At 75.5% G+C, this 55043-nt stretch carries 55 protein-coding genes (2 of these 55 only partly in view); 20 read left to right on the top strand and 35 right to left on the bottom strand.

All coding sequences use genetic code 11. The annotated features are described in order from the left end of the window. Both AMPC_RS01315 and AMPC_RS01310 read right to left on the bottom strand, forming a co-directional pair. A protein-coding gene (locus AMPC_RS01315) for a hypothetical protein (RefSeq protein ID WP_248343746.1) crosses the window boundary here: on the bottom strand, positions 1-59 show its 5' end (the start). It extends 811 nt beyond the left edge of the window; 59 of the gene's 870 nt are visible here — the first part of the coding sequence; the start codon lies at positions 57-59; its stop codon lies beyond the left edge, outside the window. A gap of 89 nt (positions 60-148) precedes the next feature. Next, positions 149-1063, bottom strand: coding sequence for an alkaline phosphatase family protein (locus tag AMPC_RS01310; RefSeq protein WP_248343745.1), 915 nt, complete (start codon positions 1061-1063; stop codon positions 149-151). A gap of 37 nt (positions 1064-1100) precedes the next feature. On the opposite strand from AMPC_RS01310, the gene AMPC_RS20520 reads away from it, so the two are divergent. The 6 genes from AMPC_RS20520 (at position 1101) to AMPC_RS01270 (ending at position 6168) form a co-directional block, all read left to right on the top strand. Beyond that, a complete protein-coding gene (locus tag AMPC_RS20520) occupies positions 1101-2390 on the top strand; it encodes a 2Fe-2S iron-sulfur cluster-binding protein (RefSeq protein WP_318654307.1) in 1290 nt (429 codons plus the stop codon). Further along, positions 2383-3858, top strand: coding sequence for an FAD-dependent oxidoreductase (locus tag AMPC_RS01290; RefSeq protein ID WP_248343744.1), 1476 nt, complete (start codon positions 2383-2385; stop codon positions 3856-3858). Before AMPC_RS20520 ends, AMPC_RS01290 begins: the two co-directional genes overlap by 8 nt. 37 nt (positions 3859-3895) lie before the next feature. Further along, the gene (gene proC / locus AMPC_RS01285) at positions 3896-4729 is read left to right on the top strand and encodes a pyrroline-5-carboxylate reductase (protein WP_248343743.1); all 834 of its coding nucleotides are present in this window, start codon (positions 3896-3898) and stop codon (positions 4727-4729) included. A 78-nt stretch (positions 4730-4807) separates the two neighbouring features. Beyond that, positions 4808-5185: a general stress protein B gene (locus tag AMPC_RS01280; protein ID WP_248343742.1), complete on the top strand. Its 378-nt coding sequence runs from the start codon at positions 4808-4810 to the stop codon at positions 5183-5185. Positions 5186-5210: 25 nt separating this feature from the next. Further along, positions 5211-5399 (top strand): Em GEA1 (EM1), encoded by a 189-nt coding sequence (locus AMPC_RS01275; RefSeq protein ID WP_248343741.1) that lies wholly within the window; start codon positions 5211-5213, stop codon positions 5397-5399. A gap of 52 nt (positions 5400-5451) precedes the next feature. Continuing rightward, positions 5452-6168: a hypothetical protein gene (locus tag AMPC_RS01270; protein WP_248343740.1), complete on the top strand. Its 717-nt coding sequence runs from the start codon at positions 5452-5454 to the stop codon at positions 6166-6168. Here AMPC_RS01270 and AMPC_RS01265 read toward each other — a convergent pair. Together AMPC_RS01265 and AMPC_RS01260 are read right to left on the bottom strand one after the other, a co-directional pair. Further along, a complete protein-coding gene (locus AMPC_RS01265; protein ID WP_248343739.1) occupies positions 6165-6887 on the bottom strand; it encodes a PHP-associated domain-containing protein in 723 nt (240 codons plus the stop codon). The genes AMPC_RS01270 and AMPC_RS01265 overlap by 4 nt on opposite strands. Before the next feature lie 114 nt (positions 6888-7001). Next, positions 7002-7253, bottom strand: a complete 252-nt coding sequence (locus AMPC_RS01260) for a hypothetical protein (protein ID WP_248343738.1) — start codon at positions 7251-7253, stop codon at positions 7002-7004. Between the two features lie 228 nt (positions 7254-7481). On the opposite strand from AMPC_RS01260, the gene AMPC_RS01255 reads away from it, so the two are divergent. Beyond that, the gene (locus AMPC_RS01255) at positions 7482-7676 is read left to right on the top strand and encodes a hypothetical protein (protein WP_248343737.1); all 195 of its coding nucleotides are present in this window, start codon (positions 7482-7484) and stop codon (positions 7674-7676) included. 82 nt (positions 7677-7758) lie between these two features. After that, on the top strand, positions 7759-9093 hold the full coding sequence (gene truD / locus AMPC_RS01250; protein WP_248343736.1) for a tRNA pseudouridine(13) synthase TruD: 1335 nt from the start codon (positions 7759-7761) through the stop codon (positions 9091-9093). Positions 9094-9237: 144 nt separating this feature from the next. On the opposite strand, the gene AMPC_RS01245 is transcribed toward truD, so the two are convergent. From AMPC_RS01245 to AMPC_RS01225, 5 genes are all read right to left on the bottom strand, one after another. Further along, a complete protein-coding gene (locus AMPC_RS01245; RefSeq protein WP_248343735.1) occupies positions 9238-9687 on the bottom strand; it encodes a DUF4265 domain-containing protein in 450 nt (149 codons plus the stop codon). Between the two features lie 113 nt (positions 9688-9800). Beyond that, the gene (locus AMPC_RS01240; protein ID WP_248343734.1) at positions 9801-10589 is read right to left on the bottom strand and encodes a uroporphyrinogen-III synthase; all 789 of its coding nucleotides are present in this window, start codon (positions 10587-10589) and stop codon (positions 9801-9803) included. A gap of 5 nt (positions 10590-10594) precedes the next feature. Next, entirely contained in the window at positions 10595-11536 is a 942-nt protein-coding gene (gene hemC / locus AMPC_RS01235) for a hydroxymethylbilane synthase (protein WP_248343733.1), read from the bottom strand. Then, on the bottom strand, positions 11533-12858 hold the full coding sequence (hemA, locus tag AMPC_RS01230; protein ID WP_248343732.1) for a glutamyl-tRNA reductase: 1326 nt from the start codon (positions 12856-12858) through the stop codon (positions 11533-11535). The genes hemC and hemA overlap by 4 nt, the downstream gene beginning before the upstream one ends. Next, positions 12855-13724 (bottom strand): cytochrome C assembly family protein, encoded by an 870-nt coding sequence (locus AMPC_RS01225; RefSeq protein ID WP_248343731.1) that lies wholly within the window; start codon positions 13722-13724, stop codon positions 12855-12857. The genes hemA and AMPC_RS01225 overlap by 4 nt, the downstream gene beginning before the upstream one ends. A 203-nt stretch (positions 13725-13927) precedes the next feature. Between AMPC_RS01225 and trxA the strand changes: the two genes are divergently transcribed. Beyond that, the gene (gene trxA, locus AMPC_RS01220; protein ID WP_248343730.1) at positions 13928-14257 is read left to right on the top strand and encodes a thioredoxin; all 330 of its coding nucleotides are present in this window, start codon (positions 13928-13930) and stop codon (positions 14255-14257) included. Between the two features lie 26 nt (positions 14258-14283). On the opposite strand, the gene rodA is transcribed toward trxA, so the two are convergent. The 4 genes from rodA to mreC form a co-directional block, all read right to left on the bottom strand. Next, positions 14284-15417, bottom strand: a complete 1134-nt coding sequence (gene rodA / locus AMPC_RS01215; protein WP_248343729.1) for a rod shape-determining protein RodA — start codon at positions 15415-15417, stop codon at positions 14284-14286. Next, positions 15407-17701 (bottom strand): penicillin-binding protein 2, encoded by a 2295-nt coding sequence (gene mrdA, locus AMPC_RS01205; RefSeq protein WP_263009630.1) that lies wholly within the window; start codon positions 17699-17701, stop codon positions 15407-15409. The genes rodA and mrdA overlap by 11 nt, the downstream gene beginning before the upstream one ends. Positions 17702-17765: 64 nt before the next feature. After that, positions 17766-18275, bottom strand: a complete 510-nt coding sequence (locus AMPC_RS01200; protein WP_248343728.1) for a hypothetical protein — start codon at positions 18273-18275, stop codon at positions 17766-17768. Beyond that, the gene (mreC, locus tag AMPC_RS01195; protein ID WP_248343727.1) at positions 18272-19504 is read right to left on the bottom strand and encodes a rod shape-determining protein MreC; all 1233 of its coding nucleotides are present in this window, start codon (positions 19502-19504) and stop codon (positions 18272-18274) included. Before mreC ends, AMPC_RS01200 begins: the two co-directional genes overlap by 4 nt. Positions 19505-19702: 198 nt before the next feature. On the opposite strand from mreC, the gene AMPC_RS01190 reads away from it, so the two are divergent. The 3 genes from AMPC_RS01190 to AMPC_RS01180 are packed head-to-tail and all read left to right on the top strand — an operon-like array spanning position 19703 to position 22508. Beyond that, positions 19703-21274, top strand: coding sequence for a peptidylprolyl isomerase (locus AMPC_RS01190; RefSeq protein ID WP_248343726.1), 1572 nt, complete (start codon positions 19703-19705; stop codon positions 21272-21274). Positions 21275-21291: 17 nt separating this feature from the next. Further along, positions 21292-21867: a Maf family protein gene (locus AMPC_RS01185; protein ID WP_248343725.1), complete on the top strand. Its 576-nt coding sequence runs from the start codon at positions 21292-21294 to the stop codon at positions 21865-21867. Then, entirely contained in the window at positions 21864-22508 is a 645-nt protein-coding gene (locus tag AMPC_RS01180) for a YggS family pyridoxal phosphate-dependent enzyme (RefSeq protein WP_248343724.1), read from the top strand. Before AMPC_RS01185 ends, AMPC_RS01180 begins: the two co-directional genes overlap by 4 nt. Positions 22509-22554: 46 nt before the next feature. Here the strand turns inward: AMPC_RS01180 and AMPC_RS01175 are convergent, their stop codons facing one another. After that, positions 22555-22776: a transcription elongation factor 1 family protein gene (locus tag AMPC_RS01175; protein WP_248343723.1), complete on the bottom strand. Its 222-nt coding sequence runs from the start codon at positions 22774-22776 to the stop codon at positions 22555-22557. A 125-nt stretch (positions 22777-22901) separates the two neighbouring features. On the opposite strand from AMPC_RS01175, the gene AMPC_RS01170 reads away from it, so the two are divergent. The 3 genes from AMPC_RS01170 to AMPC_RS01160 all read left to right on the top strand — a co-directional run bounded on the left by AMPC_RS01170 (position 22902) and on the right by AMPC_RS01160 (position 26262). Continuing rightward, positions 22902-23648 (top strand): DUF3108 domain-containing protein, encoded by a 747-nt coding sequence (locus tag AMPC_RS01170; protein WP_248343722.1) that lies wholly within the window; start codon positions 22902-22904, stop codon positions 23646-23648. 42 nt (positions 23649-23690) lie between these two features. Continuing rightward, positions 23691-25430, top strand: a complete 1740-nt coding sequence (locus AMPC_RS01165) for a DUF4091 domain-containing protein (protein ID WP_248343721.1) — start codon at positions 23691-23693, stop codon at positions 25428-25430. Positions 25431-25491: 61 nt separating this feature from the next. Continuing rightward, on the top strand, positions 25492-26262 hold the full coding sequence (locus AMPC_RS01160) for a DUF3108 domain-containing protein (protein ID WP_248343720.1): 771 nt from the start codon (positions 25492-25494) through the stop codon (positions 26260-26262). 57 nt (positions 26263-26319) lie between these two features. Here AMPC_RS01160 and AMPC_RS01155 read toward each other — a convergent pair whose 3' ends face one another. From AMPC_RS01155 to AMPC_RS01135, 5 genes are all read right to left on the bottom strand, one after another. Then, entirely contained in the window at positions 26320-26658 is a 339-nt protein-coding gene (locus tag AMPC_RS01155; protein WP_248343719.1) for a hypothetical protein, read from the bottom strand. Continuing rightward, positions 26655-27458: a hypothetical protein gene (locus tag AMPC_RS01150; protein WP_248343718.1), complete on the bottom strand. Its 804-nt coding sequence runs from the start codon at positions 27456-27458 to the stop codon at positions 26655-26657. The genes AMPC_RS01155 and AMPC_RS01150 overlap by 4 nt, the downstream gene beginning before the upstream one ends. A gap of 208 nt (positions 27459-27666) precedes the next feature. Continuing rightward, positions 27667-28185: a DUF507 family protein gene (locus AMPC_RS01145; RefSeq protein WP_248343717.1), complete on the bottom strand. Its 519-nt coding sequence runs from the start codon at positions 28183-28185 to the stop codon at positions 27667-27669. A gap of 127 nt (positions 28186-28312) precedes the next feature. Next, complete coding sequence (locus tag AMPC_RS01140; RefSeq protein WP_248343716.1) at positions 28313-28798, bottom strand: serine O-acetyltransferase; 486 nt, start codon at positions 28796-28798, stop codon at positions 28313-28315. 99 nt (positions 28799-28897) lie between these two features. Continuing rightward, the gene (locus tag AMPC_RS01135; protein WP_248343715.1) at positions 28898-29824 is read right to left on the bottom strand and encodes a class I fructose-bisphosphate aldolase; all 927 of its coding nucleotides are present in this window, start codon (positions 29822-29824) and stop codon (positions 28898-28900) included. A 185-nt stretch (positions 29825-30009) separates the two neighbouring features. Here AMPC_RS01135 and AMPC_RS01130 point away from each other — a divergent pair, with 185 nt between their 5' ends. Next, complete coding sequence (locus AMPC_RS01130; RefSeq protein ID WP_248343714.1) at positions 30010-30309, top strand: DUF2795 domain-containing protein; 300 nt, start codon at positions 30010-30012, stop codon at positions 30307-30309. Positions 30310-30873: 564 nt separating this feature from the next. Here AMPC_RS01130 and AMPC_RS01125 read toward each other — a convergent pair. The 3 genes from AMPC_RS01125 to queD all read right to left on the bottom strand — a co-directional run bounded on the left by AMPC_RS01125 (position 30874) and on the right by queD (position 37996). Further along, positions 30874-34476, bottom strand: a complete 3603-nt coding sequence (locus AMPC_RS01125; RefSeq protein ID WP_248346377.1) for a UvrD-helicase domain-containing protein — start codon at positions 34474-34476, stop codon at positions 30874-30876. After that, positions 34473-37538 carry a PD-(D/E)XK nuclease family protein gene (locus tag AMPC_RS20455; protein ID WP_263009629.1) on the bottom strand — a complete coding sequence of 1022 codons (3066 nt, stop codon included), beginning with the start codon at positions 37536-37538 and terminating at the stop codon, positions 34473-34475. The genes AMPC_RS01125 and AMPC_RS20455 overlap by 4 nt, the downstream gene beginning before the upstream one ends. 65 nt (positions 37539-37603) lie before the next feature. Continuing rightward, positions 37604-37996, bottom strand: coding sequence for a 6-carboxytetrahydropterin synthase QueD (queD, locus tag AMPC_RS01115; RefSeq protein ID WP_248343713.1), 393 nt, complete (start codon positions 37994-37996; stop codon positions 37604-37606). Positions 37997-38064: 68 nt separating this feature from the next. On the opposite strand from queD, the gene AMPC_RS01110 reads away from it, so the two are divergent. Further along, on the top strand, positions 38065-38583 hold the full coding sequence (locus AMPC_RS01110; RefSeq protein ID WP_248343712.1) for a rhodanese-like domain-containing protein: 519 nt from the start codon (positions 38065-38067) through the stop codon (positions 38581-38583). Further along, a complete protein-coding gene (locus AMPC_RS01105; protein WP_248343711.1) occupies positions 38580-39017 on the top strand; it encodes a MauE/DoxX family redox-associated membrane protein in 438 nt (145 codons plus the stop codon). The genes AMPC_RS01110 and AMPC_RS01105 overlap by 4 nt, the downstream gene beginning before the upstream one ends. Here the strand turns inward: AMPC_RS01105 and AMPC_RS01100 are convergent. Beyond that, positions 39014-40324, bottom strand: coding sequence for a thiamine phosphate synthase (locus AMPC_RS01100; RefSeq protein ID WP_248343710.1), 1311 nt, complete (start codon positions 40322-40324; stop codon positions 39014-39016). The two genes, AMPC_RS01105 and AMPC_RS01100, sit on opposite strands and share 4 nt — an antisense overlap. Before the next feature lie 48 nt (positions 40325-40372). On the opposite strand from AMPC_RS01100, the gene AMPC_RS01095 reads away from it, so the two are divergent. Then, on the top strand, positions 40373-41185 hold the full coding sequence (locus AMPC_RS01095; RefSeq protein WP_248343709.1) for a hypothetical protein: 813 nt from the start codon (positions 40373-40375) through the stop codon (positions 41183-41185). A 32-nt stretch (positions 41186-41217) separates the two neighbouring features. Here the strand turns inward: AMPC_RS01095 and AMPC_RS01090 are convergent, their stop codons facing one another. Together AMPC_RS01090 and thiS are read right to left on the bottom strand one after the other, a co-directional pair. After that, positions 41218-41994, bottom strand: coding sequence for a thiazole synthase (locus AMPC_RS01090; RefSeq protein WP_248343708.1), 777 nt, complete (start codon positions 41992-41994; stop codon positions 41218-41220). A gap of 2 nt (positions 41995-41996) precedes the next feature. Beyond that, complete coding sequence (thiS, locus tag AMPC_RS01085) at positions 41997-42197, bottom strand: sulfur carrier protein ThiS (protein ID WP_248343707.1); 201 nt, start codon at positions 42195-42197, stop codon at positions 41997-41999. Positions 42198-42383: 186 nt separating this feature from the next. On the opposite strand from thiS, the gene AMPC_RS01080 reads away from it, so the two are divergent. Beyond that, positions 42384-45164, top strand: coding sequence for an SNF2-related protein (locus tag AMPC_RS01080; protein WP_248343706.1), 2781 nt, complete (start codon positions 42384-42386; stop codon positions 45162-45164). A gap of 46 nt (positions 45165-45210) precedes the next feature. Here AMPC_RS01080 and AMPC_RS01075 read toward each other — a convergent pair whose 3' ends face one another. The 10 genes from AMPC_RS01075 to AMPC_RS01030 all read right to left on the bottom strand — a co-directional run. Continuing rightward, positions 45211-47031: a PAS domain S-box protein gene (locus AMPC_RS01075; protein ID WP_248343705.1), complete on the bottom strand. Its 1821-nt coding sequence runs from the start codon at positions 47029-47031 to the stop codon at positions 45211-45213. Positions 47032-47144: 113 nt separating this feature from the next. Further along, positions 47145-47993, bottom strand: a complete 849-nt coding sequence (locus tag AMPC_RS01070) for a hypothetical protein (protein ID WP_248343704.1) — start codon at positions 47991-47993, stop codon at positions 47145-47147. A 79-nt stretch (positions 47994-48072) separates the two neighbouring features. Then, positions 48073-48987, bottom strand: coding sequence for a diacylglycerol/lipid kinase family protein (locus AMPC_RS01065; protein WP_248343703.1), 915 nt, complete (start codon positions 48985-48987; stop codon positions 48073-48075). Further along, positions 48984-49433 (bottom strand): 4Fe-4S dicluster domain-containing protein, encoded by a 450-nt coding sequence (locus AMPC_RS01060; protein WP_248343702.1) that lies wholly within the window; start codon positions 49431-49433, stop codon positions 48984-48986. Before AMPC_RS01060 ends, AMPC_RS01065 begins: the two co-directional genes overlap by 4 nt. Positions 49434-49506: 73 nt before the next feature. Then, a complete protein-coding gene (locus AMPC_RS01055) occupies positions 49507-49914 on the bottom strand; it encodes a holo-ACP synthase (RefSeq protein ID WP_248343701.1) in 408 nt (135 codons plus the stop codon). Then, complete coding sequence (locus tag AMPC_RS01050; protein ID WP_248343700.1) at positions 49904-50548, bottom strand: acetyltransferase; 645 nt, start codon at positions 50546-50548, stop codon at positions 49904-49906. Before AMPC_RS01050 ends, AMPC_RS01055 begins: the two co-directional genes overlap by 11 nt. Positions 50549-50557: 9 nt before the next feature. Then, entirely contained in the window at positions 50558-51826 is a 1269-nt protein-coding gene (locus tag AMPC_RS01045) for an acyl-CoA reductase (protein WP_248343699.1), read from the bottom strand. A 3-nt stretch (positions 51827-51829) separates the two neighbouring features. Then, entirely contained in the window at positions 51830-52909 is a 1080-nt protein-coding gene (locus AMPC_RS01040) for a LuxE/PaaK family acyltransferase (RefSeq protein WP_248343698.1), read from the bottom strand. Next, a complete protein-coding gene (locus AMPC_RS01035) occupies positions 52906-54318 on the bottom strand; it encodes an AMP-binding protein (protein ID WP_248343697.1) in 1413 nt (470 codons plus the stop codon). Before AMPC_RS01035 ends, AMPC_RS01040 begins: the two co-directional genes overlap by 4 nt. Positions 54319-54323: 5 nt before the next feature. Then, on the bottom strand, positions 54324-55043 hold the 3' portion of the coding sequence (locus AMPC_RS01030; protein WP_248343696.1) for an SDR family NAD(P)-dependent oxidoreductase. The gene runs 27 nt beyond the window's last position; the window shows 720 of its 747 coding nt (coding positions 28-747); its start codon lies off the right edge, out of view; the stop codon is at positions 54324-54326.

Below are 55043 nucleotides of genomic sequence, written 5' to 3'. Positions count from 1 at the left end.
CGGTAGCGGGGAGCGCACGCGGCCGCGAGCAGGCAGAGGCAGGCGAGGGCGGTGCGCATCCGGGGGACGTTTTAGCCCCCGCGGCGAGCCGAACGCAAGCCCGCCCGGACGCCCGTCCCGGCCGCCGCCGCCCCTCGCCCGCGGTGGGTCAGGCCAGCTCGAGCAGCAGCGGCGCCACCCGGGTCAGATCGGACACAGCGTCAATCCGCCCGGCCGCCGGCCCGAAGCCGAGCACCGGCACCTCGGCGAGCGTGTGGCCGCGGGAGGAGAGATCCTCGAGGTTCCCGTGATCGCTCGTGACGAGGAGCGAGTCGTCCGGCCCGAGCGCCGCCACCACCGCCCGCAGGAACCGGTCGAGCCGGCCCAGGCAGTCGAGCGCCTGCTCGCTCGATCGCGCGTGCCCCGCCTCGTCGGTCTCGAAGAACTCGAGGAGGACGAGGTCGTGGGCGCGCAGGAGCGCGGTCGCGATCCCGGCCGCCTGCTCCGGCGAGCGCGGCGGCAGGCCGGCCCCGAGCCGGTTGGCCCGGACCCCGGTCAGATCCGGGGTGAGCGCCCGCCCCTGGCGCGCGTCCTCCCAGGTCGCGAGCCGCGCGCCGGGCGCGGCCGAGAAGGCGACGGTGGTCGCGGAGGCGCGAAGCTTGCGGCGTGCCGGGAGCTCCCACTCCGGCTCGCCGTCGCAGGGGAAGCCGAGCGCCCGCAGGTAGGCGACGGGGTAGGCGTTCGCGAACGCGGCCCGCTTCCCCCGCGAGGCCAGCGTGGCGAACAGCGAGCGCGCCTCGATGAAGGCCCGCAGCGCCGGCGTGGGGAAGCCGAGCAGGTGCCGCCCCATGGCGGCCGCGGCGTTCTCTCCGGTGAGGAGGGTCGCCTGGCCGGTGGCCGACTGCGGCCGTCCCGGGACCCCCAGCCGGGCGTCGGCGAGCCGGGCGCGGCCTCCGCGGGGCAGCGGCGCCCCGCTCCCGTCGGCGAAGCGGGACAGGAGGAACGGCGCGCGGGCGAGCGGGTTCACCGCCGGGTCGGGAGCCCCGGCACCCACACCGTCCACGAAGACGAAGAGGACGCCCATGCCGTGCCCCGATTAACTAGCAGAGGAGAGCGCCCGCATGCCACGCCTCCCCGAGCCGCGCTTCGTGCCCGACTGCGCCATCCTGGTGGACGGCGTCGAGGTCCCGGCGCGGGCGGGAGAGAGCGTCGCGGTGGCGCTGGTGGCCGCGGGGCGGCCGCTCGTGTCGCGGAGCTACAAGTACCACCGCCCGCGCGGCCCCTTCTGCCTCGCCGGGAGCTGCGGCAGCTGCCTCGCGCGCGTGGACGGGCAGCCGAGCCTGCGCACCTGCCGCGTGGCCTGCCGGGACGGGCTGCGGGTGGAGACGCAGAACGCCTTCCCGAGCGCCCGCCACGACCTCCTCGCCGTCGTGGACCGCGCGACGCCGCACGGCCTCGACCACCACCACCTCCTCACCTCCCCGGTCGCGCTCAACCGCGTGGTGGTGGAGGTCTCGCGCCGGCTCGCCGGGCTCGGCCGGCTCCCCGACCGCGCCCCGGGGCCCTTTCCGGCGGCGACGCTCGAGACCTTCGACGCGCTGGTGGTGGGGGCCGGACCGGCCGGGCTGGGCGCCGCCGAGGCGCTCGCGGCGGCGGGCCGGAGGGTGCTGGTCGCGGAGCAGGCGCCGCGCGCCGGCGGCCGGCTCCGGGCCGGGCTGCCCCTGCGAGGCGAGCCGCCCCTCGCGTGGGCGGCGGAGGTGGAGGGCGCGGTCGGCCGCGCGGGCGGCGAGCTCGCGCTCGCGACCGCCGCGCTCGGGCTGTGGCGCGACGGCGGGAGCCCGATCGCGGCCCTCGCCGCGGAGGCGCCCCCGCGGCTGCGGCTGGTCCGCGCGAGCGTCCTGGTCCTCGCGACCGGCGGCACCGCCGTCCCGCCCGTCTTCCCCGGCAACGACGTCCCCGGGATCTTCGCGGGCCGGGCGCTCGCGGTGGCGCGCGCCGAGCACGGGCTCCTCCCCGGCGCGCGCTGCCTCGTCCTCGGCGAGGGGGAGGAGGCGGCCGCGGTGGCGGCGCGGCTCGCCGGCGGCGGGCTCGAGGTGGTGGCGCGCCCGGGGCCGGCCCTCCTCGCCCGCGGCCGCGCCCGGGTGCGCGCCGTCGAGCTCGCGGGCGAGCGGCTCCGCTGCGACGCCGTGGCCTGGGTGACGCCGCCCGCGCCGGCGGCGGAGCTCGCGCGCGAGCTCGGCGCCCGGCTGGAGCTCCTCCCCGCGCTCTCCGCCTTCGCCGTCGCGGTGGACGCCGAGGGGCGCACCGGGGTGCCGGGGCTGTTCGCCGCGGGCGAGGTCACCGGGCCCCTGGACGGCGCGGCCGCGGCCGCCGCCGGCCGCCGCGCCGGGGAGGCGGCCCTCCGTGGCTAGGACCGTGCTCTGCGCCTGCGAGGACGTCACCCTCGAGGAGGTGCGCCGCGCCTTCGCCGAGGGGCACCGGGACCTCGAGTCGGTGAAGCGGTACACCGGCTTCGGGACCGGGCCGTGCCAGGGGAAGAGCTGCCTCGCGGCGGTCGCGGGCGAGCTCCTCCGGCTCGGCGCCACCCCGGCCGAGATCGCGCCGTTCACCGCGCGCCCGCCGCTCCAGCCCACGCCGCTCGCGCTCCTCGCCACCGCCGACCCGGGCGCGCTTCCGCTCGACCCCGGCGTCCCGCCGCCCGCCGCCGGCCCTCGCCCCCGTCCCCAGGGCGGCCCCCTGCCCGAGCGCGCCCGGGTGGTGATCGTGGGCGGCGGCATCATGGGGCTCGGCCTCGCCTACCAGCTCTGCCGGCGCGGGGAGCGGGACGTCCTCGTGCTCGAGGCGGGCTACCTCAACGCCGGCGCGTCCGGGCGGAACGGCGGCGGGGTGCGCGCGCAGTGGTCCACCCCCACGATGATCCGGCTGGCGCGCCGCTCCCTCGCGCTCTGCCGCTCGTTCGCCGCCGACATGGGCGTGAACGTCTGGTTCCGGCCGGGCGGGTACCTGTTCCTCGCCCCTACCGCCGAGCAGGTGGCGCGGCTCGAGCGGAACGCGGCCCTCCACCGGGCCCACGGGCTCGCCACGCGCGTCATCGACCCGGAGGAGGCGGCGCGGATCGTGCCCGAGCTCGACCGGCGCCGCTTCCTGGCCGCCTCCTGGAACCCCGACGACGGGGTGGTGTTCCCCTGGCCCTTCCTCTGGGGCTACGCCAGCCGGGCGGCGGCGCTCGGGGCCCGGATCCGCACCTTCACCCGCGTCACCGGCTTCGAGCGCGAGGGGCGCCGGCTCACCGCGGTGCGGACCGACGCCGGGCGGGTGACCTGCGAGGTGGTGGTGAACGCGGCCGGGGCGTGGAGCAAGGAGGTGGCCGCGCTCGCGGGCGTGCCGCTCCCGAACCGGCCCACCCGCCACGAGATCCTGGTGACCGAGCCGCTCAAGCCCTGGCTCGGCCCGCTCGTGTCGGTGCTCGGGAACGGGCTCTACTTCTCGCAGTCGCAGCGCGGCGAGCTCGTGGGCGGGATGGGCGACCCGGACGAGCCGGAGGGCGTGGTGAGCGGCTCGACCCTCCGCTTCCTCTCCCGCTTCGCCCGGGCGGCGCTGGAGTGCGTGCCCCGGCTCGCGGGCGTGAAGGTGGTCCGGCAGTGGGCCGGCTGCTACGACGTCACGCCGGACAACAACCCGGTGCTGGGCGCCGCCGGGTTCGACAACTTCCTCCAGCTCTCCGGCTTCGTGGGCCACGGGTTCATGATGGCCCCGGCGGTCACCGAGGCGATGGCCGCCTGGATGACGGGCGGCGAGGAGGACGAGATCTTCCGGCGCTTCACCCTGGCCCGCTTCGAGCGCGGCGAGACCGCGCGCGAGGACTTCATCATCGGGTAAGCTCGCCTCCTCACGACGACACGGAAGGGACGGGGCAATGGCACTCGGAAAGACGATCGCGTTCCTCGGCGCCGGCAACATGGCCGAGGCCCTGGTGAAGGGGCTCCTGCGGGCCGGCACCGCCAGCCCGGAGGAGATCGTCTGCACGGTGCGCCGGCCGGCGCGGGCCGACGAGCTCCGCAAGCGCTACGGCGTCCGCACCCTCACCGACAACCGCGAGGCCGCCGCCCTGGCCGACGTGCTCGTGCTCTCGGTGAAGCCGCAGGTGATGGGGCGGCTCCTCGACGAGATCGCGCCGGCGGTCGATCCGGCCAAGCTCGTCATCTCGATCGCCGCCGGCGTCCCCATCGCGCTGATGGAGCGCAAGCTCTCCCGCGGCGTGCGCATCGTCCGGACCATGCCCAACACGCCGGCGCTGGTCGGCGCGGGGGCCACCGCGCTCGCGCGCGGCGAGCACGCCACCGACGCCGACCTCGAGGCCGCCCGGGCCCTCTTCGCCGCGGTCGGGCTCACGGTGGTGGTGGAGGAGCCGCTCCTCGACGCCTGCACCGGGCTCTCCGGCTCGGGCCCCGCCTACGTCTTCCTGATCATCGAGGCGCTCAGCGACGCGGGCGTGAAGGTGGGGCTGCCGCGCTACACCGCGCAGGCCCTGGCGGCCCAGACCGTGCTCGGCTCGGCGCAGCTCCTCATCGAGACCGGCGAGCACCCGGGCCGCCTCAAGGACCAGGTGACGAGCCCCGGCGGCACCGCCATCGCCGGCCTGCACACCCTCGAGGCGGGCGGGCTCCGGACCACGCTCATGGACGCGGTCGAGGCGGCCACGCACCGCGCCCGCGAGCTCGGCCAGAAATTCCTGGCGTCCGAGGACTGATCCGCGCGGCCCCGATTGCCCAGTCGTCCCGGAGTCCCCAGCTTTCTCGGGCGGGTTGGACCCGCGGGGAGCGGCACGATGGCTTCGGGCAAGAAGGGCCGCGGCGGCGACATGAGCGTGCGTGACGCCGGCCGGATGGGCGGCGAGGCGCGCAAGGGTCAGCTCGGGGCGGAGGGGTACTCGCAGCTCGGCAAGAAGGGCGGCGAGCGGGTGGCCCGGGAGCGCGGCGCCGAGTTCTTCAGCGCCATCGGTCACAAGGGCGGCGAGGCGCGCAAGGGTCAGCTCGGGCCGGGCGGCTACTCGGCCCTGGGCCGCATGGGCGGCGAGGCGCGCAAGGAGCAGCTCGGCCCCGGCGGCTACGCGGAGCTCGGGCACAAGGGCGGCCAGCGGGTCCGCGAGCTGATCCGCGAGGGCAAGCAGGCCGAGTCGGACGAGCCCGAGCACGGGCGCGAGTAGTCCCACGACGACGCAGGAGGCGTAGATGCCGGACAGGGAGCGCAAGGCGAGCGGGCGCGGCGGGAACATGACGGTGCGCGAGGCGGGCCGGCTCGGGGGCGAGGCGCGCAAGGAGCAGCTCGGTCCGCAGGGGTACTCGGAGCTGGGCCACAAGGGCGGGCAGCGGGTCCGGGAGCTGATCGAGGAGGCCAAGCACCAGGTCGAGCGGAAGTGATCCGCGGCGCCGCCGGCTTGCCCGCGCGGCGCCCGGGTGTAAAAAGGCGGCCATGCGCCGCCTCCTCCTCTGCGCCCTCCTCCTCGCCGCCGCCTGCGCCCCCTCGCTGAAGCTCGGGGAGGGAGATCGCCAGAAGCTCGTCGGCGAGCTCGAGGGCCGCCGCCGGTTCACGCGCGTGGCCCTCTACGTCGGCGGGTTCTTCGGCGACCGCGGCCGGCTCCTGCTCTCCGACCAGCCCTTCGGCGAGCTCGACCTCCTCGAGGAGCCGGACGGCACGGTGATCCCGCCGCCCGGCCCGGACGCGATCCTCCCGCCCGGCACGCCGGTGCGCATCCAGCGGGTCGAGTTCCCCACCGGCTGGACCGTCGCGCAGCGGATCGCGATGACGCCGCGCTACCACCCGTGGGTGGAGCTGTCGGTGAAGGGCGAGGAGCTCCCGGCCATGGTGGTGCTGCCGCAGGATCTCGCCTCGCGCGAGGAGGCGCTCGGGGAGCTCGATCGCCTGCTCGCGTCCGACGATCCCGCGCCCCGGCTCGCGGCGCTGCCGGCCGAGCAGCGCCAGGCCGTGCTCGAGAAGAGGCTCGTCGAGGGGATGGGGCAGGCGGCGGTCGAGCTGGCCTGGGGCCTGCCGGAGAAGCGCCACATCGACCGGCCGGCCCGCTCCGAGGAGTGGAGCTGGGCCTCGGGCCGCCGGCGCGCCTCGTTCAAGGAGGACCGGCTCGTGAAGTTCGAGGAGGCGAAGGCGCCGAAGGCGCCGGCGAAGCCCTAGCGGCGCTCGCGCCGGCCGCCGCGACGATCGCCGCGTCCGCCCCGCTCGTCGCGACGGGGGCCCCGCCGCGCGGCCTCCGCCGGCTGGGGGGTCACCCCGATGGCGACGCAGTGGACCGTGCCCGCCTTGAGCTGCGCCACGAGGTCGGCCTCGCTCGCGACCGGCCGGCGGAACAGGGTGGCCGCCTTCCCGAGCTCGTCGAGCGAGCCGAGCGCGCCCGAGCCGGCCACGCAGGGCAGGTTCAGGTGGTCGGCCGCCTCGATGGCGAGGTCGTTGGCGGGACCGCGCTTGCGCGCGTGCAGCCCCTCCACCGCGGCGAGCCCGTCGAGCGTGAAGATGAAGTCGCCGCACGGGCGGTCGATGGTCTTGTCGTAGGGGTGGGCCGCCACCACCGCGCCGCCGAGCGCCGTCACGCGCGCGAGCACCTCGCGCACCGGCCAGGGCGGCGTCCCGAAGAGCTGCGCCGGCGCGGGCACCTTCTCCGGCTCGGGGAAGTAGCAGAGGTAGTGGCCGTGGTCGGTCACGAGCTCGGCGCCGACGAGGCCGAGCACCCCCTCCTCCTTCGCCGCCGCCCGCGCCTCCGGGAGCGCCTCGAGGCCGTTCAGGTCGGTGAAGACCACGCCGTCGAGCCCCTCCTCCCGGGCGCGGCGCAGCACGTCGCGCACCTCGAGCGCGCAGCCCTGGGTGTGGCGGGAGTGGACGTGCAGGTCGATGAGCATGGGGGTCCCGGAGGAGGAGGGCGCGTCCAGATAACACGCGCGCCGCGGGCTTTGGAAGCGCGCGGCCCCGCCACCGCTCCGCCCGGGCGGCGCGCCGCGCGATTGGGCCGCCTCTCAGGCGAGGGCGGCCGGCTGGCGCTGCTGGCGGTCCTCGGCGGCCCGGATGAGATAGCCCATCAGCATGAGGCTGGAGGTGTTCTCGAGCACCCGCTCCGGGTCCTTGGAGATGAGGCTCGAGGAGTAGGACAGGAAGAACCTGGCGAGATCCTCTCCGGCCTCGCGCGTGATCATCGCGTTGAGCCTGGCCGGGTCCATGGTGCGGATCTGGTTGATGAAGTCGACCGCGAAGCCCTTCTTGGCGGACATCTCTCCCTCCGACCGGCGCGCGCCCGCGCCGCCCTCGCCGCTCCAATCTAGTGAGGGGCACACGCGACGGCAGCGGCCGACCCGACCCGGCGACGGTTCCGAATTTCCTGGCGATATCGACAACTTGACCTGCCCCGTTTGTTTGACATGCAGAAAATGCCTGTGCATACTTTTCGCGAAATCGCCCAAGAGTGACACGCGGGTCCGGGTCCGGCGAGGAGGGAATGGATGCAATTCACGGGCGTGAAGGTCTTCTCAGCCACCAAGGCGAAGGAGCGCGAGGATCTGGGCGAGGTCATCACGCGCTGGCTCCAGTCCAACCCGGACGTCGAGGTGCTCGACCGCGACGTGCGCCAGTCGAGCGACAACGAGTTCCACTGCCTCACCATCATCCTGTTCTACCGGCGCGCGCCCCGAGCCTAGCCGCGCGGGCGCGACCGCGCCCAGCGCCGCGCGGGCGGAAGATTCACGGGCACGCCCTCGCCGGGCGTGATACCTCCCCCGCATGAAGCTCAAGCAGCGTCCCGAGGACTTCTCGGTCACCGAGTCCTGGCGGTTCGACGACGACCCGCGCGGCGAGTGGTTCGTCTACCTGATGGACAAGCAGAAGCTCTCCACCTTCGACGCGGTGGACCGCATCTGCAAGACCCAGGGGGTCCAGCCGGCCGACGTGAGCTACTGCGGCCTGAAGGACAAGCAGGGGCGCACCACGCAGCTCCTGGCGGTCCGCCGCAAACAGGTGAGCGTGCAGGACCCCGACCTGCGGCTCAAGCCGCTCGGGCGCAGCGCCGTCCCCCTCTCCGCCGAGAACACCACCTCCAACCGCTTCGCGGTGACGGTGCGCGACCTGTCCGAGGAGGACGTGGCGCGGCTGCCGGCGTCGGTGGCCGAGGTGCAGAGCGTGGGGGTGGTGAACTACTTCGACTCCCAGCGCTTCGGCTCGCTCAAGCACGGCCAGGGCTTCATCATCAAGGACCTGATGCGCGGCGACTTCGAGCTCGCGCTCAAGAACGTCCTCGCCCATCCCTCGCCGCTCGATCAGAGCGACGACGCGCGCGTGAAGCAGTTCTGGAAGGAGCACTGGGGGGAGTGGCAGCTCAAGAACCCCTACCCCGGCGCGGAGAAGTACGCGGCGGTGATCCGCTGGATCCGGCTCCACCCCGACGACTTCCTCGGGGCCATGCTCCGCACCGAGCCGCGCTGGCGGGCCATGCAGGTCTTCGCCTACCAGAGCTGGCTCTGGAACGAGGGCGTGAAGCAGTACCTCAAGGACGTGGTGGGCATGACCCGCCTCGTCCCGGTGCGCTACCAGGCCGGCACCCTGCTCTTCCCGCAGAGCCTCGACGCCGCGCAGGCGCGCACCTTCCGCCACGCCACCTTCCCGCTGCTCGCGCCGGAGTCGCGCATCGACGACGCCCGCGTGAAGAAGGCGGCGCTGTCGGTGCTCGGGCGCGAGGAGATGACGCTCGAGAGCCTCAAGGTCCCGGGCGCGCCGCAGATCCACTTCGACCCCGAGGAGCGGCCGCTCTTCATCACCCCGGGCAAGCTGGTGGTGAGCGAGCCCTCGCGCGACGAGCTCAACAAGGGGAAGCTGCGGGTGAACGTGGCCTTCACCCTGCCGCCGGGCGCCTACGCGACGCTCACCGTGAAGCGGCTCTTCCACTGGACGCTCGCGCCGCCCGCCCTGCAGCGCGCCCGCGCCGCCGCCGCGGTCCCGCCGAAGCCGACGCCCGCGGAGCGGCACGAGGAGCGGAAGAAGACCGGCTTCCTCGCGAAGCAGCGCGAGAAGAAGGCCGCCAAGGCGGCGCACAAGAAGGCGACGGCGGGGCGGAAGGCGTAGCGGGCCGGGAGCCGCGGATCGCCCCTCCCCCGCCCTCCCCACGCAGTGGGGAGGGAGTGCCGCGAAGCGCGCGCGATACCAGCCCACCCTGCGCTCCTCTTCCCCTCTCCCGCGAAGCGGGGGAGGGACAGGGAGGGGGAGCGGTCAACTCCTCCTGGGGTCCACCCACTCGAAGACCAGCAGGTTCTCCCGGGCCGCCTCGGAGAGCCGCTCCACCACCGCCCCGAGGTCCACCTCCTCGGGCGCGTCCACCGCGAGGATGCTCGGCGGCAGCGCCGCGAGCTCGCAGCCCAGGGCCCGGAGCCGCTCGAGGTGCGGCGCGAGCTCCTCGCCGCCGAGGGCCACCCCGGGGTCGAGCGCGGCGCGGATCGTCCGGTGGCCGCTCTTGCGCTCCACCTCCTCGATCCGGATCGGGAGGTCGCCGCCCGGCGACTCGGCGTGCACCACGTCGTCGCGGGAGAGGCCGTAGGCGAGGAAGGGCGGGCGCAGCAGCCGGTACCGGTCGGAGCCGAGGGCCTCGGCCTCGATCCACTCCGTCTCGGGGTCCCCCTCGCCGGCGCCCCCTTCGACGGGCGCCGCGATCCGGACCTCCACCTCTTGCGACTCTTCGCCAGCCGTAGGGGAGCGCCTCTTCATGGCAACCAGGAGAAGGTGACAGCCCGGCGAGGCGCGCGATAGGCCCCGCTGGGGCTCGGGCGGCCGGACGCCTAGCGGGACGCCCGCCCGTCGAGGGCTTCGGCGATCGCGTCGGCCAGCCCCGCCCCGTCCGGAGCGGCCGGCTGGATGGCCACCGCGAGCCCGGCGGCGCGGGCCGCCTCGGCCGTCGTGGGCCCGATGACCGCGACCCGGGCCTCCCGGAGCAGCGCCCGCCGCTCCCCCAGCGCGGCCACCACGGCCCTCACCGCCGATGGGGAGGCGAAGGCGACCGCGTCCACCTGGCCCAGGGCGAGCGCCTCGGCGAGCGGCGCGAGCGCCTCGGGGCCGGCCGGGACCGTCCGGTAGGCCTCGGGGGCGACCACCTCGGCCCCGGCGGCGAGGAGCCCCTCCACGAGCTCCGGGCGCCCCTCGGCGGCGCGGGGCACGAGCACCGGGCAGCCGGCGACGAGCGGCGCCAGGAGCGCCACGAGGCCGCGGGCGCTCTGCTCCGGCGGGACGAGGTCGGCGGGGCGGAGGGCCTGGGCGAGCTTCCCGGCGGTGGCGCCCCCGACGGCGGCGAGGCGCACCGGCGCGAGGACCGCCACGCCGAGCCCGAGCGCGTCGAGCCGGGACCGCACCGCGGCGACGGCGTTGCCGCTCGCGAAGACGGCGAAGCGGAAGCGGCCCGCGTCGCGCAGCGCCGCGTCGAGCGGCGCGTAGGTGGCCGGCGGGGCGGTGACCACCGCCGGGGCCTCGAGCACGCGGGCCCCGAGCGCGCGCAGGCGCGCCGCGAGGGCGTCCTCGCCCTGCTTGCCGCGGGTGACCGCGACGGTGCGGCCGGCGAGCGGGAGGCCGGCCACGGCGATCACCGCCGGGGCGCGGAAAGGGCCTGCCCGAGCCCCTCGCAGGCCTTCAGGATCTCGGCGGCGCCCTTCCCGAGGAGCTCCTCGCCGAGCGCCTCGCCGAGCGCCTCGGCCGCGGCGACCGGGCCGCTGCGCTCGCCGCGGACCACCTGCGTGCCGTCCACCGAGGCCACCAGGGCCCGCAGCGACACGGTCCCGCCGGAGACCTGGGCGTGGGCGGCGATGGGCACCTGGCAGCCGCCCTCGAGCCGGCGCAGGAGGCCGCGCTCGGCGAGCACCTGGTGGCGCGTCTCGGCGTGGTCGAGCGGCGCGAGCCGGGCGAGGGTGGCGTCGTCGCCGGCGCGCGCCTCGATGGCGAGCGCGCCCTGCGCCACGGCCGGGAGCATCTCCTCGACCGGGAAGACGTAGGAGACCCGGTCGGCGAGGCCGAGCCGCTTCAGGCCGGCGTACGCCAGCACCACGGCGTCGAGCTCCCCCTCCGACTTGCGGAGCCGGGTCTCGACGTTGCCGCGCACGGTCTCGATCCGGAGGTCGGGGCGGAGCGCCTTGAGCTGGGCGGCGCGCCGCAGGCTGGCGGTGCCGACCCGGGCGCCCTGCGGCAGGTCCTCGAGCCGCCGCGCCTTGGGCGAGCAGAGCGCGTCGCGCGGGTCCTCGCGCACCGGCACGGCCGCGAGCACGAGCCCGTCGGCGAGCACCGCCGGGAGGTCCTTCATCGAGTGGACCGCCACCTGGGCGTCGCCCTGGAGCAGCGCGTCCTCGATCTCCTTCACGAAGAGCCCCTTGCCGCCGACCTGCGCGAGCGGGACCTCCAGGATGCGGTCGCCGCGGGTGCTGAGCTCGTGCAGCACCACCTCGAGGCCGGGCTCGTTCTGCCGGAGCAGGCCGGCCACGTGGTTCGCCTGCCACTTGGCCAGGGCGCTCTTGCGGGTCGCGATGCGGATCATTGCCTCTCCGAGATGGAGACCACCTGGCCGGCGTTGGCCGGGCGCGGGAGGTCGTTGGACGCGGGGTCGTTCGGGCCGTCGACGCCGAAGAGCTCGGCGGCCGCGCCCGGCAGCGTGGTGTCGCCGGTCGAGGCGGCCTGCTTCAGGCGCGCGGTGGGGACGTGCAGCAGCTTGTTCACGATGGCGCGCGCCATCGCCTCGACGCTCCGGCGGCCGCGCTCGTCGAGCCGGTCGCCGATGGCGGCGAGCGTGCGCTCGGCCTCGGCGCGGGCGATCTCCTCGGCCTGCCGCCGGAGCTGCGAGAGCACCGGCAGGGCGGCGCGGGTCTCGCGCTCCGCCGAGAAGGCCATCACCTCGGCCTCGACGATGGCCTCGGCCCGGATCGCCTCCTCGGCCCGCGCGCTCTTCGTCTGGTGGACGACCTTCTGCAGGTCGTCCATGTCGTAGGCGTAGACGTCGGTGAGCTCGGAGAGCGCCGGGTCCACGTTGCGCGGCACCGCGAGGTCGATGAAGCAGAGCGACCGGTTCTTGCGGGCCTTCATGGCCGGCTGCACCAGCGCCGGGCCGACCACGTAGGTGGGCGCGCCGGTGGAGACGATCACCACGTCGGCCTGCACGAGGAGCTGGGGCAGCTCCGCCCAGGGGCGGGCCGAGCCGCCCACCTGCTCGGCGAGGGAGAGCGCCCGCTCCGGCGAGCGGTTCGTGACCAGGATCCGGTCGGCGCCGAGCGAGGCGAGCGCCTTGGCGCTGAGGGCGCCCATCTTGCCGGCGCCGACGAGCAGGATGCCGCGCCCCTTGAGGTCGCCGAAGATCTTCTCGACCAGCTCCACCGCCACCTGCGAGACGCTCGAGGCGCCGCGGCCGATGTCGGTCTCGGTGCGGACCCGCTTGGCGGTGGCGAAGGCGCGGTTGCAGAGGCGGGAGATGAAGCCGCCGGCGGCCTGCACGCTCGAGGCGACGCCGTAGGCCTCCTTCACCTGCCCCAGGATCTGCTGCTCGCCGAGCACCATCGAGTCGAGGCTCGCCGAGACCCGGAAGAGGTGGCGGACCGCGGCCGGGCCGGCCGCCTCGTACAGGTGGTCCGCGGCGCCCGCGGAGCGGTCGAGGAAGAGCCGGCGCGCCGGCTCGACGGAGTCGCCGAGGACGTAGACCTCCATCCGGTTGCAGGTGGAGACCACCATCACCTCGGAGACGCCCGAGCGGGCCTTGAGGCCGGCCAGCGCGTCCTTGAGGTCGTCGCCCGAGAGGGACACCTTCTCGCGCACCGCGATGGGCGCGCTCTTGTGCGACAGGCCGACGAGGTACAGCTCCCTGGTGCTCACTGCGCGCTCCTCCCGGCCTCCGAGGCCTGCGCCGGCGGGTTCAGGCCGTAGTCGCGCCCGTGCTTGCTCACCGGGACGAGCCCCAGGCCGACGAAGGACGTCAGGATGATGGCGAAGCCCACCATCGAGAGCAGGGCGTAGCGGCGGCCGTGGAAGCCCGAGCGGCGCGCCTGCACCAGGGCGCCGTAGAGCAGCCAGGACACGAGCGAGAACACCTGCTTGGGATCCCACTGCCAGAAGTGGCCCCAGGCCTCGTTGGCGAGCACGGACCCGAGCACGAGCGCCACCGTGAAGACCACGAAGCCGATGCGGACGAGCCGCTGCTCGAGGGTGTCGAGTTGCGTCAGCGAGGGCAGGCGCGAGAAGAGCGCGCCGAAGCGCTTCCCCTTCACCTCGCGCTCCTGCAGCAGGTACATGAGCGCCACGCCGAAGGCGAGGGCGAAGATGGCGACGCCCAGCACCGCGATGAAGATGTGCCCGGTGAGGAGCCCGTGCTTCAGCCCCTCGGGCGGGCGCGGCGGCGCGTTGGGCGGGCCGAAGAGGGTCGGCAGCAGCGTGACCAGCACGAGCGGCGTGGCGAAGGCGCCGACGCTCGGGACCGGGTAGATGCGCTGCACGAGGAGGAAGGCGCCCGACACCAGCCAGGCGAGCATGAGGAAGCCGCCGCGCAGGGTGAGGAACTCCATCCCGCCGAACTCGCGGCAGCCGAAGCCGATGGCGACGGCGTGGACCACGAAGGCGGCGAGGAGCAGTGAGTCCGCGGCGGCGGCGGCGCGCACCCAGCGGGGCTTCGCGAAGAACGCGATGAACCCGGTGGCGGCCCCGGCGTAGAGGAGCGCGGCGATCCTGAGGATGACGAGGCTCATGGACTGTGGATTATCCCCCGAGGTCTTGGGCGAAGTCCCGCCCGGAGCGCATTCCTAGCAGGAAACGGAACGGCCGGAAAAGGGCCGCCGCGTGAAGTCGCCGGCGCGGGTCAGGAGCGGCTTGCCTCCCCCCCGGGCGTGAGTTAGGGATCGCGCGTCCAGAACGTTTCCTTCCACGTGCGAACCCATCGAGGAGCAGCGACATGGCATCGAACGACGTCGTCACCCTGCAGGACTCCACCTTCGAGGCGGAGGTGCTGAAGAGCGAGGTCCCCGTGCTGGTGGACTTCTGGGCCGTCTGGTGCGGCCCCTGCAAGGCGATCGCGCCGGCCGTGGACGAGGTCGCGTCCGAGTTCAAGGGCAAGGTGAAGGTGGCGAAGATGAACATCGACGACCACCAGGGCGTGCCCCAGCAGTTCGGCATCCGCTCCATCCCCACGCTCCTCGTCTTCAAGGGCGGGCGGGTGGTGGACACCATCGTCGGCTCGGTTCCCAAGGCCAAGATCGTCTCCGCCCTCCAGAAGGTGGTCTAGCGCCGCCGGGTCGCGGCGGTTCGACCTCAGTTCACGAACCGCCGCATCCCGACGTTCGCGAGCAGCCCCACGCCGAAGTAGACGGCGATGACCGACGACCCGCCGTAGCTCATGAGCGGCAGGGTCACCCCCACCACCGGCAGCACGCCCGTCACCATCCCCATGTTGATGAAGGCGTGCCAGAAGAGCATGGCGGTGACCCCCACCGCCACGAAGTGGCCGAAGCGCTCGCGCGCGTTCCCGGCCACGGTGAGCGCCGCGGTCACGAGCGCGTAGTAGAGCAGGAGCAGGAGCGCGCAGCCGGCGAAGCCGTGCTCCTCCGCCCAGACCGAGAAGATGAAGTCGGTGTGCTGCTCGGGGAGGAACGAGAGCAGCGTCTGGGTCCCCTGCCCCCAGCCCTTCCCGAGCGCCTGCCCCGAGCCGACCGCGATCATCGACTGCGTGGCGTGGTAGCCGGCGCCGAGCGAGTCGCCCTCCGGGTTGAGGAAGGTCTCCACCCGCTTGCGCTGGTACGGCTTGAGGTGCGGCCAGGCGAAGACCGAGCCGGCGAGGCCGACGCAGCCCACGAGCGCGAGCGTGCGCCACTTCACCTTGGCGAAGAGGATCATCGTCGCCCCCACCGCCACCACGATGAGCGCCGTGCCGAGGTCGGGCTCCTTGAGGATGAGCACCGCCGGGACCAGCGTGATGGCCATGGGGATGGCGAGCGTGAAGAGCCCGTAGCCGTCGCGCCGCTTGTCGAGGTCATAGTGGAAGTAGCGCGCCAGCGCGAGGAGCACCGCGATCTTGGCGAGCTCCGAGGGCTGGAAGTTGATGGGGCCGACCGTGAGCCAGCGCCGGGCGCCCATCACGAGCCGCCCCTTCACCAGCACGGCGAGCAGCAGGAGCACCACCCCCGCGTAGAAGACGTAGCCGACGCGCAGGAAGGTCCGGTAGTCGAGCAGCGCGATGGCGAGCGCCAGGGTGGCGCCCCCGGCCATCCACCACATCTGCGAGATCCAGACCGGCGCGTGGGCGCTGCGCGAGGCCGAGGCGAGGTTCCAGATGCCGGTCGCCGAGATGGCGAGCACCAGGAAGGCGATGTGCCACGGGAAGCGCGCGAAGGCGCGCCCCGAGGACGAGGCCGAGGGCAGCCGGCCGAGGGGCACGTCAAGCGCCACGCTTCGCTCCTTCGGAGGTCGGGGAGGCCGGGCGCGCGGGGGCGCGCCGGTCCGGGGCGGGCTTCGGGGCCGGCAGCTCGGCGGCCGGCAGCGGCGCGGGCGGCGTGGCCGGGAGCGCCGGGGCGGAGGCCGGGACCACCGCCCCGCCCGGCTGGGCCGGCGCGACCGGGACCGGCGCGAGGGCGGCCGGGCCGGTGGCCGGAGCGGGCTGCGGCGCGGCGCCCGGGATCGCCCCGGCGGGCTGTCCGGGGGCGGGCGCGACCGGGCCGCTCGCCGCGGCCACCGCCGGGGCGAGGGGCGCCGCGCCGGAGCCGGCCGGCGTGGCGGACGGCGTCGCTGCGAGCGGCGGGCCGCCGCTCGCCGCCTGCTGCGCGGCGAGGAGCTTCGCCGCCTCGTCCTGCTTCTTGAGCTCGAAGTAGTACTTCACGAGGGCGCTCGCGGTCGGGGCGGCGTTGCTGGCGCCGAAGCCGGCGTGCTCGTTCAGGACCACCACCACGATCTCCGGCGCCTCCATGGGCGCGAAGGCGGCGAACCAGGCGTGGTCGCGCTCGAAGTACCCCATCTGCCAGGCCTTGAGCCGGTGCGCGCCGAGCGCCACCACCTGGGCGGTGCCGGTCTTGCCGGCCATCTTCACGTCCTTGAGCCGCTGCGCGTAGGCCGTCCCGAACGGCTCGTTCACGGCCGCCTCGAGCCCCTTCAGCACCTCCTCGCGCGTCCCCGGCTTGAGGTTCAGCCGGCCGCGCTCGGAGGGCGGGAAGTCCTTCACCGTCTCGCCCTTGGCGTCCTCGAGCCGGAGCACCGCCTGCGGCTTCCAGACCACGCCGGAGGCGAGGGCGCCGTACATCACCACCTGCTGCATGGGCGTGACGTTCACGTCGCCCTGGCCGATGGCCAGGTTCACGCTCATGCCGTGGGCGTAGCCGCCGGGGATGTGCTTCTGGTGCCAGGCGGCGTCGGGCATGACGCCCGAGATCTCGCCGGCGAGGTCGAAGCCGGTCGGGTGGCCGAGGCCGAGCAGGTTGCCCCACTTGGCGATGCGGTCGGCGCCGAGCCGGTTGCCGAGGTCGTAGAAGAAGACGTCGCAGGAGGCCCCGAGCGCGTGCTCGAGGTCGATGGTGCCGTGCCCCTTCTCCTTGTCGCAGCGCCAGCGGTGGCCGCCGAGGAAGAAGTAGCCCGGACAGTAGACGGTGCCGCCCGGCTTGAAGACGCCCTCCTCGAGGGCGGCGATGCCGGTGACCACCTTGAACGTGGAGCCCGGGTGGTAGTGCTGCTGGATGGCGCGGAAGAGCTCGGGCTGGAGCGGGTCCTTGTGGATGGCCTCGAGCTCCTTGCGCGTGATGCGCCCGGAGAGCTTGTTCGGGTCCGGCGCCGGCCGGTCCACCAGCGCGAGGATGTAGCCGGTGCGCGGGTCCATCGCGACCACCACGCCGGCGGTCGCCGGGAAGGTCTTCTCGGCGAACTCCTGCAGCCGCCAGTCGAGCGAGAGCACCGCGTTGAGCCCCGGCTTGGAGGGCTCGAAGCGCTGGTCCTCGGGGATGAGGTCCGACTCGGGCTTGGCGTTGCCGCGAGCGTCCACCACCACGCGCTTCTTGCCGTCCACGCCGCGGAGCTCCGCCTCGAAGCGGCGCTCGAGGCCGCGGCGGCCGATGTAGTCTCCGAGCTGGTACGGGAGCGCGGAGGCGCCGGCGTCCTTCATCTCCTCGTTGAGCCGCTCCATCTCGTCGGAGCCGATCTCGTTCATGTAGCCGACGAGGTGCCCGCCGAGCGCGCCGTAGCGGTAGTTGCGGTGCGGGGTGGGCTGCACGTCCACGCCCGGCAGGTCGAGCTTGTGCGCCTCGAAGAGGTCGAGCTCCTCGCGCGTGATGTCCACCTTCACCGTGAACGGCTTGAAGCGGGCGAGGCCGCGCGACGCCGCCAGCCGCCCCTGCGCGCGCTCGAGCTCGTCCGGCTCGAAGGACAGCATCTGCCCGAGCTGGTTCACCACCTCCGGGCAGCGCCTGGCGCAGAAGTAGGGCGTGAGCGTGACGTCGTAGCTCGGCCGCGAGTCCACCAGCACGGTGTGGTTGCGGTCCACGACGAGCCCGCGGTCCGCCGGGACGCGCAGCTCCTTCACGAAGTTCTCGTCGGCCCGCTCCTTGTACTCGTCCCCGTGCAGGATCTGGAGGTGGTAGAGCCGCCCGAGGAGGACGAGGAAGGCGAGCGTGGCGAAGGCCCCCATCCAGTAGGTGCGGGGCCTGAGGGCGCGCTGCGCCGTTCCGGGCGCGGTGGGAGGGACGACGGGCATCGTTCGAGTGTCGGAACAGCAGGCGGGCGCCCCGCATTCGGCCTCGACGGCCGAAAGAGGAGCGTCAGCGGAGCAGCCCGGCCTCCTCCCTGGTGAACAGCCCGTCGAGCCAGCGCATGGCCGCCCGGATGAGCGGCGAGACCGAGGCCGTGAGCAGCGCCTCGACCAGGAGGCGCCAGACCAGCCGCCCGCCGGGGGCCGCCTCCGCCGGCACCACGAGCCGCGTCAGGAAGAGGGCGCCGAGCCCCGCCAGGAAGGCGGTGAGCCCGGAGAGCACCGCGAACGCGGTGCGGCTCCGCACCTCCACCGCCCCGGCCACCAGCCGGCAGACGAGGAAGCAGCCGACCGCCAGGAAGGTCATGAGCCCCTTGGGCGTCCCGGCGAGCAGGTCGAGCAGGTAGCCGACCGCGGCGGCGCCGATGGCCCCCTCCACGTTCCCGGCGAACAGGCCGAGGTACACGACGCAGGGCAGGACGAGGGAGATCGAGACCGCCCCGCCCCCGAGGTAGCGCAGGAGCCCGGCCTGCAGCGACGCCAGGAGGAGCGCGAAGAGGAAGGTGATGAGCGGCCTCACGGACGGGCTCCGGCGGGGCGCGGCGTCTGGGCGGCGACGCCCGGCGGGGCCGGGGAGGCCGCGCCGGCAGCCGGGACGCGGACCGGCGCGGGGGCGCGGGCCGGCGCGAGGCCGGCGGCCGGCGTGGGGCTGGCCCGCGGCGCGGGGGCGACCGCGCCCGGCGAGGCCGGCGCGGGGGTGGGGCCCGCGGCGCCCGCGGGCCCGGGCGCGGTGGCGGTGGGGCTGGCCGCGCCGGCGGGCCCGGCCGCGGCGGCCGTGGCGCTGGCGGGCGGCTGCGCCGCTGCGCCCGGCGCCGGCGTGGCGCCCGGCGCGGGGGTGGCGCCGGGGGTCGGGGGGGCGCCGGGGATGGGGCTCCCGGGCGCGCCGGCGGCGACCGGCTGCGGCGGCGGCTCGGCGCTCTCCTCGGCGCGATCGATGGGCGAGGTGATGACGAGCACCTCCTCGAGCTTGGTGAGCTCCACCGCCGGGACCACCTCCGCGTACTGGTAGAGCCCGTAGCCGGTGCGCTTCAGGTGCGTGACCCGGCCCACCGGCAGGCCGCGCGGGTAGACGCCGTCGGTGCCGGAGGTGACGAGCAGGTCGCCCTCCACCATGTCCTCGGCGCGCAGGGCGTAGTCGAGCCGGCAGCTCCAGGGCTCGCCGGTCCCGCGGACGTTGGCCCGGGCCCGCGAGCGCTCCACGCGCGAGGCGATCGAGCTGTTCCGGTCGGAGAGCACGAGGACGTCGGCGCTGGAGGCGGTGACGGCGTGCACCCGCCCCACCACCCCCTTCGCCACCACCACCGGCATCATGCGCGCGATGCCGTCGTCGGCGCCGCGGTCGATGGTGACGAGCTGCAGCCCCTTGGGATCGAGCCGGACACCGACCACCCGGGCGCCCTGGTACCGGCGCTCGGGGGAGGTCTCGGCCATGCCGAGGAGCGCGTGCAGGCGACCGTTCTCGGACCGCTCCTGCAGGAGCTGCTGGCGCTCGAGCTCGTAGAGGTCGAGCCGGCGCTGGAGCGCGTCGGCCTTCTGGTGCGCGTGCCGGAGCGCGACGTACCCGTACCAGCCGCGCTGGACGCCCGACACGGCCCAGTGGATGCCCTTCTCCACGGGGCTCGTCAGCCAGAGCAGGGTCCGGTCGAACCTGGACAGCTGCTCGGCCTGACGCCTGGCATGGGCGAAGTACACCACCAGCGGGAGCAGGAGCAGCACCGCTATGAGGAGCAGCTCACGGTACCGCTTCAACAATCCGAACACGCGATCTCCGGCGCGAGGAAGGGCAGCCCTCCGGGTCGAGGGACCACCTCATACACCCAGGCCGAACCCGTTGTCGCCATCTCGAAATTCCCTTGCATTTTAGCGCATGTTCGCTAGGGTGTTCCACCTTTCCAGGCGGCCCGGGAACCACGCGCCGCCCAGTTCAACAACCGGAGCGCGCGTTCCATGCTCGACATCCTGAGGGCGAATGCCCGCAGCGTCCTCACCTACGTCCTGTTCGGCATCATCATCGTCGTCTTCGTGGTGAGCTTCGGCCCCGGGTCCCGGGGCTGCTCGGGCGGGAGCGCGTCGGCGCCGGCGTGGGCGGCCAAGGTGAACGGCACGACCATCACCGCGGCCGACTTCGACCAGCACTACGCCCAGCTCTTCCGGCTCTACCAGGCCCGCGCCGGCCAGGCCTTCTCGCGCGAGCTCGCCGATCAGCTCGGCCTGCGCAAGGTGGCGATGGACCAGCTCGTCGAGCGCGAGCTGGTGCTGCAGCAGGCCGACGCGCACGGCGTGGCGGTGAGCGACGACGAGCTCTCGCGGGCGGTGAAGGAGAACCCCGCCTTCCAGACCGACGGCCGCTTCGACTACGACCTCTACAAGCGCGCGGTCACCAACTACTTCGGCTCGCCGGCCAAGTACGAGGAGCGGCTCCGCCGCGACCTCGCCTACGGCAAGATGCTCGCCCTGCTGCGCGAGACCTCGAAGGTGTCGGACGACGAGGTCAAGGAGGCGTGGCTGTCGGAGAGCGATCGGGTGAACCTCGAGTTCGTCCGCTTCCCCTACGCCGCGCTCAAGACCGAGCAGAAGCCGACCGACGCGCAGGCGCAGGCCTTCATGGCCGCGAACGGGCCCCGCATCGAGAAGTTCTACAAGGACAACACCGCCCGCTACGACCTCAAGAAGCGCGTCCGCGCCCGCCACATCCTCGTGAAGGCCGACGAGGCGGCCGGCAAGGCCGTGGACGAGGACGCGAAGAAGAAGGCCGACGCCATCAAGGCCCGCATCGAGAAGGGCGAGGACTTCGCCAAGGTCGCCCAGGAGACGTCCGACGACCCGGGCTCCAAGGACAGGGGCGGCGAGCTCGGGTTCTTCGGCCAGGGCGTGATGGCTAAGCCGTTCGAGGACGCGGCCTTCGGCGCCAAGCCCGGCGCGGTGGTCGGCCCCACCCGCACCCGCTTCGGCTGGCACGTGCTCCAGGTGGAGGAGGTCCAGGAGCCGAAGGTGATCCCGCTCGAGCAGGCGCGCGCCGACATCGCCCGCGAGCTGCTGCAGGGCGACCTCGCCCGCAAGGCGGCGGAGGCCCGCGCCGCCGAGGCGCTCGCCACCGCGAAGAAGACCGGCAAGCCGCTCGCCGAGCTCTTCCCGGCCGCCAAGGAGGCGAAGAGCCCGCTCGAGCAGGTGGCCGCCGAGTCGACCGGCCTGTTCGGCGCCACGGCCGCGGCGGTGCCGCGCGTCGGGCCGTCCCCCGAGCTCGAGGCGGACGCCTTCAAGGCCTCCGCCGGCCAGCTGCTGCCCAGGGTGTACGAGACGCCGCAGGGCACGGTCGTCGCCCAGGTGAAGGACCGCCAGCGGCCCGACCCGGCCCAGTTCGAGGCCCAGAAGCAGGACCTCGCCGCGCGGCTGCGCGACCGCAAGGAGTCGCAGGCCGAGCAGGCGTGGGTGAAGGCGCTCCGCGCCCAGGCCAAGGTGAAGGTCAACGACGCGTTCACGCGCGGGAACGTGCCCGCCCCGAACGTCGAGCTCGACTAGCGGCCGCAGGAGGCTCCGTGCCCGGCATCCTCACGCTCGCCTCGGCGAGCCCGCGCCGGCGGGAGCTGCTCGAGTCGCTCGGGCTCGCGCTGGAGGTCCGCCCGGCGCACGCCGACGAGCGGCAGCTCCCCGGCGAGGCGGCCCGCGCCTACGTGGCCCGGGTCGCCGCCGAGAAGGCCCGCGCCGTGGACGGCGCGCTGGTCCTCGCCGCCGACACCGCGGTGGTGGTGGACGGCGCGGTCCTCGGCAAGCCCACCTCGCCCGAGGACGCCCGCCGCATGCTGCGGACGCTCTCGGGGCGGGACCACGAGGTGCTGACCGGCGTCTGCCTGCGCGTGCGCGGCGGGCCCGAGCGCGGCCTGGTGGTCTCGAGCGCGGTGAGGTTCGCCCGCCTCTCGGTCGCGCAGATCGACTGGTACGTCGCCACCGGCGAGCCGCTCGACAAGGCCGGCGCCTACGCGGTGCAGGGGCTCGGCGGCGCCTTCGTGCGCGAGGTGGAGGGCAGCGTCACGAACATCGTGGGGCTGCCGGTCGCGGAGACGCTGGCGCTGCTCGCCGAGGTGGGCCATCCCCTCCCCTGGAGCGGGCCGTGAGCGGGATCGCCGAGCGGCTGGGCGCGATCCGCGCCGGCCTCCCGGAGCGGGTCACGCTGGTCGCGGTCTCGAAGACGCAGCCGCCCGAGGCGGTGCGCGAGGCCTACGCCGCCGGGCAGCGCCACTTCGGCGAGAACTACGCGCAGGAGTGGCGCGCCAAGGCCGACGCGCTCGCCGATCTCCCCGAGCTCGTCTGGCACTTCATCGGCGGGCTCCAGACCAACAAGGTGAAGTACCTCGCCGGCCGGGTGGGCTACGTGCACACGCTGGACCGGCTCGAGCTCGCCCGCGAGCTCTCGAGGCGCTTCGCGGCGCGCGGCGCCTCCGTGCGCGTGCTCCTCGAGGTGAACGTGGCCGGCGAGGCCGCCAAGGCGGGCTGCGCGCCGGCCGAGGTCGGGGCGCTCGCCGACGCGGTGCGGGGCCTGCCGGCGCTCGAGCTGCGCGGGCTCATGTGCATCCCGCCGGCCGAGGGCGATCCCCGCCCCCACTTCGCGGCGCTGCGCCGGATGAACGAGGCGCTCGGGCTGCCCGACCTCTCGATGGGGATGAGCGGGGACTACCTCGCGGCCGTCGCGGAGGGGGCGACGCTGGTGCGGGTCGGGACGGCCATCTTCGGGGCGCGGGCGCCCAGGGCCGGCTAGAGCTCGCGAGGATTCCCCCAGGGGCGCTGGGGCCCCGGCGGAGACGTCAGAGCAGCCGCAGCTTGAGGCGGCCCTCGTCGGTCAAGTGGGCCCTGAACTCCTCGCCGCAGTAGTTGCAGCGAAGCTCCGCCCCGTCGGCGATCGGGTCGTCCACCGGGTTGTTGGCGTTGCACTCCGGGCAGTCGAACTCGGTGTACTTCCGCTGCGGCCCCGCGCCGTCCTTGCTGCCGGGGTCGTCGTCGTCCATCTCGTGCGGGTCGAAGGCCATGCGCGCTCCAGTCCGCCGATGGTACGCCAGCCGCTCGCCCGGCCGCCAGCGGGGGCCGCCGATCGGGCGCTGGCGCCGGGGAGGGGCGGGATCGACATTCGGGTTGCTCTCTGGAGGTCGCCCGAATGATCGTCCGCCTGATCGCCGCCCTTGCCGTCTTCACGACGACCGCCCTGGCGGCGCCCGGACAGGAGCCGATCACGCCCGGCGAGCAGATCGACCTCGCCGTCGAGTACCTCCACGTGCACGCCGGCCAGGCTCGCATCAGCGTCGGCAAGGCGGAGGGGAGCATCTGGCCCATCGTCCTGCAGGGCCGGACGGAGGGGATCTCGGGGATGCTCGACATCCGCGAGCACCTCGTCAGCTACTGGGACTCGGAGGCCCGGCTGCCGCGGGGCTCGGACAGCAACTCCATCGAGATCGGCGACCGCCACTCCGATCGCTCCCGCTTCGACCGGGAGGCCGGGAAGCTGTACGTCCAGACCCACCGCCCGGGGAAGCTGCTGGAGCGGACCTTCGACGTGCCGCCGGCGGTGCAGGACATGGCCGGCGCCCTCATGTACCTGCGGCTGCAGCCGCTCGCCCCCGGCGCCCGCTACGAGTTCCCGGTCTTCGTGAACGCGCAGAGCTTCCCGCTCGTGGCGGAGGTCGTCGGCCGGGAGCGCGTCGAGACGCCCGCCGGGGCGTGGGACGCCGTCAAGGTGCGCGTGCGCTCGGAGATGAAGGGGAGCTTCCACAGCCGAGAGACCTGGCTCTGGCTCTCCGACGATCCCCGGCACGTGCCGGTGAAGATCAGCGCCGACTTCGCGGTGGGGAGCGTCGTCGCCACGCTCCGGGGCTACAAGGCCGGGGGCGAGGTCGCCCGCCGCTGAGCGGCCATCCTGCCCTGCCCTGCCGGCCGCCCCCCACCCGCCGTGATCCGCTCCCGCCCACCGCTCGCCGCGCTCGCCCTCGCGCTGCCCCTCGCCTTGGCTTCGGCGGGGGACGCCGCCCGTGAGCCGCGCCCGCAGCGGCCCGAGCCCCCGCCGGCGCCGGTCGCCGCGGCGCCGGTGGCGCTCGGCGTCGCCACCAGCCTCGACAAGCTCCGCCTCGCCGACCCCGTGCCGCCGGAGCAAGCCATCGCGCTCGCCGCCGCGCGGGGCGAGTGCGAGTCGGCGCAGGTGGCGGTGCGCGCGCCGGCGGGCCTCGCCGCGCTGACGGCCCGCGCCGCTCCGCTCGCCGGACCCGGCGGCGCGATCCCGGTGCAGCTCTACCGCGTGGCCACCCTCTCCTTCCGGCGCGGCTCCGGCCCGGACGGCGCGGCCGGCGAGTGGCCCGATCCGCTCGTGCCGGTGGAGGACGCCTACTTCCACGAGCCCCGCCGCGCCTTCCCGGTCGCGGTGCCGCCCGGGCGGCTCCAGGCGATCTGGGTGGAGGTCTGCGTGCCCCCCGGCGCCGCCGCCGGCGCGTACCGCGGCGAGGTGCGGCTCGGGGACGGCGCCCGGTTCCTCGGGCGCGTGCCCGTCGCGCTCGAGGTCTGGCCCTTCGCCCTCCCCGCCACGCCCACCTTCCCGGCCACCTTCGGCCTCTCCACCCGGACCGGCACCGCCGCCCTGGGCCGGCCGGGCGATCCCGCGCTGGCGCGGGCGCTCGCGGCCGCGGCGCTGCGCCACCGGCTCACGCCGCACGGGCTCTCGGCCGATCCGCCGGGGGGGCGCTGCGACGAGCGCGCCTGCGCGCTCGACTGGCGCGCCTACGACGCCGAGGTCGGCCCCATCCTCGACGGCACGCTGGTGCCCGGCGTGCGGGGCGGCTTCGCCGAGGTGCGGATCCCGGCGGCGGTCTGGCAGGGGCCGGAGTCGGCGCTCCTGGCGACGCTCCGCGCCTGGCGCCAGCACTTCGAGGCGCGCGGGTGGGCGGGGCGGCTCTTCCTCTACACGCTCGATGAGCCTTCGCCGGCGCAGCTCCCGGAGCTCGCCCGGCGCGCCCGCGCGGCCCGGGCGGCCGGGGTGCCGGTCTTCGCGACCACCACGCCGAGGCGCGAGCTCGAGGGGCTGGTGGACGTCTGGGCCCCGAACCTCCCGGCCTTCCTCGACCTGCGCGCGCGCGGGCTCCGGGGGGCGCCGCGGCCGGGCCGCCCGGAGGGCGCGCTCCCGTGGTGGTACGCCTCCTGTACCAGCCACGGCTGCGGCGAGCTGCCGGAGGGCGGGCGCGACCGCGAGGCGATGCTGCGGGCCTACTCGGGCTGGCCCGGCTACGAGATCGACCGACCCGGCGCCGCCGCCCGCGCCATGGGCTGGCTCGCGTTCCGCGCCGGCGTGGCCGGCGAGCTCTACTACGATATGCTCCAGTCATGGGGCCGCGACCCATGGACGGACGCGCGAGACTTCGCCGGGAACGGCGACGGGACGCTGCTCTACCCCGGCAGGCCGGAGCGGCTCGGCGGGACGCACCCGTTCCCGGTCGAGTCGATCCGCCTGACGCAGATCCGGGACGGGCTCGAGGATCTGGAGCTGCTGCGCCTCGCCGCCGCGGCCGGCCAGCGCGAGCTCGCCGAGCGGCTCGCCTCGGCCCTGGCGCCCGACCCCCGGCGCTGGGAGCGCGACCCGGCGCGGTACCTGGCGGCGCGCCGGCAGCTCGCCGCCGCGGTGGCCCGGGGGCTGGCCCGGCGCTGACCGCCGCCGCCGGAGCGGCGCCCCGCGTCGCCGCCGGACCGGCGCCTCGCCCGCGCGCCCGATGACCGCCCTCCTCGCCGCCCTGCTCCTCTCGGCTCCCCCCGCCTGCGGCCTCCCGCCCCTGCGCCCGGGCGCGCTCCCCTTCCGCGAGGGGGAGCGGCTCTCCTTCGACCTCGACGTGATGGGCGTGGTGAAGGCCGGCACGCTGCGCGCCACCGTCGAGCCCGCCACCTCCGGCGGGGCGGTGATCCCGGTCCGCGCCCGGCTCCAGAACACCTCGGTGTTCGCCAAGGTCCGGCGGGTGAAGGGGCAGGCGATGAGCTGGTTCGACGCGCGCACGCTGCGGCCCGACCGCTACCGCGACGACGTGGACGAGGACGGCGTGCGCAAGTCCACCGAGGTGAGGCTGGCCGGTCAGCCCGCCCAGCCGAGCCTCTCGTGGCAGTTCGGGGACAAGAAGGGCGTGACCCGCTTCGAGCGGCAGGCCGAGGCGCTCGACCTCGTCACGCTGGTCTACTACCTGCGGGCCGCCGACCCGCGGCCGGGCACCACCTACTGCTTCGACCTGGTCGCGAACCGGCGCTACTGGCACGTGAAGGCCACGCTCGCGCCGGGCACCGAGAAGGTCGACACCGAGGCCGGGTCGTTCCAGACGGTGCGGCTCGACGCGGTGGCCGAGCGGGCGGACAAGATCGGCGCCCGGCGCCCGTTCCACCTCTGGTACAGCACCGACGCGCGGCGGCTGCCGGTCGCGGCGGTGAGCGAGATCGACCTCGGGCCGGTGCGGGCGATGCTCCACGCCGTGGCGACGCCGCTGCAGGCGGGGGAGTAGTCGCGGCGCCGTCCCGGCGACCGCTCGCGCTCCGGGAGGCGCCGGGATCCGCGTCGCTCAGCGCACGCGGCCGGCGAGCTGCGCGAGGCGCCGGCGCAGGTTGCCGAGCGACGCCTCGAGGCTGGCGAGGTCCTCCTCGCCGTCGGCGAGCGCCAGCGCCATCAGGTCGGGGCCGCGGGTCTGGGAGCTCCGGAGCGCCCCCTCGACGGTGTTGAGCCGATCCGCGATCGCGGAGATGGCGCCGCGGGCCACCGCGAGGTCGTCCTCGGCGAAGTCGAGCATCACCGGGTCGGCTCCGGCCAGGAGGAGGCGGCGCCGCAGCGGCCGCAGCTCGGTGACCGGAGCGGGAGCGAGGGTCTCGGCCTCGCGGGCGAAGGCGACGGCGGTCTTGGTCACGATGCGGCTCCTTGTTCCTGGTCGCGCCCGGCGCGCCGGGCCACGGCGCGGATGCAGGCCTCCACCTGGGCGGGGCTGTGGCCCTCGGAGAAGAGATCCTTCACCTCGTGGACGGCGGCCTCGACCGCCCCCTCGGACTCGCCGCCGGTGCGGGCGCGCGCGAGCCGCCGCGCCAGGGCGAGCAGCTCGCCGCCCGGGCCCTGTCCGAGGCCCCGGCGCGCGGGGTGCGCCGGCGCGGCGGCGTCCGGGCGGGAGGCGGCGAGCCGGAGGCGGGGCGGCGAGGGCGGCTGCGGGTCGGCGGCGCCCGGGGGCGGCTGGGCGCGGCCGCAGAGCACCTCGTCCCCGAGCGGCTCGCCGAACGCCTCGGCCGGGAGGTAGACGCGGTAGAGCGTGCCGCGGTTGTCGCGGTGCAGGGGGCGGGCGAAGCCCTTCTCGACGACGCCGTCGAGGACGTGGTTGAGGCGGCGCTCCGAGAGCGCCAGCCGCGCCATCAGCTCGCGCTTCGCGGCCCGGCAGAAGTTCCGCCCCTCTCCCCAGGAGAGCCGCAGGAGCTGGAGGTAGGCGGCCTGCTCCTCGGCGCCGAGCGCCTGCGAGGCGCGGTCGAAGGCGTCGAAGGGGACGGGCACGAAGCCGGCCCGGATCCGCGCGGCCCCGAGCAGCTCGCCGGCGTAGGGGACCCGGCGCATCTCGCCCGGCCCGAGGTGCTCGGCGCGGGCGACCGCGGCCTCGTCGTCGAGGGGAGCGGTGGCGATGGCCGCGCTCCCGCGAATGCCGACGTAATAGCTCTCTCCCCGCGCCACCCGGACCTCCTCGCCCGCGGCGAGAGTAATCCGGCGATATCGGGGGTCAAGAAAACTGCCGAACGGACCTACAGCGACGGCTCACGAGGCGCGAAAGCCCGGAGCGAGGCGGGCGCGAGAGGAGCGAGCAGCGCAGGCGTACCGATTTCGTACGCCGAGCAGCGCAGTCGACGAGCCCGTCCGACGCAGCCCGGGATCCCGCGCCGAGCTAGATCAGGCCGCGGGAGCGGCGGAGAAGCTCGATCGTCTTCTGGTACTCGATCTCGAACGCCTGGGTCCCCTCCTGCAGGTGCTTCAGGCGGGCCCGGGCCTCCCGGTCGATCTCGTCGTCCACGTCGAGGTGCTTCTTGAAGATCCCGAAGACCTTCTTACGGAGCGGCGGGTCGTCGGAGTAGACCTCCTCGACGTTCCGCGAGATGAGCAGGAACTCGATCATCTGGCCGATGACGTACTCGATCCCCTCGTCGCCCATCTTGAAGCCGCGGACGTCGGCCATCTCGCGCTTCACCTGGTTGAACCGGGAGTGATCGTACCCGCGCCGGTCGAGCGCCTCGCGGGTCGCCGCGTTCACCCGCTCCTCCGCGGCGAGGTACTCCTTCATGATCGCCGCCATGTCCATCTCGGCGTCCGCGATGCGCATGGTCTCCACCTCGATGTCGCCTTCCTGCATCAAGGTCTGGACGACCTCGCGGGCGATGGTGGGAATGACCTTCGGGTAAAGGCGCATGGACCGTCCTCGGCTCGACATCGCGGCCGGAAGCCGCGATGCAGCCGCGTGCTGTGACCGCGAATCAGTGAGTGAACCCCGTAATAAACCTCGCTCGCCGCGAGTGGCAAGGAAAAAAGCCGCTGGCTCAGTGCCGAAATTCATTTGTGACCGACGCCACTTCCGGGTCGTCGGCCGCCTCCACCACGCGGCCTCGGGACGGCACCTCGCGCGCCGGGATCCCGACCGCCACCGCGTTCGGCCGGACGTCGTGGACCACCACCGCGTTGGCGCCGATGAGCGCGCCGCGGCCGATGCGGACCGGACCCAGGATCTTCGCCCCGGCCCCGATCTTCACGTCGTCCTCGATCACGGGCAGTCCCGGCATGCCGGCCCGCCCGCCGATGGTCACGCCGTGCGAGATGAGCACCCGCCGGCCGAGCCGCGCCTCCGGGTGGATGACCATGTTGAGGCCGCCGTACCCCAGCACCGTCCCCTCGCCGAACTCCGTCTCCGGGTCGAGCACGCTCCCGTACAGGTGGAGGATGGCCCGCTTGAGGACGCGCGGCACGAGCGGCACCCCGCGCACGTGGAGGTAGTGGGCGGCGCGCTGCAGCGAGAGTGCGTCGAGCATGGCGGAAGAAACCTGCGCGCTCGGAAAAACGAAAACGGCCACCCTGAAGGGGGTGGCCGTATCCGGGACGGCGACCGGCGCCGCCGCGCGATTCGACGCCTAGCTCTCGTAGATCTTCATCACCTGGTCGAGGAGCTTCAGCGCCTCGGCCTTCGGCCGCTGGAAGGCGTTGCGGCCCATGATCGAGCCGAACGCGCCGCCCTCCTTGATCCCCTTGATCTCGGCGAGCACCTCCTCGGTGCCCTTGGCCGGGCCGCCGGAGAAGATGACGATCCGCTTGCCGTTGAAGGCGCTCTGCACCACGTGGCGCACGCGCTCGGAGAGCGTCTTGATGGGGATGTTCTGCTTCTCGTAGACCTTCTTCGCCTCGCCCTGCTCGAGGAACTCGGTGGGCGGCTTCACCTTGATGATGTGCGCGCCCATCTGCGCCGCGATCTGCGCCGCGTACGCGGCGACGTCGATGGCGGTCTCGCCGTCCTTGGAGACGCCGCCGCCGCGCGGGTAGCTCCAGACCACCACCGCGAGGCCGTTGGCCTTCGCCTCGGCGGTGAGGTCGCGCAGCTCCTCGAGCTGCGTGTTGCGGGCGTCGGACCCGGGGTAGATGGTGTAGCCGATGGCCACGCAGCCGAGCCGGATCGCGTCCTTCACGCCGGCGGTGACCGCCGAGCAGGGCGCCCCGCCGAGCTTGGAGAGCGAGTCGGAGTTGTTCACCTTGAGGATGAGCGGGATCTGGCCGGCGAACCTGGCCGCGCCGGCCTCGATGAAGCCGAGCGGCGCCGCGTAGGCGTTGCAGCCGGCCTCGATGGCGAGCTGGAAGTGGTAGTCGGGGTCGTAGCCGGCCGGGTTCGGCGCGAAGGAGCGCGCCGGGCCGTGCTCGAAGCCCTGGTCCACCGGCAGGATGACGAGCTTGCCCGTGCCCGCCAGCCGGCCGTGGTTGAGCAGGCGCGAGAGGTTGGTGAGCGTCCCGGCGTTGTCAGACGAGTACCAGGACAGGATCTCCTTCACCCGCTCCGTGTGCTGAGGCATCGACGTTCTCCCCGTGAAGTTCTGGTGTGGTCCGGCTGCTGCGCGGCGCCCCGTATTTAGGGACTCCCCGAGCGATCAATCAAGGGGAATCGGCCCCTGCGGGCGGCGGCGATCGCGGCGAGGTGGCGCACCGGGACGGGGCTGCGCATGGTTCCGCCAGACCCCTCGACCGGGAGAGAAAGCGCATGGCCATGGGAATCGGCGAGCCACCCGAGCAGAGCCCTTCGGCGATCCTCTCCGAGGTGGAGTACCCCATCTCGCGGGACGACCTCGCCACCGCCGCCGCCGAGGCGGGCGCGCCGGCGGACGCGATCAACTTCCTCCGGAGCCTGCCGGACCGGATCTACCAGAGCCCCGACGAGGTCCAGCGCGAGTTCGGGGAGGCCGGTGCCCGATTCGGGATGTTCGGGCGCGACGTGCGCCACCGCGGGAACCTGGGCAAGGAGGCGGTCGAGACGGGGGCGGCGCCTACCCGGCATCCGTAGAACGGGGCATGCTGCCCGGTTGTTACACGGGGCATGCTGCCCCGCCCCGCCGGCGGAGCCGTCGGGGCCCCACCCTTGCTCGCCGGGGCCCTTGCGCCTCCGCGCCCGCCTTCGCGGGTCGCGGAGGCTCGCCCGGCTTGGAGGGGCTGCGCCCCTCCCCAGCTGCGCTGGGACCCCGGCTTTTACACGGGGCATGCTGCCCCGCCCCGCCGGCAGAGCCGTCGGGGCCCCACCCCTGCTCGCCGGGGCCCTTGCGCCTCCGCGCCCGCCTTCGCGGGTCGCGGAGGCTCGCCCGGCTTGGAGGGGCTGCGCCCCTCCCCAGCTGCGCTGGGACCCCGGCTTTTACACGGGGCATGCTGCCCCGCCCCGCCGGCAGAGCCGTCGGGGCCCCACCCCTGCTCGCCGGGGCCCTTGCGCCTCCGCGCCCGCCTTCGCGGGTCGCGGAGGCTCGCCCGGCTTGGAGGGGCTGCGCCCCTCCCCAGCTGCGCTGGGACCCCTCCCCCGGCGGCCCCTCCTTCCGGCCGCCCGTCCCCGGCGGCCTCCCGGTCTTGATTCGGGCCCGGGCTACGCGCCGCCGCTCGGGTAGCAGCGGAGCAGGTAGCCGCAGCCTTCGGCCTCGCAGCGGGCGCGGTCGCGGCCGAGGGCGGCGGGGGTCCGCTGGGCGGCGGTGCCGGCGCAGGCGGACGCGGCGGCGAAGGGGGCCTCGCGGGCGAAGCGCGACAGCTCGGAGTCGGTGGGCGTGAGGTCGAGGGCGGCGCAGCTCCCGCGCAGGAACTGGAGCCGGGCGCGGATGCTCGATCCCGGGAGCGCCCGCTGCGCCGCGAGCGCGTACGCGAGCAGCTGCATCCGGTAGCGCTCGGCCGCCTCGCGCCGGGGGTGGGCGTACTTGAAGTCGATGACCACCGCCTCGCGACCGGCCTCGACCAGCGCGTCGATGGCGCCGGTGAGGTAGCAGTCCGGCACGCCGTCGCCGGCGAGGCGCAGCAGGAACGGCAGCTCGCGCCGGACCCGGCCCTTGCGCGCCGCCTCCGCGAGCGCGCGGCCCTCGGCGGCGTCGAGGAAGCGCGACACGTCGCCCAGGATCCGGCGCACCCCCTGGCTCCCCGGGTCGTAGCCGCGGCGCGCGGCGGCGGCCGAGAGCTGCGCGCGACGCTCGAGCGGCGGCGCGGCGAGATCGGTCTCGGCCAGCATGGCGTGCGCGAGCGTGCCGCGCGCGGTGGCGCGCTCCGGGTCGTCCTGCACCGGCTGGCCGGAGACGTGACTCCGCTCGGGCAGCCCGAGGTGGCGCGCGAAGAAGTGGCGCCGCGGGCAGCGGGCGTGCTCGGCAAGCTCGGTGACGGCGAGCCGGACCGCGGCCAGGCGCGGCGGGGCGGCGAGCCGCGGGGCGCCGAGGCGCGGGAGGGGCGCCGGGGCGGCGGGGGCAGCCGGGAGCGGCGCGGGGCCCGCGAGCGCGCTCGCCGCCTCGGCGCTCGGGACGGTCCGGACGAGGTCGGGCCTGGCGGCCGCGGCGACCTCGACGAAGGCGCGCCAACTCTCGGACGCGCCGCGGGCGCTCTCGCCGGAGAGGACCAGGTGGTCGCGGGCGCGGGTGAGGGCCACGTAGAGGAGCCGCCGCGACTCGGCGGCCTGCGCGCGCTTCGCCTCCTCGCGCGCGGCCTCGACCGCGGCCGTCGGGAGGAACCGCTCCGCGGCCGGGTCGTAGAGCTGCGCGCAGAGCCGGTCGCCGGCGTCGAGGAGCGCGCGGCGGCCGTCGTTCCGCTGCGCCGCCCCGAGGTCGGGGACGAAGACCACCGGCCACTCGAGCCCCTTCGCCTGGTGGACCGAGAGCACCGCGACGGCGTCGGCGGCCTCGAGCTCCGCCTCGGGCTCGCGGGGCGGCCGCTCGGCCATCACCCGCAGCCGCTCGGCGAAGGCGCGGGCGGTGCCGCCCTGGGCGGAGAAGCGCCGCGCCAGCCCGATGGCCTTCCGCAGGTTGACGAGCCGCCGCTCGCCGTCGGGCGCGGCGAGGAGGGCCGCCTCGACGTCGAGCGCGGCGACGGCCCGGTCGAGCAGATCGGGGACGGGGAGGCGATCCCGCAGCGGCTGGAGCGACTGCCAGACGGTGAGGAAGCGCGCCAGGCGAGGAGCGTCGTCCGAGGCCGCGGGCCCGTCCTGGCCGCCCCTCCCCGGCCCTCCCCGCGCGGCGGGGAGGGAGGGCTCCGGGCGCGCCTCCGCCAGCGGCTCGCCAGAGAGCGGCGCCAGGGCCGCGGCGGCATCGTCGGGCGAGAGCCGCGCCAGGCGCGGGAAGCCGGCCCGCCCCAGCAGGAAGAGCGCGCCGTCGCTCACGCCGCAGAAGGGCGAGCGGAGCAGCGCGGCCCAGGAGAGCGCGTCCTCCGGGTCGAAGAGGCTCGCCAGGAGCTCGCCGAGGTCCCGCACCTCGGGCGCCTGGTAGAAGCCGCCGCCGCGCGCGAGCCGGTAGGGGATGCCGGCGGCGCGCAGCGCCCGCTCGTACTCGCCGATCTGCGTGAGCCGGCGGAAGAGGATGGCGACGTCGCCGTAGCGGGGGGCGCGCGGCCGCTCCACGCCGTCCGGGCCGCGGGCCGGCACGGTGAGCCCGGCCGCCCCGCCGACGAGGGCCTTCACCCGCGCCGCGACCGCCGCCGCCTCGCGCTCGCGCCGCTCGGCCGCGCGACCGCCCTCGCCGTCGCAGAGCAGCTCGCAGGCGGGCCGCCCGCCCTCGCCGCGCACCGGCAGCAGCCGGTCGTCGCCGCCGAAGGCGAGCTCGTAGGGACGGGCGTCCGCGCCGGCGGGCTGCATGCAGCGGGCGAAGGTCTCGTTTACGAGCTCGAGCACCGCCGGCGAGGACCGGTGGTTCTGCGAGAGGTGGAGCACGCGCCCGCCGCCGCCCGCGAGCTCGTCCATGAACCGGCGGAAGACCGCCACGTCGGCTCCGCGGAACCGGTAGATCGACTGCTTCAGGTCGCCCACGCCGACGCGGACGGCGCGGGGGCCCTCGCCCGCGCCCGGGGACGCGAGCAGCTCGAAGAGCTCCTGCTGCAGCCGGTTCACGTCCTGGTACTCGTCCACGAGGAGCGCGCGGAAGCGCCCCCGCAGCTCGGCCCGGAGCGGCGCGTCGGCGCGGAGCAGGTCGCGCGCGCCGAGCAGGAGGTCGTCGAAGTCGAGCGCGTGCTCGGCCCGCTTGCGACGGGCGTACAGCTCCTCCGCCCTCGCCGCGAGCCGGCACAGCTCCGCCTTCTGCGGACCGGCCAGCGCCTCCGCGGCGAGCGGCGCGAACGCCTCGGCCGCGTCGGCGAGCTCGGCCCGGAGCGATCGGGAGCGCTCGCCGTCCGACTTGCCGACCCGCCAGCCCTTCACCGCCTGGGCGAGCCCGGTGAGCCGGCCGATGCCGCCCACCGTGAGCGGGCCCGCGCGGTCCTCCTCGGGGAGCGCCGCCGCCCGCTCGGCCAGCGCGGCCATCGCCTTGCGCCCGCTCTGGGTGGCGACGTCGGCGGCCGCCGCGAGGAGGCCGTCGCAGGCCCGGAGCAGCGCCGCCCGCGCGGCCCGCGCCTCCTCGGTCCGGTCCGGGGCCGGCAGCAGCGGGCCGGTCGCGCCCAGGGTGGCGCGCTCGCGCAGGAGCTCCGCCACCACGTCGGCGAGCCCCTGCCGGCGCCCACCGGCGCCGTGCCCGGCGCAGAGCCGCAGCGCCTCCGCGCGCCCGGCGTCCACCGCCTCGACCACCGCCGCCCGGGCCGCCTCGCGCCGCCACTCCGACGACCGCTCCTCCTCGGCGACGGCGAAGTCCGGGTCGAGCCCCGCCTCGAGCGCGTGCTCCCGCAGCAGGCGCGAGGCGAAGCCGTGGATGGTGCCGACCTGCATCCGGTCGAGGCCGTGCAGCCGGGCGAGCCAGGCCCGCGCCTCGTCCGATCCCGGCCCGGCCGCCCGCGCCCGCTCTCCCACCGCGGCGCGCAGCCGCTCCGAGAGCTCCTCGGCGGCCTTCTCGGTGAAGGTGATGGCCGCGAGCGCGGCGGGCTCGCAGGGCTCGCCGGTCGCCTCGCCGGAGAGGAGCCGCAGGCAGAGCTCGACGAGGCAGGTGGTCTTGCCCGAGCCGGCGCCGGCCGACACCGCCGTGTCGGCGTCGAGCCGGAAGAGCGCCTGCGCCGCGCCGCTCCAGACGAGGACCTTGCTCACGCCGGCTCCTCCGCCGCCGCCTGGAACCGGCAGACCGCGCCGAACCCGCAGCCCTTGCAGCTCCTCGAGGCGATGGGGAACTCGCCGGCGCGGATCCGGCGGACCACCGCCGCCACCTGGTCGGCGAAGTTGGGCGCGCCCGCCGCGCGCAGCTCGGCCCGGCGCGCCGCGTCGAGGGCGAAGTAGCCGTCGCCCGCGGCGGCGGCGTACGGCTCGGCCCGCTCGGCCGAGCGCAGGAGGAGGTAGGTGGCCTCGAGCCGCTCCGCGCCGGGCAGCGCCCGCGCCGCCGCGAGCAGGTAGGCCGGGACCTGGAAGTTGACCTCCCCGAGCGCCTCGGGCTCGAGCTTCTCCTGCTGCTCGGCGCCGCTGCGGGCGTTCTTGTAGTCGAGCACGAGGAGCCGGCCGCCGCCCGAGTCCACGCGGTCGATGCGCCCCTGGAGCAGCACCGTCTCGGCGCCGTCCTCGATCGCGAGCGGCGGCTCGGCGCCGCGCCCGCCGAACTGGTGCTCGAGGAGCCGCGGCACGAGCCCGCCGGCGTCGCGCCCCTCCGCCTCCACCACCCGGTCGAGCCGCGCCAGCACCGCCTCCCGCCGAGCCGCCCAGACCGCCGGGTCCCCTACCCTCCCCTCCGCCTCGAAGCGGGCGAAGAGGCCGGCCGCCACCGCGCGGGCCTCCTCCCGGTCGGCCTCGTCCCCGCGCACCGGGAAGGCGCCGCGGGCGAGCCGGGCCGAGAGGAACCGCTCCATGAGCGCGTGCAGGAGCTGCCCCTCGTCGCGCGGGTCGATGTCGAGATCGGCCGACTCCCGGTCCGGGAGCTTCAGCACGAGCTTCAGGAAGAGCTGGTAGGGGCAGCGCGCGAAGGCCTCCAGCTGCGTCGGCGACCACTCGGCCGGCAGCGCCTCGCGGAGCGCCGCCGAGAGCGCGGGCGGCAGGAGCCCGGCGCCGGGCGCGGCGGTCCGGGCCAGCATGGCCTCGCGCCGCTCCGCCTCGAGCGCGCCGCGCCGGGCCGCCTCGGCGGCGCGCCGCGCCAGCGCCTCCCCCGCCCCGCGGAGCGCCTCGGTCGCGCCCTCCCCGTGGCCGGCCCGGGCCAGCCGGGCGGCGGCCCGGAGCGCCTCCGCGGGGGTGCGGGCCTCCGGGAGCGCGGCCTCGCCGGCGCCGGCCTCGGGCAGCGGGACGCCGGCCGCCGCCAGCGCCTCGAGCACGAGCGGCCCCGGGGCGTCGCCGGGGCCGTCGGGGCCGTCGGCCGGCCAGACCAGCCCGAGCCGCTCGCGCCCGGCGGCGAGCGCGGCGAAGGCCCGGTGCTCCGCCTCGGACCGTCGCGATCCCGCGGTGGCGAGGGCCCCCCGCGCGAGGGCGCGGTTCAGGGCGAGCCGCTCCGGGTCGCGCAGGAGCGGCTCGGGAGGCGGCGGCGCGGGGAAGTCGGCCCGCCCGCAGCCGAGGAGGATGGCGCCGCGGGCGGAGAGCCCGGCCGCCTCGGAGAGCGGCCAGACCTCGACGGCGCCGGCGGCGGGCTCCGGGTCGCCCGGCCCGGCGGCGCGGCCGCACGCGAGATCGAGCAGCGCGACGTGCTCGTCGAGCGAAAGGAGCGCCGCGCCGCGGCCGCAGAGGGCCAGCGCCTGCGCGACGTCGTCGGCCGCCTCCTCGAGGGCCGAGACGGCGGCGAGGTCGCGGCGCGCCAGCGCCGGCTCGGCGCGGGCGGCGCGCCGCCGCACCCCCGCCCGCTCCACCAGGCCGCGCAGGAGCCGGGCCCGCTCGCGCGCCGTGGCGGGCGCCCGCTGGGGCGCGAGCGCGCGGTCGAACGCGGCGAGGGCGTCGGCGGCGCGCAGGAGGGCGGCGCGCTCCGGCGCGGCGCGGCGGGCCTCGAGCGCCGCGGCGCGGCGGCGGAGCGCCTCCTCCGGGAGGTTGCGGCCGTCGAGCGCACCGGCGCGGTCGAGCCAGTGGGAGAGGCGCGCCGGGAGGGCGGCCAGCCCGAGGTAGCTCGACGCGGCGAGCCGCTCCGCGGCGCGGCGCGTGAGGCGCGGCGCCGCCAGGAGCGCCTCGCGGATCGCCTGCACCGGCGGGGCCTCGGCGAGCGGGCCCGGACGGATCCCGCTCACGGGCACGCCGTGGGCGGCGCAGGCCCGGGCGAGGAGCGGCCCGGCCGCGTCGGGGCGCGCGGCGACGAAGCAGAGGTCGTCGGGGGCGAGCCCGGCCTCGAGCCAGCCGGCCGCGAGCCGCGCCGCGGCATCGGCCGCCCCTTCCTCCCCGGGGCCGCAGGCCGCCACCAGGGCCCCGCTCCCGGCCGGCGGACCGGCGCCGCCCGGGCCGCCCGCCACCGCCCGGAGGGCCGCCACGAGCGCCGGGGCGCGCTCCTCGAGGGCGCCGAAGCCGACCGAGATCTCGCGCCGGGCGGCCACGTCGTGGAGCGACTCGACCCTGCGCAGGAGCGGCTCCACCGGCCGGCAGGCGTCGGCCCGGTCGGGGAAGAATGGCAGCCGGAAGAGGCTCCGGTCGGCGCGGGCCGCGAGCGCGGCGAGGAGCTCCCACTCCGGCGCCGAGACCTGGGCGAAGCCCTCGGCGACGAGCAGCGAGAGGTCGCGCGTCTCCTCCGACCGCGCGCCGCGCCGGAGCGCCTCGGCCGCGGCCCGGAGCGCCGCCGCGGCGTCGAGGGCGCCGAGCTCCCCGAGCCGCGCCTCGTAGGCGGCGAGCGCGGCCGCGAGCTCGCCGAGCCGCGCGCCGGCCCGGCCCGGGAGCTCCCGCGCCACCCCGGCCGCGACGGCGGCGGGGACCTCCCCGCGCCGGAGCTCGGCCAGGGCCGAGGCGAGGGCGCGCGCGAGCCCGCTCGCGGGATCGAGGCCGGCGAAGGAGCCGCCCGCGGCCCGCCCGGCCTCCACCGTGAGGAGCAGCTCCGCGAGCGGGGTGAGCAGCGGCCGGTGATCGCCCGCCCCGGCCAGGAGCCCGGGCGCGAGGGCCGCGAGCGTGGTGGCCCGGGCGCCGAAGAGGATGCCTCCCTCCGCGTCGCAGAGGCGGCGCGTGGCGCGCGCCGCGCGCAGCGGCGTCGGGAAGAGGCAGAGGGTGGACACGGCGGGAGGTTACCGCCTCGCCCTGACGCCGGGCCGGGGACCCGCCGGGACGCAGGCGGGCGCGCTCACTCCTCGCGGTACACCGCCAGCGAGCCCTCGTTCTCCCAGACCTCGACCTTGGAGACCCGCACCCGCCCCTTCTCCGTCTCGAGCAGGGCCCGATCCGCCTCCTGGTAGAAGAAGCGCGCCAGGTTCTCGGCGGTGGTGTTGAGCTCGTCGAACGGCGGCACCTCGTTCACGTTCCGGTGGTCGAACCGGGCGCAGAGCTCGGCCACGATCTTCTGGAGGTCGGCGAAGTCCACGACCATCGAGAGGTGGTTCAGCTCGGACGCGCGGGCGTGGACGCGGATGCGCCAGTTGTGGCCGTGCAGCCGCTCGCACTTCCCCGGGTGGAACCGGATGCAGTGGGCGGCGGAGAAGAAGAAGTCCTTGGAGATCTCGTAGACGGGGGAACCCATTTCGGCGCGCAATATACCCGCCCCGCCTCCCCGGTGCACCCCGCCCGGAGGCGCGCTAGCATGGCGGCGTGAGACTCGTCTCCCAGGCCGCCGGGGTGGCGCTCGCCGGCGCCCTCGCCGGGCTCTGCGCCAACGCCCTCTCGCCGCACCCCGCGGCGCTCGGCCGGCCGGCCCGCGCGCTCGCCGACACCGGCGCCGGCACCTGCCAGCTCCCGGCCCAGGGGCCGCTCGCCACGCCGCGCATCTCGGTGGAGGAGGCCGCGGCGCGCTGCACCGCCTGCACGGCCGGGTTCGTGGACGCCCGCGAGGCGCGCGAGTACGAGGCGGGCCACGTGACCAACGCCCTGCACCTGCCGCCCGGCGGGGCCGGCGAGGACGAGGTGGTCTCCCGGCTCGCCACCTTCCCGCTGGTGGTGGTCTACGACGGCCAGGCCGACTGCGGCCGGGCGGAGGCGGTGGCGACGCGCCTGCGCGCCCGGGGCGTGCGGGAGGTCCGCGTCCTCACCGGAGCCTGGCCGGCCTGGATGGCCGCGGGCGGCCCGGGCGTCTCCGGACCCTGCGACGTCTGCGGCGGGGGCGCGCGATGAGGCCCGTGCTCCTCGCGCTCGCCCGGGCGGCGCTCGGCGCCCTCTTCCTCTACGCCGCGGCCACCAAGCTCCCGGACATGGCGGCCTTCGCCACCGACCTCGCCAACTACCGGATGCTCCCGGCGGCGCTCGTCCCGGCCGCCGCGGCGGCGGTGGTCGGGATCGAGCTCGCGGTGGGGGCCCTGCTCGTCCTCGGCATCGCGGCGCGCGCCGCCGCGCTCGTCACCGCGGCGATGCTGGTCTTCTTCGTCGCCGGGCTCTCGCAGGCGCTCCTGCGCGGGATCGACCTTCACTGCGGCTGCTTCGGCGGCGCGGAGGCGGCGACCTGGGGCACGGTGCTCCGCGACCTGCCGATGCTGGCGGCCGCGGTGGCGGTGGCGGTGGGCGGCCCGGGGCGCCTCCGGCCGGCGCGGGCGCCGGTCGAGCCGGGCTAACCGGCCGGGCGCAGCACGAACAGGTACTGGTAGGGCAGGAACGAGAGCTCCCGGTCCACCTCGAGCCCGGCCTCCGCGGCGGCGGCGAGGAACGCCTCGCGCGAGACCTTGTGGTCCGGGCCCGGCCCGACCGGCAGCTCGCCGGCGTGGAAGTCGAGGTTGACGAGCCGGCCGCCGGGGCGCAGCCGCGCCGCGAGCGCGCGCAGCGCCGCCGGGCCGTCCGGGAAGTGGTGGAAGACGTCGGCCACGAGGACGAGGTCGCACGGCTCGGGCGGGAGCGGCAGCGCCTCGGGCGCGACGAGGTGCGCGCGGACGTTCGACGCGCCCGCCGCGGCGAGCCGCTCGCGGAGGATCGCCAGGATCGCAGGCTCGATCTCCATCGCGTGCACCACCCCGCCCGGCCCGACCGCCCGCGCCAGGCGGAGCGTGAAGTAGCCCGGGCCCGCGCCGACGTCGCAGACCACCTGGCCCGGCGCGACGCCGAGCGCGGCGAGCACCTGGTCGGGCTTCTGCCACTCGTCGCGCGAGGGGTCCTCCTGCTTCGCCACGTAGGCGGCGAGGTCCGCGGGGTTGCCGTGCGCGTCGCGCCCGTGGTGGTGGTCGTGCGGGCCGTGTTCGCGCTGCGGGTCGTGGGGCATGGCGGTCCTCCGGGACGGGTCGGGAGGTGGGAGCCGCGGCGCGGGAGCGGGGTTCTCGAAGCCTTCGAGGAGGGCGGCCACGGCGGCGGCCGGATCGGGCGCGGCGAGCCATGCCCGGATGGCGGCCACCCCGCCGGCCCCGGCGGCGCGCGCCGCGCCCGCGTTGGCGGCGTCGATCCCGCCGAGCGCGACGAGCGGCAGGCCGAGCGCCGCCGCCCGCCGCAGCGCCTCCAGCCCGACCGGCGGCCCGTAGCGGAGCTTGGACGGCGTCGCGAACGCCGGGCCGAAGGTGGCGAAGTCGGCCCCGCCCCGGAGGGCCCGGGCCACGTCCGCCTCCGAGTGGCAGGAGACCCCGAGGAGCGGCCCCGGACCGAGCGCGCGGCGGGCCTCGGCGGGCGGCAGGCCGCTCGCCGGCAGGTGCAGGCCGTCGGCCCCGGCGGCGAGGGCGACGTCGAGCCGGTCGTTCACCAGGAGCAGCTGCCCCGCCTCGTGGCAGGCGTCGCGGAGCGCTCGCGCGAGCCGCAGGAGCGCCGCGCCGCCGAGGTCCTTCTCTCGCAGGTGGACCGCGGCCGTGCCGGGCGGCAGCCCCGAAAGGGCCTGTCTCGCGCGAGCCGGCAGGTCCGGGACCAGCCGGCGGTCCGTTATGAGGTGGACAGCGGGGACCGCCATTGCTAATCCTCCGGACGCTTCGCCACCAGGGGAGACGAGGAGACCTTCGTGTCCGATCTTCAGAGTGTCGTCGATTTCCTGGAAGAGCAGAAGCGCAAGCAGGTCCCTCACTTCAGCACCGTCCCGTTCGACAAGGTGCTGAGCTTCATGGGGACGACCAGCCAGCCGAACACCTACGCCGCGGTCTCGGTCCACCCGATCGTCCGGCTCGAGCCGGGCGCCTCGGCGACGGAGATGACGGTGGAGCTCCGCGGCGCCCTGCCGCGGCCGCCGGAGCCGTGGCAGTGCCTGACGGTCCACGTCACCAACGTCTCCCAGTACCAGGGCTTCCAGGTGAAGACGCGGGGGAACGACCCGGGCACGCCTGCGTCGGCGCTCTACGAGCAGACCCCCGAGGGACACCTGCGGGTGAAGGGGTCGCAGATCTTCACCGTCCACCACAGCCCCTACACGATGAAGTTCTTCGAGCAGATCCCCTACGACGAGGTGCAGGAGACGGTCGGCGGGGTCCGCGCGGCGCTCGTGGGCGTGGGCGTGCAGGCGAACATCTCGCCGCGGTTCATCTACCACTGGGAGCTGCGCGACGGCCGGCTGCAGCTCTTCCACGGCGACGGGCTCGCCCTCAAGACCTACATGAACCTGAAGGCCAACAAGCGCGAGACCCGCACCATCCTCGACCTCGACGACTACACCGGGCTCCAGGTCCGCGGCGTGGTCGAGGAGTTCGCGCCGCACCAGAACCCGGCCGCCTTCGAGAAGATCTCGAAGGGGTTCTCGGCGGGCAACTGGGGCAAGCCGTCGCGGGTGTTCCGGCTCGACGTGGAGTCGGTGACGCGGATCGCGCCCGCCGCGCCGTTGTAGGGGGCCGCGCCCCCTCCCCGTCGAGCGGAGCCCTAGGTGCCGATGAGCCCGGTCATCGGGCTCGACGCCGAGGCGTGGAGCTTCATCGGGATCCGGCCGGCGAGGAACGACTTGCGGCCGGCGGCCACGCCGTCGCGCATCGCCTCGGCCATCATCACCGGGTCCTTCGCCTCGGCGATGGCGGTGTTCATGAGCACGGCCACCGCGCCGAGCTCCATGGCGAGCGCCGCGTCGCTGGCGGTGCCGACGCCGGCGTCCACCAGCACCGGCACCTTCACCGTCTCCATGATGATCCGGAGGTTGTACGGGTTCCGGAGGCCGAGGCCGGAGCCGATGGGGGCGCCGAGCGGCATCACCGCCGCGCAGCCCGCGTCCTCGAGCTTGCGCGCGGTGACCGGGTCGTCGTTGGTGTAGGGCAGGACGGTGAAGCCCTCCTTCACCAGCACCGCCGCCGCCTTCACCAGCTCCTCCACGTCGGGGAAGAGGGTGCGCTTGTCGCCGATGACCTCGAGCTTCACGAGGTCGCCCATGTCGAGCTCGCGCCCGAGCCGCGCCGTCCGGATCGCCTCGTCGGCAGTGAAGCAGGCGGCCGTGTTGGGCAGGAGCTTCATCCCCTGCGGGATCCAGGAGAGGAGCGACTCGTCGCCCTGCTTCGAGAGATCGAGCCGGCGCACCGCCACCGTGACCACCTCGGCGCCGGACGCGGCGAGCGCCGCCTTCATGGTGGGGAAGTCCTTGTACTTGCCGGTGCCCACGAGCAGGCGGCTCGTGAAGGCGTGCTTCCCCAGGCTCCATCCGTCCGCGGCCATGGCTACCCTCCTCCGACGAAGGCGACGATCTCGACCGAGTCCCCGGTCGAGAGCTTGTGGGACTCGTAGCGGTCCTTGGTGACCACCGCCTCGTTCACCTCGATCGCCACCCGCGGGGCCTTGATGCCCAGGTGGGCGAGCAGCCCGGTGACCGTGAGGCCGTCGGGGAGCTCGCGGATCTCGCCGTTGAGCTTGACCTGCATCCGGTCCATGTAGACCGGCGCGGCGCCGGGGTCAAACGCTGGAAGCGGGAGTGGGCGCAGGTGCGCGGCGGATCGCGCTCCCTCCTTCGCCGGGGATCGGCTAGGATGGCCGCTTGTGTCGCTGGCGAGCGCTCCCGGTTCCTGGGGGGGCGCGGGCGGCAGGGTGAGTGGGACGGAGGCGGACGGATGGGGTCGGTGGTTTCAGCCGCGCGCGAGCGCGCGGAGCAGGTCGGCGGCAACGGCGCGGGGCTCACCCGCTTTCACCAGCGGGTCAGCGCGGAGGCGCTCACCGCGCGCTCGGGCTCGGGCGCCTCGCGGCTCGCGCCGGCGCTCGCCCAGTCGGCCGTCGATCTCAACCCCCACCAGATAGAGGCCGCGGCCTTCGCCCTCTCGGCCCTGCCGACCGGCGGCGCCGTGCTCGCCGACGAGGTGGGGCTCGGGAAGACGGTCGAGGCCGGCCTCGTGCTGGCGCAGCTCGCGGCGGAGGGGCGCGGGCGCATCCTCATCCTGGTGCCGTCGTCGCTCCGCGCCCAGTGGCGCGACGAGCTCCGGAGCAAGTTCGCGCTCGACTCCGAGGTGGTGGACGGCGAGCGGGCCCGCGCCGCCGAGAAGCAGGGGCTCCGGCTCAACCCCTTCGACACCGGCGGCATCGTCATCTGCTCGCACCAGTTCGCCGCGCTGCGCGCCGACCAGCTCGAGCGCGTGCCCTGGGACCTCGCGGTCATCGACGAGGCCCACCGGCTCCGCAACGCCTACAAGCGCGACCACAAGACCGGGCAGGCGCTCCGCAAGGCGCTGCGCAAGTGCCCGAAGCTGATGCTCACGGCGACGCCGCTCCAGAACGACCTCATGGAGCTGCTCGGGCTCACCGCCTTCATCGACGACGCGCTGCTCGGCAACGAGGAGGCGTTCCGGCTCCAGTACGCCACCGGCGAGATGACCGAGGAGAAGGCGGCCGACCTGCAGGCGCGCCTCGCGCCGGTGGTGGTCCGCACCCTGCGCCGCCAGGTGAAGGAGTACGTGAAGTTCACCGCCCGCCGCTCGCTGGTGGAGGACTTCGCGCCCACCCCGCGGGAGCAGGAGCTCTACGACCGGGTGAGCGAGTACCTCCGGCGCGAGGACACCTACGCCATCCCGCCGGGGCGCCGGGCGCTGTTCGTGCTCGTCTACCGCAAGATCCTGGCCTCCTCCTCCTTCGCCCTGGCGCACACCCTCGAGAAGCTCGCCGACGCGCTCGACGAGAAGCTCGCCGGGGCCGAGTGCGCCGCGCAGGCCTCGCTCGAGCTCGAGCTGGCCGGCTTCGAGGACGAGCTGGAGGAGCTGCCCGAGGACGCCTTCGACTACCAGTCGCCGTCGGGCCCGGTCGCGGTCTCCAAGATGAAGGCGGAGCTGGCCGAGCTGCGCGACTGCGCCCGGCTCGCCCGCAGCATCACCTCCAACGCCAAGTGCGACGCGCTGGTGCGCGGCGTGGACCGGACCTTCACGGTGGCCCGCGCCTGCGGCTGGCCGCAGAAGGCGGTGGTCTTCACCGAGTTCCGGCGCACGCAGGACTACCTCGCCCGGCTGCTCGAGTCGAAGGGCTACGCGGTCACCTGCCTCTCCGGCGACGTCGGCGGGGCCGACAAGCGGCAGGCGCTGGTGGAGGAGTTCCGCCACAAGAGCCAGATCCTGATCATGACCGAGGCCGGGGCGGAGGGGCTGAACCTCCAGTTCTGCAACCTGGTCGTCAACTTCGACCTGCCCTGGAACCCCCAGCGCGTCGAGCAGCGCATCGGCCGCTGCCACCGCTACGGCCAGCAGCGCGACGTGCTGGTGCTGAACTTCCTCAACCGGCAGAACGCCGCCGACGCCCGGCTCTACGACCTGCTCTCGCAGAAGCTGGCCCTCTTCGACGGCGTCTTCGGCGCCTCGGACGAGATCCTGGGCGCGCTCGGCTCGGGCGTGGACTTCGAGAAGCGGGTCCTCGACATCTACCAGTCCTGCCGCTCCGGCGAGGAGATCGACCAGGCGTTCGCGAAGCTGCGCGGGGAGCTCGACCAGCGGATCGAGGCGCGGCTCGCCGCGGCCCAGGCGCTCCTCTTCGAGCGCTTCGACGGCGAGGTGCGCGGGAAGCTGCGCGTGGCCGAGCAGAAGGCGCGCGAGGCGGTGGCCCAGCGCGAGGCGCAGGAGGAGGCGCTGGTCCAGGCGGTGTTCGAGGGGGAGCAGGCGCAGCCGCTCCCCGAGACCGAGGTGGTCGCCCTCCCCGGCCCGCGCTCCAAGGCCCGACGCGCGCGGCTGGCGCGCGCCGCCGCCGACGCGGTCCGGGCCCGGCCGCAGGACGCCGTCTCCTTCCTCGAGCTCGACTCGGCGGCGCTGCCGGAGCGGCTCGGCGAGCTCGGCGGCCGCGAGGGCTGGTGGTTCGCCTACAAGATCGGCCTCGAGGGCGTGGTCTCCGAGGAGAAGGTGATCCACCTCATCCTCTGGTCGGACGGGGAGGCCTACCACCTCCTGCCGCAGGAGGAGGCGGAGCTCTTCGCCTCGCTGCCGGCGCGGGAGACCCGCTCGGCCCCGCGCGGCGGCGCCATCCCCATCGGCAAGGCCCAGGAGGACGGGCTGGCCCAGGTCTGCACCAAGCTGGTGGCCGAGTTCCAGGAGCGGACCGGCACCGCCTTCGACGAGTCGCGCGAGCGCTGGGACCGCTCGGTGGAGGACGCCCTGGTGGCGCCGCGCCGGGCGGCGGAGGAGGCCCGCGCCGCCTGGGAGAAGGCGCGCGCCGCCCTCCACGACAAGGTGGACCTGCCGCTGCGCGACCGGCGCGCCATGCTGGAGCGGGCCGAGCGCGAGTACCGGCGCAAGCTCGACGACCTCCGCGCCGGCGAGGCGCAGAAGTACGGCGAGAAGGACCGGGCGCTCGCCGAGCTGAAGCGGCGGGCCCAGGTGAAGGACAAGCGGACCCTGGTGGCGACCGCCTTCTGGCGGTGCCTCTAGGCCCCCCCCGGTCGCCAGGCCGGCGCCGCCGTCGCCGTCGCCGTCGCTAGGCCGCCGAGACGGCGTCGTTCTCGGCAGACGCCGGCAGCGTCACGCGGAAGGTCGCCCCGCGGCCGGGCGCGCTCTCCACCTCGATGGTGCCGCCGGCCGCCGTCACGATCTGGTGGCTGATGGCGAGGCCGAGGCCGGTCCCGATCCCCACCGGCTTGGTGGTGAAGAACGGGTCGAAGATGCGGTGGCGGATGGCGGGGTCGATCCCGGTCCCGGTGTCGCTGACCTCCACCATCACCTGCTTCGCGGAGGCCCAGGCCCGCAGCCGGACCTCGTGCGCCTCGGGATCGCCCTCGGGGATCGCCTGCGCGGCGTTCACGAGGAGGTTGAGGAACACCTGCCCGAGCCGGGCGGTGCTCCCCGCCACCCGGGGCAGCGGCGGCAGGTCCACCTCGAGCCGCGCGCGCCGCTTCACCTCGGCGCGGGCGAGGTTGGCGGCCGAGCGCAGCACGCGGACCAGGTCCACCCGGGCCACGGCGTCGTCCACCCGGGCGAAGCCCTTCAGATCCTGGACGATCCGCGAGACCCGGGCGGCCCCCTCGGCGGCGTCCTCCAGCGCCTGGCGCACCTCCGACCCCTCGGCGGCCGTCAGCGCGCCGCGGACGAAGTCGAGGTTCGCGACGACGTAGGCGAGCGGGTTGTTGATCTCGTGCGCCACGCCGGCGGCGAGCGTGCCGAGCGAGGCCAGGCGGCCGGCGAGGGAGGCCCGCGCCTCGCTCTCGCGCAGGGCCTGGGTGGCGAGCTCCTTCTCGGTCACGTCCTCGATCACCGCCACCACCGCCTCGAACGCCCCCTCGGCGTCGCGGATCGCGGAGGCGCCGATGCGCACGTACCGGAGCGCCCCGTCCTCGCGCAGGACGCGGCGCAGGGAGGAGGCGTGGTCGCGCTCCCCGGCGACGAGGGACTCGTAGGAGGCCATCCCCGCCGCGAGGTCGTCCGGGTGGAGCACGTCGGCGAGGCGCAGCCGCCGCAGCGCCTCGTCGGAGCGGCCGAGCATCTCGCGGAAGGCGGGGTTCATCTCAACGAAGCGGGCGCCGCGTCCGAGCAGCACGAGCCCGACCTTCGCCTGGTCGAAGGCCGCCCGGAACTTCTGCTCGCTCGCCCGGAGCGCCTGCTCGGCCCGCTTGCGCTCGGTGATGTCGAGGATGCTGCCGACGAGCCCGGCCACCTTCCCGTCCTCGCCGAGGAAGGTCGCCTTGGAGAAGACCACCTCCCGCAGCGCGCCGTCGGCCCAGCGGACCTGGGTCTCGTAGACCTGCGTGCCGCCCGCGGCGAGCAGCGCGTCGTCGGCGTGGCGGTAGATCTCGGCCAGCTCCGGCGGGGCGACCTCGTGCACGCCGAGCCCGACGATGCGCGCGCGCGGGCGCCCCAGGTACGCCTCGAAGGCCCGGTTGCAGCCGAGGTACACGCCGGCCGCGTCCTTGAAGAAGATGGGGGCGGGGATGGCCTCGAGGACCACCTCGAGCCGGTGCTGCGCCTCGGCGGCGCGGCGGGCCGGCGCGTTCCTCTCGGTGACGTCCTGGGCGATGACCCCCAGGCCGGCCCCCTCGATCGGCAGGAGCGACAGGGCGACGTCGCGGACGCGCCCGGACGGCGTCCGGAACTGGAACTCGAGCAGGTTCAGCACCTCGCCCGCCGCGGCGCGCGCCAGCACCTCGGCCCACCGCGCGGCCTGCTCCGGCACGGGCGCGGGCAGCGGCTGTCCCAGGGCGCCCTCCCGCGAGAGGCCGAGCACGCCGACGGCGGCCTCGTTCCAGGCGGTGATCCGCCCCGCCGCGTCGGTCATGGCCATGCCGACCGGCGATCGCTGGAACATGGCTTCGAGCTGGTGGGGAGTCGGCGAGGACAGGATTCGACCTTTCGCCCCCGACGAGGAGCAGCCTACGCCGACCGCTCCGCCGCCGCAACGGGTGCGCGGCCAGCGACTTCTTACCCCCCGTTCACCGCGCGCGCCGTGGCGGGCGGCTCGAGCTCGAAGCGCACCGGCACGTGGGTCCGCGCGGCGGCCCGCACCGGCGCCGCCACCCGCGCCACGCAGGCCGCGAGCGGCTCGTCGAGGACCGTGTCGGCCGCGACGCGCGGAGCCGCGCCGGGCGCGAGCTCGAGCACGAGGGCGCCGTCGAGCGCCGGGCGGCGCGCGAGCGCCTCCCGGTAGCAGCCCTCGAGGAGCGAGGCGCGGGCCTGGAGCGGCGCCGCGGCGCCGAGGGGGGCCGGGTCCACGGTGACCGTGGGTCGGGCGCCGTCGGCCACCCGGAAGGCCGGCCGCTCCGGCTCGCTCGCGCCCGCCGCGATCGCCTCCTCGCCGTCGAGCCAGGCCCAGGCGACGGGCACGATCTCGAGCGCCCCCGCGCGCCCCCCGGCGACGCGGGCGCAGGGCGAGTCGCCCGGCTCGGCCCGGAGCGCGAAGGTGACCTCGAGCGCGAGCCGCCCCGCCTCGCGCGCCGCGAGCAGCCGGTCGAGCACCGCGCGGCTCGCCGGCACCGCGAGCTCGCCCGCGCCGCCCGGCGCCCAGAGCCGGAGGGCGCCGCCCGCGGCGGCGAGGTAGGCGGCGGGGTCGAGCGCGAGCCGCTCCTCCTCCGGATCCCAGGGCTGCAGCCGCAGCCCGCGCGCGGCCACCCGCGCCCGGTAGCGCGCCGCGAGCGCCTCCTCGCGGGAGCGCTCGCCGCCGGCCTCCCGGCGCGGCTCCGGCGCGAGGGCGCGGCAGAGCCGGTCGGCGTCGGCGGGGGTCTCGAGCGCCAGCGGCGCCGCGGCGAGCAGCAAGGCGAGGAGCGCGGTCATGCCGCAAGGTTAGCCACTGCCGGCGCGGCGCCCGCTCCCCGGGCGAGGGCTCGAAGCGGCCGGCAGCTCCAGGGCCGGATCAACCCGCGCAGATGCGCAGGGCCCCGGGCAGGATCGTGAACCGGGCGGGGAGCCGGCCCGGCTGCTCGCCGTCCACGTCGAGCAGCACCTCGGCCCCCTCAAGCGGCTCCGCCTCGACGGAGCGCGCCCGCAGGCGGGTGGTGTTCGGGAGCCGCACGTGCGTGCCGTCGTAGAGCATCGACTTCTTGAGCGCGAAGTCGCCGAGCCCGAGCCCCTTCCAGACCGTCACGTCGAAGAGGCCGTCGTCCATGCGCGCCTCGGGCGCGACCATCATCCCGCCCCCGAAGTAGCGCCCGTTGCAGATGGAGAGCGCGGTGACGCGGTCCTCCCGCCAGGGGCCGCCGTCGGCGCGCCACCGGACCGGCTGATCCTGCCATCCGGCGAGCGCCCGGGCGCTCGCCAGCATGAACGCGAGCCGGCCGGGCAGGAGCCCGGAGCGCCGCTCCATCCGGGCGACCACCCGGCCGGAGATCCCGAACCCGGCGACGTTGGCGAAGTGGCGCCGCTCCAGGCTGCCATCGGGGCGGGTCAGCTCGACCAGGCCCAGGTCGCAGACGCGGCTCCGGCCGGCCGCGATGACCCGCGCCGCCCCCGCCGGATCGTCCGGCCAGCCGAGGGTCCGGCGGAGATCGCCGCCCGTGCCGCGCGGGATGTAGCCGAAGGTGGCCGGACCGTCGCCCGCGAGGAGCCCGTCGATGACCTCGCTCGCGGTGCCGTCGCCGCCGACCGCGACCACGAGCTCGCCCCCGGCCCGGACCGCCTCCACGGCCAGGTTCCGGCCGTCGCCGCGCGCCTTGGTGAAGGCGCACTCGAAGTCCCCGAGCTCGCGCCGGACGGCGCGCGCGATGCGATCGAAGTGGCGGCCGGTCCTGCCGCCGGCGCTCGCGGGGTTGACGATGAGGTACGGCTTCACGGCGCGCCGGCGGGCCCGCCGCCGCGCTTCGGGAGCCGCTCGAGCCGCTCGAGGAGCTGGCGGATGACCCGCTGGATGGGCACGCCGGTCGGGCAGGCCGAGTCGCAGCCGTCGCAGCGCGCGCAGGCCTGCAGCGCCTCGCGGGCCCAGGGCAGCTCGGTCGTGCTCTTGGAGTAGAGCCGGAACGCCGTGTGGAGCCCGAGGGCCCGGACGTGGGGCGTGGCCGCCATGAGCTCGCAGCGGGCCTCGCACACGCCGCAGGCGACGCAGGCGCTCGCCGCCTCGGCCACCGCCCGGTCCTCCTCGGTGGTGGGCACGAGCCCCTCCGCCGCGTAGTTCTTCTCGAACCGCTCGGCGGGGCTCCCCTCCTGCGCGAGCTTCTTGACCGGCTGGACGCCGACCGCGCGCCAGGCGAGGTAGGCGAGGGAGGAGAGGCGGGAGGGCACGGGGGCAGTATAGCGTGGAGGGGGGTCCCCCTCCAACGTACCGCAGCCCGGCGATGCAGGGAGCGAGCGGGCGTCAGGCCAGCTTTCCGCGCCGCCTCGATCGAGCCGGAGCAGCGGCGGCGACCGCCACCGCCACCGAGGCGGTGTGGCTGATGCTCACGTCGAGGCGCCGAGCGGCCTCCGCCCCCCCCTCCGCGTCGATCCGCACGCGGGGGCGGCCGTCGCTCGACCGCAGGATGCAGACCTGCCGGGGCACGAGCAGGCGCCACGCCGAGAGCGCCTTCACCACGGCCTCCTTCGCGCACCAGCGGCCCGCGTAGTGAACGGCCGGATCGGGCTGCGACCGACAGTACGCGTGCTCCTCCGGGTGGAAGAGCCGGCGCTGGGAGCCGGCCAGCTTCGGCAGGAGCGCGCGGAACCGGGCGATCTCCTCGACGTCCACCCCGATCGAGACCGGCGGCGCGGCAGCCTCACGGCGCATACAGCACCCGCGCCACGGCAGGGTTCCCGCTCGCCAGGGCGAAGTCGGGCACGTCTCGCGTGACGACGGCGCCCGCGGCCACCTGGGCGCGCCGGCCTACCCTCCGGTGGGGCACCACCGCCGCGCCCGTGCCGAGGAAGCTCGAATCGCCCACCGCGGCGTTACCGTTCAGCACGGCATAGGGCGACAGCACCGTGTGGTCGCCCACCGAGCCGTCGTGCCCGACCGAGGCGTGCGTGTTGAGCGCCACGTGATCGCCGAGCCTCGCGCCGGGCCCCACGAAGGCGAAGGGCGCGACCAGGCAGCCTTCGCCCAGGAGGGCGTCCGGGGCGACCCAGGCCCTCGGGTGGATCAGCGTCGCGACGGCGAGCTCGAGCGCCTTCAGCCGCGCCGCGAGCCGGGCTCGTAGGAGGGGATCGCCCACCGCAACGAGGAACCGATCGCCTGGCTCGGGGCGGATCCGCTCCAGGAGGCGCGCTCCCGCGGCCACCGGCGGACGGCCGTCGTTCGGGCCGTAGTCCTCGAGGAAGCCGCCGAAGCCCGGCAGGTCCGCGCCCGCGAGCCGGGCGTCGTCCAGGTACAGGCGCGCCTCGCGCCCGAGGCCGCCTCCTCCGAGGATGTAGGTGGACGCCATGGTGGCTCCTCAGCGCAGCTGCCTTGGGGTGGTGACGAGATGCACGCGCCGGGTCATCTCCTCGATCAGGTCCACGCCGTCCCAGATGCGGTCGAACAGGAGCGCCTCGCCGATCGGGACCACCCGGTCGAGCGCGCGCCCGTTCAGGATCCGGACGAGCTCCCCCAGCTCCTCGGCCTCGAAGCCGAAGTGAGCCAGCGTCTGGTCGCGGCGGCCGAGGCGGGCAGCGAGCTGCGCCAGCCGGTCGATCCGAAGGGACAGGAAGAGCCCGCCGCCGGTGTGCTCCCTGACGAGCAGCGGCGGGTCTCCGGGCGCGTCGCCCGTCGCCGGCGCCAGCGCGACGATCCAGAGCGCCGCGCCAGCCCGCAGCCTGCTCTCGACGAGACCGTCCGCCGCGAGCCGGTTGACGAGCGTCTCGCGGCCGAGCGCGGTCGAAGGATCGACCTCCTCGCCACGGCGCTCGAGCTCCCCGGCGAGCGCCGCGACCAGCCGGCGCTGGGCCCGCTGCGCCGCGTCGGCCCCGCCGACCCACGCCAGGAGCCGCGGCGAGGAGCACGCCTGCTGCCCGAACCAGTAGGTGTCGGCGTACAGCCGGGCGGCGAGCTCCTCGAGCGCCCGCTCCGGCAGCTCGGCCACCGCCTCGGCGCGCAGGGCCGCGAGCGACCAGCGATCGGGGAAGCAGAGGTCCCGGCCCGCCGGCGGTGCCGGGATCCGTCGCAGGGTCTCGATGGTCGCGTCGCCGCCCCAGATCACCCGCAGGTCGCAGGCTCGGGTGAGGGCCGCCGTGATCGCCTCCTCGTGCCCGTAGCGCACGAAGCACGAGGCTTCCGCGACCTCGGGATCGGGCCACGCGGCGCGGACGCGCTCGAAGGCGGCCAGCACGGCCTCGAGCACCGGCGAGGTGCGCGAGGGCAGCCGCACCACGCTCCGGTTGCCGGCCAGGAAGGCGAAGAGCCAGGAGTAGATGAAGAGGGTGTCCACGTTGGCGGGCGGGACGTGGAACACGACGCCGACCGGCACCCGCACGATGTCGGGCTGCCGGGTCGCCGCGACGGCCGCCGCGAGCCGCGTGACGGCGGCGCGCCGCGTACCGAAGGCCAGCGCCTGGATGGCGGGGTGGGCGCGACAGGCCGGATCGCGGAAGAGCTCGGCCGAGAGGGCGGCGACGAACTCGATCGCGCGCGGATCGAAGGGGGCCAGCGACCGCGCGCCGCCCAGGCTGCGGGCGAAGGCGTCCGCGGGTCTCGCGCCCAGCGCGGGGATGACGACCTCGATCATCGCTCAGGCCTCCGGGGTCCGGGGCTGGAGGGTGTCGCTGCAACCGCGCGGCTCCGCGCGGGGGACCCGGCCCAGCACGCTGAACGCGGTGCCGCGGAAGCCCGCTTCGGGCGCGTCCAGCGCGTGGACCACGCCGAGGTCCTCGGTCAGGATGGCGTGCCCCGGATAGCTCCGCGGGAGGACCGAGAGCACCTCGATGACCCCCACCTGCCCCGGCGGCAGCGCCTCCAGCGTGCGCGGGTCGCGGACGATCACCTCGGCGAACGACGGCACGTGGAGCCAGCCGTCGCCTCCCTCGACGAAGACGCTCCCGACCTGCTCGATCATCCCGTAGAACGAGTGGACGCGCTCGAGGCGCACGGCGTCGCGCAGCTGGTCGCGGAACGCGGCCGCCCCGACCGCCCGAGCCTGCAGCTTCTTCCAGCCTCCGCCGTGGAAGAGGATGCCGCGCGAGAGGTCGAGCCCGAGCCCCCGCGCCTCCTCGGCGAGGTGCTGCCAGACCAGGAACGTGAAGCCGAACACCAGGAAGGGCGCGTCGCCGTGCCTCGCGAGCCACGCCCGGAGCCCGTCCACGTCCAGCCGGTACCCCTCGTCCAGGCAGAAGAAGTGGTTTCGGCCGGCCATCATGAAGCCGAGCACGCCCGCGCCCCGCGCGGTGCCCGCCTCGGGGCGGCGGAGCAGGTCCCTGCGCTCGACGATCAGCATGGGCAGGCGCCCCTGGCCCGCGACGGCTCCGATGATGCGCGCCAGCGCGCGCGACTGCAGCTCGGCCGTCTCGCGGTCGAGGACGACCTGGCTCGGCGCCTGCCCCGTCGTGCCGCTCGACCGCATCACCTTGAAGACCGCGCTCTCGGGCACGCTCGACAGCCGGTGGGACTTGAAGAGCCCGACCGGCACCCACGGGACCTCCTCGAGTCGGGCCGGCGACGCTCCCGGGTGGAGGGCGCCCAGCAAGCGCGCGTACGGCGCGCAGCCGGCGGCGTGGTGCAGCTGCAGCCGCAGGAGCTCCTCGAGCAGCCGCGCCCGCCGGGTGACCGGGTCCACGCCGAAGGGCGGCACCTCGAAGAAGTCGGCGATGCTCACCGGAGCGCCTCCAGCGCGCGATAGTCCAGCTTCCCGTTGGCCAGGAGCGGCAGGGCCCCGACGCGCCGCAGCAGGACGGCGCGCGGGTACACGCGCAGCCTGCGCGCGAGCTCGACGGAGAGGCCGGCGAGATCGAGCTCCTCGCCGGCCTGCACGAACCCGAGCAGCCGGTCTTCCCCCGCGATGACCCCCGCGGGCGCGTAGCCGCGCAGCACGTTCTCCACCTCGTCGAGGTTCACGCGCAGGCCGAACAGCTTGGCGATCCGCTTGGACCTCCCGGCGATCCAGAGGAACCCATCGGAGTCCAGGCGGCCCAGGTCCCCGGTCCTCAGCACGCCTCCCAGCTCGTCGCCCCGGCAGAGGTCGTCGCGGGTGGTCGCGTAGCCCATCATCACGTTCGGCCCCTCGTAGACCACCTCGCCCGTCCGGTCCGCCTCCTCGGAGCGCACGTCCTCCACCTCGACCGTCAGCCGTCCCCCGGGGATGGCCCGGCCGGCGGAACCGATCTTCCGCCAGAGCGCCTCCGCGGGGAGGCAGGCCATGCGGGCCGTCGCCTCGGTCGCTCCGTACATGACGAAGAAGCGGCCGCCGCGCGCCTCCATGCGCTCGGCGGCGCGCCTCAGGAACGGCTCGGCCAGCTTGCCGCCGGCCTGCGTCATCGTGAGGAGGGTCCGGGGCAGGAGCGCGTCGAGCGCGAGCCGGTCGAGCATCTGGTAGGTGTACGGCACGCCCGCGAACGAGGTGCACTCGCCCTCGCGCAGCGTCGCCCAGAAGCGCTCGGTCACCACCGAGTCGCGGGAGAGCACCACGCAGGCGCCGGCGACCAGGTGGCTGTTCAACACCGACAGTCCGTACGAGTAGTGGAGCGGGAGGCTGCCCGCGGCGCGCTCGTGGTCGGCGATCCCCAGCGCCTCCGTGATCGACCGGGCGTTGGCCTCCACCGCGGCGCGGGTCAGGCGCGCGAGCTTCGGGCTGCCGGTGCTGCCGGAGGTCGAGAGGAGCAGGGTCAGCTCGGGATGCGGCGGCGGGCCCGGGGGCCCGTCGCGCCGGACCGCTGGAGCGCCCGGGAAGGCGATCCGCCGCCAGGGCGCGGCCGCCGGCAGGCTCTCGGCGGGTCCGATCACGACCTCGGGGACATACCGGGCGAGCAGCGGCGCCGTCACCGCGGGATCGGCGTCGGCGTCGAGGAGCAGCACCGGCCACCCCGCCTCCACGAGCGCGAGCCACGCGACGACGGTGGGCACGTCGTTCCGGCACAGCAGCACGGCGAGCCCGCGCGGGACCAGGGCGAGCGCCCTCGCCCCCTCGTCCGCGCGCTCCCGGAGCTCCCCGTGCGTCAGCGCGATCCGGGCGACGGGATCCAGCAGGGCGAGGGCCGAGTCGGCATGGCGGGCGGGAGCGAGGAACATGGCGGTTAGACCTGCATCCCCCCGTCCACCCCCAGCACCTGCCCGGTCACGTAGGCGGCCAGCTCCGAGCAGAGGAACAGGACGGCGCCGGCGACGTCCTCCGGCGTACCCACCCGACCCATGCCGATCCGCGCCGCGAGGTCGCGGAACTTCTCGGGCGGAAGGGCGCGGGTCATGTCGGTGTCGATGAACCCGGGGGCGATCGCGTTCACGCGGATGCCCTGCGGCGCGAGCTCCTTCGAGGCCGACAGCGTGAGCCCCACGATGGCGGCCTTGGAGGCGGAGTAGACGGCCTGGCCGACGTTGCCGCGCACGCCGACGATCGAGCTGACGTTCACGATGCAGCCGCTCCTCGTCCGCGCCATGAGCCGCGCCGCGCCCTGGAGGACGTTGATGGCGCCGCGCACGTTCACGCCCAGCACGCGCTCCACGAGCGCGTCCTCGATCATGCCGAGCAGGGCGTCCTCCATGACGCCCGCGTTGTTCACGAGGACGTCGAGGCGTCGGTGCGTCCGGAAGATCTCCTGGAAGAGCGCGCGCACCGCCGCGGTGCTCGAGACGTCGCAGGGGATGCCCTGGACGGGGCGGCCGGACTCGGCGGAGAGCTCCTCCGCCCGGCGCGCCAGCAGGGCCGGATCGCTGTGGCCCGACAGGACGACGGTCGCGCCGGCCCGCGCCAGGGAGCGGGCCGTCGCCCAGCCGATGCCTCGCGTCGAGCCGGTGAC

Origin of the sequence: Anaeromyxobacter paludicola (assembly GCF_023169965.1) — a bacterium.
Lineage (GTDB): Bacteria > Myxococcota > Myxococcia > Myxococcales > Anaeromyxobacteraceae > Anaeromyxobacter_B > Anaeromyxobacter_B paludicola.
The sequence above is the reverse complement of the archived record's forward strand: the minus strand, read 5'-3'. Positions and strand labels throughout refer to the sequence as shown.

Bases quoted from the DNA above. Each gene is read 5' to 3' on its own strand.
- AMPC_RS01310 (WP_248343745.1), bottom strand. From the start codon at position 1,063: ATGGGCGTCCTCTTCGTCTTCGTGGACGGTGTGGGTGCCGGGGCTCCC.
- AMPC_RS20520 (WP_318654307.1), top strand. From the start codon at position 1,101: ATGCCACGCCTCCCCGAGCCGCGCTTCGTGCCCGACTGCGCCATCCTG.
- proC (WP_248343743.1), top strand. From the start codon at position 3,896: ATGGCACTCGGAAAGACGATCGCGTTCCTCGGCGCCGGCAACATGGCC.
- AMPC_RS01280 (WP_248343742.1), top strand. From the start codon at position 4,808: ATGGCTTCGGGCAAGAAGGGCCGCGGCGGCGACATGAGCGTGCGTGAC.
- AMPC_RS01275 (WP_248343741.1), top strand. From the start codon at position 5,211: ATGCCGGACAGGGAGCGCAAGGCGAGCGGGCGCGGCGGGAACATGACG.
- AMPC_RS01270 (WP_248343740.1), top strand. From the start codon at position 5,452: ATGCGCCGCCTCCTCCTCTGCGCCCTCCTCCTCGCCGCCGCCTGCGCC.
- AMPC_RS01265 (WP_248343739.1), bottom strand. From the start codon at position 6,887: ATGCTCATCGACCTGCACGTCCACTCCCGCCACACCCAGGGCTGCGCG.
- AMPC_RS01260 (WP_248343738.1), bottom strand. From the start codon at position 7,253: ATGTCCGCCAAGAAGGGCTTCGCGGTCGACTTCATCAACCAGATCCGC.
- AMPC_RS01255 (WP_248343737.1), top strand. From the start codon at position 7,482: ATGCAATTCACGGGCGTGAAGGTCTTCTCAGCCACCAAGGCGAAGGAG.
- truD (WP_248343736.1), top strand. From the start codon at position 7,759: ATGAAGCTCAAGCAGCGTCCCGAGGACTTCTCGGTCACCGAGTCCTGG.
- hemC (WP_248343733.1), bottom strand. From the start codon at position 11,536: ATGATCCGCATCGCGACCCGCAAGAGCGCCCTGGCCAAGTGGCAGGCG.
- AMPC_RS01225 (WP_248343731.1), bottom strand. From the start codon at position 13,724: ATGAGCCTCGTCATCCTCAGGATCGCCGCGCTCCTCTACGCCGGGGCC.
- trxA (WP_248343730.1), top strand. From the start codon at position 13,928: ATGGCATCGAACGACGTCGTCACCCTGCAGGACTCCACCTTCGAGGCG.
- mrdA (WP_263009630.1), bottom strand. From the start codon at position 17,701: ATGCCCGTCGTCCCTCCCACCGCGCCCGGAACGGCGCAGCGCGCCCTC.
- AMPC_RS01190 (WP_248343726.1), top strand. From the start codon at position 19,703: ATGCTCGACATCCTGAGGGCGAATGCCCGCAGCGTCCTCACCTACGTC.
- AMPC_RS01175 (WP_248343723.1), bottom strand. From the start codon at position 22,776: ATGGCCTTCGACCCGCACGAGATGGACGACGACGACCCCGGCAGCAAG.
- AMPC_RS01170 (WP_248343722.1), top strand. From the start codon at position 22,902: ATGATCGTCCGCCTGATCGCCGCCCTTGCCGTCTTCACGACGACCGCC.
- AMPC_RS01160 (WP_248343720.1), top strand. From the start codon at position 25,492: ATGACCGCCCTCCTCGCCGCCCTGCTCCTCTCGGCTCCCCCCGCCTGC.
- AMPC_RS01145 (WP_248343717.1), bottom strand. From the start codon at position 28,185: ATGCGCCTTTACCCGAAGGTCATTCCCACCATCGCCCGCGAGGTCGTC.
- AMPC_RS01140 (WP_248343716.1), bottom strand. From the start codon at position 28,798: ATGCTCGACGCACTCTCGCTGCAGCGCGCCGCCCACTACCTCCACGTG.
- AMPC_RS01135 (WP_248343715.1), bottom strand. From the start codon at position 29,824: ATGCCTCAGCACACGGAGCGGGTGAAGGAGATCCTGTCCTGGTACTCG.
- AMPC_RS01130 (WP_248343714.1), top strand. From the start codon at position 30,010: ATGGCCATGGGAATCGGCGAGCCACCCGAGCAGAGCCCTTCGGCGATC.
- queD (WP_248343713.1), bottom strand. From the start codon at position 37,996: ATGGGTTCCCCCGTCTACGAGATCTCCAAGGACTTCTTCTTCTCCGCC.
- AMPC_RS01105 (WP_248343711.1), top strand. From the start codon at position 38,580: ATGAGGCCCGTGCTCCTCGCGCTCGCCCGGGCGGCGCTCGGCGCCCTC.
- AMPC_RS01100 (WP_248343710.1), bottom strand. From the start codon at position 40,324: ATGGCGGTCCCCGCTGTCCACCTCATAACGGACCGCCGGCTGGTCCCG.
- AMPC_RS01090 (WP_248343708.1), bottom strand. From the start codon at position 41,994: ATGGCCGCGGACGGATGGAGCCTGGGGAAGCACGCCTTCACGAGCCGC.
- thiS (WP_248343707.1), bottom strand. From the start codon at position 42,197: ATGCAGGTCAAGCTCAACGGCGAGATCCGCGAGCTCCCCGACGGCCTC.
- AMPC_RS01080 (WP_248343706.1), top strand. From the start codon at position 42,384: ATGGGGTCGGTGGTTTCAGCCGCGCGCGAGCGCGCGGAGCAGGTCGGC.
- AMPC_RS01075 (WP_248343705.1), bottom strand. From the start codon at position 47,031: ATGTTCCAGCGATCGCCGGTCGGCATGGCCATGACCGACGCGGCGGGG.
- AMPC_RS01070 (WP_248343704.1), bottom strand. From the start codon at position 47,993: ATGACCGCGCTCCTCGCCTTGCTGCTCGCCGCGGCGCCGCTGGCGCTC.
- AMPC_RS01055 (WP_248343701.1), bottom strand. From the start codon at position 49,914: ATGCGCCGTGAGGCTGCCGCGCCGCCGGTCTCGATCGGGGTGGACGTC.
- AMPC_RS01050 (WP_248343700.1), bottom strand. From the start codon at position 50,548: ATGGCGTCCACCTACATCCTCGGAGGAGGCGGCCTCGGGCGCGAGGCG.
- AMPC_RS01045 (WP_248343699.1), bottom strand. From the start codon at position 51,826: ATGATCGAGGTCGTCATCCCCGCGCTGGGCGCGAGACCCGCGGACGCC.
- AMPC_RS01035 (WP_248343697.1), bottom strand. From the start codon at position 54,318: ATGTTCCTCGCTCCCGCCCGCCATGCCGACTCGGCCCTCGCCCTGCTG.